The organism is Pseudomonas sp. 25 R 14, from assembly GCF_900004755.1.
Classification (GTDB): domain Bacteria; phylum Pseudomonadota; class Gammaproteobacteria; order Pseudomonadales; family Pseudomonadaceae; genus Aquipseudomonas; species Aquipseudomonas brenneri.
Window position 1 is genome coordinate 1 of record NZ_CVTS01000039.1, and the last position, 57,671, is coordinate 57,671.

49 protein-coding genes and 3 pseudogenes (1 of these 52 running past the window's edge) are annotated in these 57,671 nt (G+C 56.6%); 18 read left to right on the plus strand and 34 right to left on the minus strand.

The features are described from left to right. The first annotated feature begins 208 nt into the window (after positions 1-208). Complete coding sequence (locus tag BFQ03_RS11820) at positions 209-1,171, plus strand: IS110 family transposase (RefSeq protein WP_065942825.1); 963 nt, start codon at positions 209-211, stop codon at positions 1,169-1,171. Positions 1,172-1,188: 17 nt separating this feature from the next. Here the strand turns inward: BFQ03_RS11820 and pgm are convergent, their stop codons facing one another. The 4 genes from pgm to BFQ03_RS11840 all read right to left on the minus strand — a co-directional run bounded on the left by pgm (position 1,189) and on the right by BFQ03_RS11840 (position 7,528). Further along, positions 1,189-2,835 carry a phosphoglucomutase (alpha-D-glucose-1,6-bisphosphate-dependent) gene (pgm, locus tag BFQ03_RS11825; RefSeq protein WP_032860449.1) on the minus strand — a complete coding sequence of 549 codons (1,647 nt, stop codon included), beginning with the start codon at positions 2,833-2,835 and terminating at the stop codon, positions 1,189-1,191. A gap of 114 nt (positions 2,836-2,949) precedes the next feature. Then, positions 2,950-4,350, minus strand: a complete 1,401-nt coding sequence (locus BFQ03_RS11830) for an aminotransferase-like domain-containing protein (RefSeq protein ID WP_065943181.1) — start codon at positions 4,348-4,350, stop codon at positions 2,950-2,952. Positions 4,351-4,393: 43 nt separating this feature from the next. Next, positions 4,394-5,803, minus strand: a complete 1,410-nt coding sequence (locus tag BFQ03_RS11835) for a hypothetical protein (protein WP_050593359.1) — start codon at positions 5,801-5,803, stop codon at positions 4,394-4,396. 702 nt (positions 5,804-6,505) lie between these two features. Continuing rightward, on the minus strand, positions 6,506-7,528 hold the full coding sequence (locus tag BFQ03_RS11840) for a zinc-dependent alcohol dehydrogenase family protein (protein WP_065943182.1): 1,023 nt from the start codon (positions 7,526-7,528) through the stop codon (positions 6,506-6,508). 247 nt (positions 7,529-7,775) lie between these two features. On the opposite strand from BFQ03_RS11840, the gene BFQ03_RS11845 reads away from it, so the two are divergent. From BFQ03_RS11845 to BFQ03_RS11870, 6 genes are all read left to right on the plus strand, one after another. Continuing rightward, entirely contained in the window at positions 7,776-8,690 is a 915-nt protein-coding gene (locus BFQ03_RS11845; protein ID WP_065943183.1) for a LysR family transcriptional regulator, read from the plus strand. A 615-nt stretch (positions 8,691-9,305) separates the two neighbouring features. Next, positions 9,306-11,924, plus strand: coding sequence for a PD-(D/E)XK nuclease family protein (locus BFQ03_RS11850; RefSeq protein WP_139115681.1), 2,619 nt, complete (start codon positions 9,306-9,308; stop codon positions 11,922-11,924). Continuing rightward, on the plus strand, positions 11,924-15,097 hold the full coding sequence (locus BFQ03_RS11855) for a UvrD-helicase domain-containing protein (RefSeq protein ID WP_065943184.1): 3,174 nt from the start codon (positions 11,924-11,926) through the stop codon (positions 15,095-15,097). The genes BFQ03_RS11850 and BFQ03_RS11855 overlap by 1 nt, the downstream gene beginning before the upstream one ends. A 54-nt stretch (positions 15,098-15,151) precedes the next feature. Further along, on the plus strand, positions 15,152-16,363 hold the full coding sequence (locus tag BFQ03_RS11860) for a phospholipase D family protein (RefSeq protein WP_065943185.1): 1,212 nt from the start codon (positions 15,152-15,154) through the stop codon (positions 16,361-16,363). 432 nt (positions 16,364-16,795) lie between these two features. Then, on the plus strand, positions 16,796-17,710 hold the full coding sequence (locus BFQ03_RS11865; protein WP_065943186.1) for a PDDEXK family nuclease: 915 nt from the start codon (positions 16,796-16,798) through the stop codon (positions 17,708-17,710). A 902-nt stretch (positions 17,711-18,612) separates the two neighbouring features. Beyond that, positions 18,613-19,992, plus strand: a complete 1,380-nt coding sequence (locus BFQ03_RS11870) for a DUF6035 family protein (protein WP_065943187.1) — start codon at positions 18,613-18,615, stop codon at positions 19,990-19,992. 233 nt (positions 19,993-20,225) lie between these two features. Here the strand turns inward: BFQ03_RS11870 and BFQ03_RS11875 are convergent, their stop codons facing one another. The 6 genes from BFQ03_RS11875 to BFQ03_RS11900 all read right to left on the minus strand — a co-directional run bounded on the left by BFQ03_RS11875 (position 20,226) and on the right by BFQ03_RS11900 (position 24,808). Continuing rightward, entirely contained in the window at positions 20,226-20,723 is a 498-nt protein-coding gene (locus tag BFQ03_RS11875; RefSeq protein ID WP_065943188.1) for a GIY-YIG nuclease family protein, read from the minus strand. A gap of 69 nt (positions 20,724-20,792) precedes the next feature. Continuing rightward, entirely contained in the window at positions 20,793-21,602 is an 810-nt protein-coding gene (locus BFQ03_RS11880) for a TIGR02391 family protein (RefSeq protein WP_065943189.1), read from the minus strand. Between the two features lie 95 nt (positions 21,603-21,697). Then, positions 21,698-22,483: an aldo/keto reductase gene (locus BFQ03_RS11885; RefSeq protein ID WP_065943190.1), complete on the minus strand. Its 786-nt coding sequence runs from the start codon at positions 22,481-22,483 to the stop codon at positions 21,698-21,700. Then, positions 22,480-23,064, minus strand: coding sequence for an AAA family ATPase (locus tag BFQ03_RS11890; RefSeq protein ID WP_065943191.1), 585 nt, complete (start codon positions 23,062-23,064; stop codon positions 22,480-22,482). Before BFQ03_RS11890 ends, BFQ03_RS11885 begins: the two co-directional genes overlap by 4 nt. Continuing rightward, complete coding sequence (locus BFQ03_RS11895) at positions 23,058-23,672, minus strand: 3'-5' exonuclease (protein ID WP_065943192.1); 615 nt, start codon at positions 23,670-23,672, stop codon at positions 23,058-23,060. The genes BFQ03_RS11890 and BFQ03_RS11895 overlap by 7 nt, the downstream gene beginning before the upstream one ends. After that, positions 23,672-24,808: a radical SAM protein gene (locus BFQ03_RS11900; protein ID WP_065943193.1), complete on the minus strand. Its 1,137-nt coding sequence runs from the start codon at positions 24,806-24,808 to the stop codon at positions 23,672-23,674. The genes BFQ03_RS11895 and BFQ03_RS11900 overlap by 1 nt, the downstream gene beginning before the upstream one ends. A 347-nt stretch (positions 24,809-25,155) precedes the next feature. Here BFQ03_RS11900 and BFQ03_RS30995 point away from each other — a divergent pair, with 347 nt between their 5' ends. Continuing rightward, positions 25,156-25,287, plus strand: coding sequence for a hypothetical protein (locus BFQ03_RS30995; protein ID WP_256585992.1), 132 nt, complete (start codon positions 25,156-25,158; stop codon positions 25,285-25,287). Between the two features lie 60 nt (positions 25,288-25,347). On the opposite strand, the gene BFQ03_RS29780 is transcribed toward BFQ03_RS30995, so the two are convergent. The 9 genes from BFQ03_RS29780 to BFQ03_RS11950 all read right to left on the minus strand — a co-directional run bounded on the left by BFQ03_RS29780 (position 25,348) and on the right by BFQ03_RS11950 (position 32,868). Continuing rightward, a complete protein-coding gene (locus tag BFQ03_RS29780) occupies positions 25,348-26,586 on the minus strand; it encodes a hypothetical protein (RefSeq protein WP_139115682.1) in 1,239 nt (412 codons plus the stop codon). A 68-nt stretch (positions 26,587-26,654) separates the two neighbouring features. Then, positions 26,655-27,086, minus strand: a complete 432-nt coding sequence (locus tag BFQ03_RS11915) for a hypothetical protein (RefSeq protein ID WP_065943196.1) — start codon at positions 27,084-27,086, stop codon at positions 26,655-26,657. Positions 27,087-27,182: 96 nt separating this feature from the next. Beyond that, the gene (locus BFQ03_RS11920) at positions 27,183-27,974 is read right to left on the minus strand and encodes a pentapeptide repeat-containing protein (protein WP_065943197.1); all 792 of its coding nucleotides are present in this window, start codon (positions 27,972-27,974) and stop codon (positions 27,183-27,185) included. Positions 27,975-28,430: 456 nt separating this feature from the next. Beyond that, positions 28,431-28,715 carry a hypothetical protein gene (locus BFQ03_RS11925; RefSeq protein ID WP_065943198.1) on the minus strand — a complete coding sequence of 95 codons (285 nt, stop codon included), beginning with the start codon at positions 28,713-28,715 and terminating at the stop codon, positions 28,431-28,433. A 75-nt stretch (positions 28,716-28,790) separates the two neighbouring features. Then, complete coding sequence (locus BFQ03_RS11930; protein WP_175403898.1) at positions 28,791-29,819, minus strand: hypothetical protein; 1,029 nt, start codon at positions 29,817-29,819, stop codon at positions 28,791-28,793. Between the two features lie 110 nt (positions 29,820-29,929). Beyond that, positions 29,930-30,478 (minus strand): 3'-5' exonuclease, encoded by a 549-nt coding sequence (locus BFQ03_RS11935; protein WP_065943199.1) that lies wholly within the window; start codon positions 30,476-30,478, stop codon positions 29,930-29,932. A gap of 64 nt (positions 30,479-30,542) precedes the next feature. Then, a complete protein-coding gene (locus BFQ03_RS11940; RefSeq protein WP_065943200.1) occupies positions 30,543-31,439 on the minus strand; it encodes an AAA family ATPase in 897 nt (298 codons plus the stop codon). Continuing rightward, the gene (locus BFQ03_RS11945) at positions 31,439-31,927 is read right to left on the minus strand and encodes an HORMA-1 domain-containing protein (protein WP_065943201.1); all 489 of its coding nucleotides are present in this window, start codon (positions 31,925-31,927) and stop codon (positions 31,439-31,441) included. The genes BFQ03_RS11940 and BFQ03_RS11945 overlap by 1 nt, the downstream gene beginning before the upstream one ends. Then, positions 31,924-32,868, minus strand: a complete 945-nt coding sequence (locus BFQ03_RS11950; RefSeq protein ID WP_065943202.1) for a CBASS oligonucleotide cyclase — start codon at positions 32,866-32,868, stop codon at positions 31,924-31,926. The genes BFQ03_RS11945 and BFQ03_RS11950 overlap by 4 nt, the downstream gene beginning before the upstream one ends. A 344-nt stretch (positions 32,869-33,212) precedes the next feature. Between BFQ03_RS11950 and BFQ03_RS11955 the strand changes: the two genes are divergently transcribed. The 4 genes and pseudogenes from BFQ03_RS11955 to BFQ03_RS30235 form a co-directional block, all read left to right on the plus strand. Continuing rightward, positions 33,213-34,031: a helix-turn-helix transcriptional regulator gene (locus BFQ03_RS11955; RefSeq protein ID WP_239695240.1), complete on the plus strand. Its 819-nt coding sequence runs from the start codon at positions 33,213-33,215 to the stop codon at positions 34,029-34,031. A 50-nt stretch (positions 34,032-34,081) separates the two neighbouring features. Further along, positions 34,082-35,608 (plus strand): phosphorylase family protein, encoded by a 1,527-nt coding sequence (locus tag BFQ03_RS11960; RefSeq protein ID WP_065943204.1) that lies wholly within the window; start codon positions 34,082-34,084, stop codon positions 35,606-35,608. A 105-nt stretch (positions 35,609-35,713) separates the two neighbouring features. Next, complete coding sequence (locus tag BFQ03_RS29785) at positions 35,714-35,947, plus strand: hypothetical protein (protein WP_139115683.1); 234 nt, start codon at positions 35,714-35,716, stop codon at positions 35,945-35,947. Between the two features lie 58 nt (positions 35,948-36,005). Further along, a pseudogene (locus BFQ03_RS30235) lies at positions 36,006-36,098 on the plus strand (IS5/IS1182 family transposase); the annotation flags it as partial. Here BFQ03_RS30235 and BFQ03_RS30615 read toward each other — a convergent pair. The 3 genes and pseudogenes from BFQ03_RS30615 to BFQ03_RS11970 form a co-directional block, all read right to left on the minus strand. After that, positions 36,096-36,377, minus strand: a pseudogene (locus BFQ03_RS30615) (TraI domain-containing protein); the annotation flags it as partial. The pseudogenes BFQ03_RS30235 and BFQ03_RS30615 overlap by 3 nt on opposite strands. A gap of 5 nt (positions 36,378-36,382) precedes the next feature. Then, positions 36,383-37,174, minus strand: coding sequence for a hypothetical protein (locus tag BFQ03_RS11965; protein ID WP_065943205.1), 792 nt, complete (start codon positions 37,172-37,174; stop codon positions 36,383-36,385). Continuing rightward, complete coding sequence (locus BFQ03_RS11970) at positions 37,171-37,434, minus strand: hypothetical protein (protein ID WP_065943206.1); 264 nt, start codon at positions 37,432-37,434, stop codon at positions 37,171-37,173. Before BFQ03_RS11970 ends, BFQ03_RS11965 begins: the two co-directional genes overlap by 4 nt. A 150-nt stretch (positions 37,435-37,584) precedes the next feature. Here BFQ03_RS11970 and BFQ03_RS11975 point away from each other — a divergent pair. From BFQ03_RS11975 to BFQ03_RS11990, 4 genes and pseudogenes are all read left to right on the plus strand, one after another. Then, positions 37,585-38,291 (plus strand): annotated as a pseudogene (locus BFQ03_RS11975) (IS3 family transposase); the annotation flags it as partial. A gap of 8 nt (positions 38,292-38,299) precedes the next feature. Then, positions 38,300-38,515, plus strand: coding sequence for a hypothetical protein (locus BFQ03_RS30620; RefSeq protein WP_065943207.1), 216 nt, complete (start codon positions 38,300-38,302; stop codon positions 38,513-38,515). 188 nt (positions 38,516-38,703) lie between these two features. After that, positions 38,704-38,994: a type II toxin-antitoxin system ParD family antitoxin gene (locus BFQ03_RS11985; protein ID WP_065943306.1), complete on the plus strand. Its 291-nt coding sequence runs from the start codon at positions 38,704-38,706 to the stop codon at positions 38,992-38,994. A gap of 2 nt (positions 38,995-38,996) precedes the next feature. After that, positions 38,997-39,353, plus strand: a complete 357-nt coding sequence (locus BFQ03_RS11990) for a type II toxin-antitoxin system RelE/ParE family toxin (protein ID WP_065943208.1) — start codon at positions 38,997-38,999, stop codon at positions 39,351-39,353. A 754-nt stretch (positions 39,354-40,107) separates the two neighbouring features. Here BFQ03_RS11990 and BFQ03_RS11995 read toward each other — a convergent pair. The 11 genes from BFQ03_RS11995 to BFQ03_RS12045 form a co-directional block, all read right to left on the minus strand. Then, complete coding sequence (locus BFQ03_RS11995) at positions 40,108-41,394, minus strand: type II toxin-antitoxin system HipA family toxin (RefSeq protein ID WP_032860453.1); 1,287 nt, start codon at positions 41,392-41,394, stop codon at positions 40,108-40,110. Further along, a complete protein-coding gene (locus tag BFQ03_RS12000; protein ID WP_032860454.1) occupies positions 41,387-41,704 on the minus strand; it encodes a helix-turn-helix domain-containing protein in 318 nt (105 codons plus the stop codon). Before BFQ03_RS12000 ends, BFQ03_RS11995 begins: the two co-directional genes overlap by 8 nt. A 345-nt stretch (positions 41,705-42,049) precedes the next feature. Further along, positions 42,050-43,468, minus strand: coding sequence for an aldehyde dehydrogenase family protein (locus BFQ03_RS12005; RefSeq protein WP_065943209.1), 1,419 nt, complete (start codon positions 43,466-43,468; stop codon positions 42,050-42,052). 14 nt (positions 43,469-43,482) lie between these two features. Further along, positions 43,483-44,808 (minus strand): omega-aminotransferase AptA, encoded by a 1,326-nt coding sequence (locus BFQ03_RS12010; RefSeq protein WP_032860456.1) that lies wholly within the window; start codon positions 44,806-44,808, stop codon positions 43,483-43,485. After that, the gene (locus BFQ03_RS12015; protein WP_032860457.1) at positions 44,805-46,322 is read right to left on the minus strand and encodes a serine hydrolase domain-containing protein; all 1,518 of its coding nucleotides are present in this window, start codon (positions 46,320-46,322) and stop codon (positions 44,805-44,807) included. Before BFQ03_RS12015 ends, BFQ03_RS12010 begins: the two co-directional genes overlap by 4 nt. Positions 46,323-46,389: 67 nt before the next feature. Then, a complete protein-coding gene (locus tag BFQ03_RS12020) occupies positions 46,390-47,670 on the minus strand; it encodes an OprD family porin (protein WP_032860458.1) in 1,281 nt (426 codons plus the stop codon). A 130-nt stretch (positions 47,671-47,800) separates the two neighbouring features. After that, on the minus strand, positions 47,801-49,432 hold the full coding sequence (locus BFQ03_RS12025; RefSeq protein WP_065943210.1) for an ABC transporter ATP-binding protein: 1,632 nt from the start codon (positions 49,430-49,432) through the stop codon (positions 47,801-47,803). A 2-nt stretch (positions 49,433-49,434) separates the two neighbouring features. Next, complete coding sequence (locus BFQ03_RS12030) at positions 49,435-50,304, minus strand: ABC transporter permease (protein WP_032860460.1); 870 nt, start codon at positions 50,302-50,304, stop codon at positions 49,435-49,437. Beyond that, a complete protein-coding gene (locus BFQ03_RS12035) occupies positions 50,301-51,242 on the minus strand; it encodes an ABC transporter permease (RefSeq protein WP_032860461.1) in 942 nt (313 codons plus the stop codon). Before BFQ03_RS12035 ends, BFQ03_RS12030 begins: the two co-directional genes overlap by 4 nt. A 10-nt stretch (positions 51,243-51,252) precedes the next feature. Continuing rightward, a complete protein-coding gene (locus tag BFQ03_RS12040; RefSeq protein ID WP_065943211.1) occupies positions 51,253-52,821 on the minus strand; it encodes an ABC transporter substrate-binding protein in 1,569 nt (522 codons plus the stop codon). Positions 52,822-52,948: 127 nt separating this feature from the next. Further along, entirely contained in the window at positions 52,949-53,815 is an 867-nt protein-coding gene (locus tag BFQ03_RS12045) for a hydrolase (protein WP_065943212.1), read from the minus strand. A 132-nt stretch (positions 53,816-53,947) separates the two neighbouring features. Between BFQ03_RS12045 and BFQ03_RS12050 the strand changes: the two genes are divergently transcribed. Beyond that, positions 53,948-54,826 carry a LysR family transcriptional regulator gene (locus tag BFQ03_RS12050; RefSeq protein ID WP_032860464.1) on the plus strand — a complete coding sequence of 293 codons (879 nt, stop codon included), beginning with the start codon at positions 53,948-53,950 and terminating at the stop codon, positions 54,824-54,826. A gap of 14 nt (positions 54,827-54,840) precedes the next feature. Here the strand turns inward: BFQ03_RS12050 and BFQ03_RS12055 are convergent, their stop codons facing one another. Beyond that, positions 54,841-55,785 (minus strand): Dyp-type peroxidase, encoded by a 945-nt coding sequence (locus BFQ03_RS12055; RefSeq protein ID WP_065943213.1) that lies wholly within the window; start codon positions 55,783-55,785, stop codon positions 54,841-54,843. A 161-nt stretch (positions 55,786-55,946) separates the two neighbouring features. On the opposite strand from BFQ03_RS12055, the gene BFQ03_RS12060 reads away from it, so the two are divergent. Beyond that, on the plus strand, positions 55,947-57,671 hold the 5' end (the start) of the coding sequence (locus tag BFQ03_RS12060; protein WP_065943214.1) for an RHS repeat domain-containing protein. 3,171 nt of this gene lie beyond the right edge of the window; only the first 1,725 of its 4,896 coding nucleotides appear in the window; its start codon is at positions 55,947-55,949; the stop codon falls past the right edge of the window.

The following is a 57,671-nucleotide window of genomic DNA, read 5'->3' on the forward strand; positions in this document are numbered from 1 at the left end:
CCCGCTTGTATGTTTAAACTTGAAGGGGTGGGCGGTGACTAAAAGCCCGATTCCGACTCTAGCCAGTACGGACCGTGGGAGACTTCTCGTCCCGCCCTTTCTACCCCAAGCGCCGATAAGGAATTCATCGGGAAAACCGACGATAGAGGCAAGCCAGCGCTGGGGTAGACCCCGACAAGCCCTTAAACACTAGCTCCGAGGATTTGTTATGACAATCCTTACTTCACCAACGGTTCTGGGTATCGATGTGGCCAAGGCCGACGTCGTCGCCTACCGCGAAGACCTCAAAGCCATTCAAACCATTACCAACGACCGCGATGCTCTTGGCCGCTGGCTCAAAACGCTACCTGCCAACAGCTCAATTGCCCTGGAAGCCACCAGCACTTACCACTTGGACACAGCTGAACTCGCCCATGAAATGGGACATCGGGTTTACGTTGTAGACGCTTATCGGTTGAGCCATTACCGCGAAAGCATTGGCCAACGGGCGAAAACAGACCCTTGCGATGCGCGTTTGCTGGCGCGCTACCTGAGCAGCGAGCAGGAACGGCTGCGGCTCTGGAGCCCACCTCCGCAGGCTTATAAGCTATTGAAAAGCTTACTGCACCGACGTGCAGAGCTTATCAACTTGCGCGTGAGCCTAACGCTGAGTTGGTCGGGCGAACCGCTTTTGAAGGACGAATTGGCCCAGCAGTTAAAGTCCTTCAAACAAGCTGAGCTGGTCATTCAGAAGTTGCTGCACAAAGTCAGCAAAGAGGCAGGCATCACCGAAAACATCAAGCGCTGCAAAGCCATTGAAGGGGTTGGTGATCTTACGGCTACGGGTCTAGCGACAGCCTTCATGCGTGGCCATTTCGCCAGTGGCGATGCATTCATCGCTTTCTTGGGGATGGATCTGAGACCAAAAGACTCCGGAAAGAAGGCCGGTCCTCGGCACCTGAGTAAAAAGGGCGATTCGGAGTTACGGCGCCTTGCTCACAACGCAGCAATGGCCGCTAGCCGATCGCCGACCTGGAAACCCTATTACGAGTCCTACCTGGCCCGAGGATTGGCAAAGACCCAAGCCCTGGTGATCCTCGCCCGCAAGCTCTGCCGGGTGGCATTCGCGCTGATGAAAAACCAGAGCGAATATCAGCCGAATTTAAGGTTGCAGGGTTTCCCTGCAACATAGAATCTCCCACATGGGTGTCAGTTAGGGGTGATCGCACCATCCACCAACACCTGCGCCTCTTCCACCAGGCGCTTGAGGTGATCTTCGCCAATAAAGCTCTCGGCATAGATCTTGTAGATATCCTCGGTGCCCGACGGCCGCGCCGCAAACCAGCCGTTTTCGGTCATGACTTTCAGCCCGCCAATCGCCTGGTCGTTACCCGGCGCATGGCTGAGGATCTGCTGGATGCTTTCCCCGGCCAATTGCGTGGACGTGACCTGCTCCGGCGCCAACTTGCCCAGCAGCGCTTTCTGCGCCGGCGTGGCCTTGGCATCCACACGAATGGCGAAGGGTTCGCCCAGGGCGTCAGTCAGGCCACGGTAGATCTGGCTCGGGTCCTGGCCTTTGCGCGAGGTCATTTCCGCGGCCAGCAAAGCCGGGATCAAGCCGTCCTTGTCAGTGCTCCACACGCTGCCGTCCTTGCGCAGGAACGAAGCCCCCGCGCTTTCTTCGCCGCCAAAGCCCAGGGAGCCTTCGAACAGCCCGTCCGCAAACCATTTGAAGCCCACCGGCACTTCGTACAGGCGCCGGCCGATGCGCGCGGCCACGCGGTCGATCAAGCCACTGCTGACCACGGTTTTACCCACGGCGGCATCAGCACGCCACTGGGGACGGTTCTGGAACAGGTAGTCGATGGACACGGCCAGGTAGTTGTTTGGCGCCAACAGCCCGCCAGAGGGGGTAACGATGCCGTGGCGGTCGTGGTCCGGATCGCAGGCGAACGCAACATCGAAGCGTTCCTTGAGCCCGATCAAGCCTTGCATCGCATAGCTGGAGGACGGGTCCATGCGAATCTGGCCGTCCCAGTCCACGCTCATGAAGCGGAAGGTCGGGTCGACCTCAGTGTTCACCACTTCCAGGTTCAAACGGTAATGCTCGGCGATAGCCGACCAGTAGCGCACCCCTGCTCCACCCAATGGATCCACGCCCAGGCGCAAGTCGGCGCTGCGGATGGCGTCCATGTCGATGACATTGACCAGGTCGGCCACGTAGGTATTGAGGTAGTCGTGGCGGTGGGTAGTGTCAGCTTTCAGTGCCTGGGCGTGAGTGATGCGCTTGACTCCGGCCAGCTTGGCCGCCAAAAGCTCGTTGGCCTTGGCTTCGATCCATTTGGTGACATGGGTATCGGCCGGGCCGCCGTTGGGCGGGTTGTATTTATAACCGCCGCTCTGGGGCGGGTTATGGGACGGGGTGATGACAATGCCATCGGCCAACCCGCTGGTACGACCACGGTTGTAGCAGAGGATGGCGTGGGAAATCGCCGGGGTCGGTGTGTATTCATCGCCTTCGGCGAGCATCACATGCACGCCGTTGGCCGCCAGCACTTCCAGGGCGCTGGCGCCCGCCGGCGTGGACAGTGCATGGGTGTCGAGGCCGACAAACAGCGGGCCATTGATGCCTTGCGCTTCGCGGTACAGGCAGATGGCCTGGCTGATGGCCAATACGTGCCATTCATTGAAGCTCAAGTCAAAAGAGCTGCCACGGTGCCCGGAGGTACCAAAAGCCACGCGTTGAGTGGAGATTGCTGCATCGGGCTGGCCGGTGTAATAGGCCGTCACCAGTCGCGGGATGTCCACCAGCAATTGAGCTGGCGCCGGTTTGCCCGCAAAAGGACTGAGAGTCATGCAAAAACCTCTGAAAAGAAGGATTCGGAAAAAAAATACAGTTTACTGGGAGTTCGACCGCCAAGCGACGGTATCTATCCCACATCAACCCGCGATATTTCCCACGCGGCCTATTCATCCGTTCTGCCCTTGCTTGAGTGCCCGTGCCAACTCCTCCAGCACCAGGTCCAGGCTGTGATGACTGCTGACCACATGACTCAGGCGAAAGTGCTGCTGGTACAGGCCGCTTACGCTGAACAATTCGCCAGGGGCAATCACTACTTGGCGCGCCAGCATGGTCTGGAATACCCGGCGCATATCGACGGCCTCAGTCGAGCGCAACCAGTGGGTGGCGCCTGCCTGCGGCGCGCGGTATGTCACACGCTCGCCCAAATGCTCGACCAGACGCGCCTGCATCGCTGCCGCGTGCCCCTTGAGCAGGCTGCGCAACGCCTGCAAGTGCTGGTCAAGGCGGCCATTGTGGTACAGCCGGGCAATCGCCCGCTGGCGAATCGACGACAAACGAAACGCACGCAACAGGAATTGACGCTGCAGCTGCGTGCTCAGGTGCCGCGAGAGCAGATAACCGTAGGGCGCTTCCGGGCCCATAACTTTTTCGAAGGTGGAAAACACCATCAGTCGGTCAGGATTCACCCAGTCGCGCAAGTAGCAGGAACGGGCCTCGAATTCCAACCCGCCCTGGATGTCATTCTCCAACAGCCAGCAGGCATGTTGCTCCAGCAACCCTGCCACCTGCACCTGATCCGCCAGGGACATGGCTTTGCCCGTGGGCAGACCCGGGGTCGAGGACAGCAATGCCAACTGCACGTTCTCGGCACGCAGTTGCTGTTCCAGATAGGCCAGGTCAAGCCCGTCCTGCTCGTTGCACGGCCACTCAATCACCCGCACTCCGGCGTCTTGCAGCAGGCGCAGGATCAACCAGTCACACGGCGACTCCACCAACACCGCCGCACCTTTGAGTGCCAGCACCTCGATCAGGATGGCCAGCACTCCCCGCAGATCAGCGCCGACATAGACATCATCCGCCTGCCAGCAACGTGTCGGCGATTGGGTATAACGTGCCGCCAGCGCCGCACGCAGCTCCCAGATACCACACGGCTGGGAATAGGGCTGCAACTGGCGCGGGTACTGGCGCACCAGTTCACGTTCCAATTGCAGCAAAGGGCCGTCCAGGGACAGCAGTTGTGCCGGTTCATCGGCGCTGAGTACTAACATCCCCGGCCTGCGCGCCCCGACATACAGGCGTTCGAGCAAATCCCCTGCGGTGCAGCACGGCGTATTGAGGGCAATGGGCAAGGCGTAATAGCCGGACTTGGCCACCGAATACACCCTGCCCTCCTTTTCCAGCAGCGAGTAGGCGTATTGAATGGTGGAAATCGATACATTCAAACGCTCTGCCAAGTGCCGCAAGGACGGTAGTTTGACCCTGGCCTCTGTGCCCACTTCGTTGATCAGATTGATCATGTAGCGATAGACAGCCTGATAGGCGAAGTCTGTCTGTTTATCCCTCCTCATGACGGTTTCTGCCCGATCCATGGCTGCCGTAGCGCAACCACCCTCAGTGCCCTGGCACGCCGTGCGGCCCCGTGGCCGGATCCTCGCTGTTGATACAAGCGGCATTGGCCGCGGCATTGGCGTGGTACAGGTGCTGCAAAAGCGTGAGGGGTAAACCACTGGCGTCAACAATCCAATGCTGAATCAACTCTGCCGACGGCTTGCCCTCCAGGGCTTTGTGCAGCTCGGGCAGCGCCACCAGCATGCCGGGATGACAGCGACGCAAGAAGGCTTCCAGGCGTTGCCCTTGCTGGATAAAGGGTGAAAACAACAGGCATACCAGCTGGCTTTCTTCCAGGCCAAAGAACTCGCGAGCGTAGGTCGCCGCCAGCACGCGTCCATCCCTGGTCCCGGCCTGGGCAATCAGCAATTCGGGGATTTTTTTACGACGCATAAAGCCGATGGCTTGTTCGATAAACCGCGTGACACCCTGTTGATAGTCAAGACCCTGTAGCACTTGTGCATGCAGGCCATGCAGGTGGGCCATCAGAAACGGGTTGGCGTAGGCCGGGGTGCTGAACTGAAAGGCAAACTCATCTTGCTTGTAACCCATAAAATCGTTGAGTAATGCCGTAGAGTCCTGCTCCCCACCGCGCAACAGGTCGGCCGCGCCGATGTAGGCCAGGTGTCGATGCACTTCCTTGGAGGAGGCATCCTGTGCCGCGTAATGTTCACCATAGACATCGCGATAATAGCCCGCGCTGCAATCATCCATGTGGGTGAACAGAGCGTTGAGCGCCAGTGGCCGTCCGAAGGGACCTTTCATGCCCGCAGCACGGGTGGTCCTGGCCAGCCATGCCAGGTATTGATTCTGCTTACGCGGCGAATCACTGCTGACCAGGGCATGCACCCCACCGTCCCATGCAGTGATGCGGCGATAAAAATCCCCCAGGGACAAGTAGCCGTCGTTGCACAAACTGGCGCGGATATCCCCCGAATTCATATGCCCGACCATCAACAGGTTACGGCGGCCAACATCCTGAGCCACCGTGGAAGACGGGCGTAAGTGGTTGAAGGGCATAACTTCCTGGTTTTCCACCATCAATAACTCGACCCTGGGGTCGTCATGGAAAAACAACGCGCTGTAGCCCCGATGAATGCTGTCCAGCGCCGCTTGCGTCATCCCTGTATGGCGCAGGGTAGCGACACGCAATTGAAAACTCCTCGGCGCACGCCCGGCGATGGTCAATTGGGCGGCACGCAATAAAGCCAGTGCGTAACTGCTGCCTTTGCCGCCCCCATGGGCGACCAGTATTTTATAGTCGCCGATTTGCTCGATGCCCCCAGCCGCCACAATCAACCGCTGAATCAATAACTGAAGTGCGGTGCGCTCCGCCCGTGAGAAGTGGCCCTGCAACCGTTGCAACACTTGCTGGTAAACATAGTTCATGGCTTGTTCGTGAATAGCGCTCATAGCTTTACTACCTGAGGTTAACTGTCAGTCCCGGGCAAGCAGTTAGGCGTGCCTGCACGAGCTGCTGTTTACTTAAAGTTGGCGCCTGTTGCGATTAAGGCTGATAGCTAAATGTTAGCACCACACAACAAAACGCCAGTTGGAACATCCCGACGAAGACGCCATCACCGGCTGAAGAAAGCCCTTACGCTGGCCTTCTGGCAGGCCTAGGATCCGTCTTACAACTTCCTACCAACCTTTAACTCAAACATTAAAGAAGGATCCGACATATATAGCGCGGGGAAGAGTCTGGATTTAGTTCGCGCGCACTTAAAGGCTCTCTCTACAGACCTATGTCCTTGGGTCGGTATACAAGACGACTTGTTAGTTACAGCGAGCCGATGTTTTGATTTGTTTTCTGCAATCATTGCTCAGTCCTTGAGATGAAAGTGACCGGGCAATTATCAGCGCTTGCTTGATGATTAGAAGATACAGACTCGGCGCAAAAACCAGTGCAGTTTGGTGAGCCGGCATGTACAGCAGTGCCCATGTAAAACGCCGCTGCTCTGGGATTCAGGGCAGCGGCGGTATCAAAGGCAGGTTTTGCGGGGACAAAATCCCGGCAGAAGAATCAGCAAGGGACGTAGATCCTGTCCTTCTAAATGGCGTATTTGCCCCATGGCAAGCACAGCCGGAATGTCCGTTTACGAACATTCCCACAGATCAAACAGCTTCAACCTGCAAAGCCACCCGCTCACGGCACGGGCATTCGTCCATGTAACGATGGGCATCGACAAACTCGCTGAACGGAAATACCCGGGTCTTGAGCGGTACCAGCACACCGTCTGCAGTCAGTTGGTTGATATCACGCAGGGCCCGTTGCAACGCTGCCTGATCCTGGATAATGCCCAGTTCCGGCTTGCCAGTGAAATTACCGATACAGTGCACAAAGAACTGAATGTTCTTCTGGAACGCGGCGCAGGCCGGGAAAGGTGTCTGGTTGCCGCCTTGCAGGCCATACAGCACCAGGCTGCCCCGTGGCGCGAGGACATCGCCCAACAGCGACATCTGCGGGCCGCCGAGGCCGTCGAATACCACATCCACACCGCGGTTATCGGTGAACTTGTTGATCTGCATCAGCAAGTCCTGCTCTTCGGTGACGATGACTTTTTCGGCGCCCAGGGACAGCAGATATTCGCGCTCCTCTGGCGACTTGGTGGCAGCGATCACCCGCACCCCCAGGGCCTTGCCCAATTGCACAAACGAAGGCCCGGCACAATGGCTGGCATCCGTAACCAAGGCAAACTGCCCGGGCTTGACCCGCGCCAGGTCGATGTAGGCAAAGTAGGCAATCAACAGCGGCGTGTAATGCACGCTCGCGTCCACCGGGCTCAAGATATCCGGATAACGGGTCAGGGCCGAACGGGGCAGGACAATCAGCTCGCCATACACTGGGTAATCATTGGGGCTCTCGGCTGGGAAGCTGGCGACCTTGTCACCCACCGCCAGGTCATCGACACCCTCGCCCACCGCCACGACTACGCCAGCCATTTCATGGCCAAGGCCCGAAGGCAAGCGAGCATGGGAAGACGCCAGGTTCTGCCGCCAGAGAATGTCGTACCAACTGACGCCAATCGCTTCGACACGCACCTGCACTTCGCCCGGTGCGGGCAACGTGGCTTCATGCTCTTCGCACTTGAGCACCTCGGCCGGACCAAACTTGTGAAAACGGATCGTGCGGGACATCGCAAACCTCGCCAAAGTAACCTCTAATGCCATGAACTTTATCTGGGCTTTCGGGGCAAGGCCACCGGTCGCCATTAATAGTCGTCATGTCTGTCATTGATTCCACCGCCTAGGAAAATATCCTAGGCGGCGTAGGAAAACTGAATTAGCCGGTGCAGAGTACCAGCCTTTCCCCGTAAGATTCATGCCGGCCATTGTTGTCATGTGGCCGCTCACGTCAAGTTTGCTGAATCTGCCAGGACACAAGATGAACCGTAACGACCTGCGTCGTGTCGACCTGAACCTGTTGATCGTGTTCGAAACCTTGATGCATGAGCGCAGTGTGACCCGTGCCGCCGAGAAATTGTTCCTCGGCCAGCCGGCCATCAGCGCTGCCTTGTCACGCCTGCGCGGGCTGTTCGATGACCCGCTGTTCGTGCGTACCGGGCGCAGCATGGAGCCCTCGGCCCGGGCGGTGGAGATCTTCGCCCTGCTCTCGCCGGCCCTGGACTCGATTTCCACCGCCGTCAGCCGCGCCGCCGAATTCGATCCAGCCACCAGCACCGCCGTGTTTCGCATTGGCCTGTCGGACGATGTCGAGTTTGCCTTGCTGCCGCAACTGCTCAAACGCCTGCGCGCCGAAGCACCGGGTATCGTGCTGGTAATCCGTCGCGTCAATTACATCCTGATGCCGGGCCTGCTGGCCTCCGGGGAAATCTCCATCGGTGTCAGCTACACCACCGACCTGCCGGCCAACGCCAAGCGCAAGGTCCTGCGCCGCAGCCTGCCCAAACTGCTACGCGCCGACAGCGTGCCTGGCGCATTGAGCCTGGACGACTTCTGCGCCCGCCCCCACGCCCTGGTCTCCTTCGCCGGTGACCTGAGTGGGTTCATTGATGAAGAGTTGGAAAAGCTCGACCGCAAGCGCCATGTGGTCCTGGCGGTTCCGCAGTTCAACGGCCTGGGTACCTTGCTGGCCGGCACCGACATCCTGGCGACCGTGCCGGACTACACCGCCGAAGCCCTGACCGCTGCTGGCGGCTTGCGCGCCGAAGACCCGCCGTTGCCGGTACGCAGTTTTGAACTGCACATGGCGTGGCGCGGCTCCCAGGATAACGATCCGGGTGAGCGCTGGTTGCGGTCGCGGATTCAGATGTTTTTTGGGGACCCGGACAGTCTCTAGGTGTCGGCGGGCAGGCTGTTCAACTGATCATTTCTGCCTTTCCACAAACCATGGAGCTCCATTCACTTCCAGTGGATTGCTACTTGGGGGCACATCTGAGGGCATGCTTTGGATGGTTTGAAAAGGATGCCCCCAGCCTGAAGTCCAACAGTTCCCTTCTAGAAAAGTCACCCGTTGTTGTTCCCACACACCGCGGTGTGAAGGTTGGCCGATGAGATGCTCTCCTCTGCCCAAGTGCGTGAGCAACCGAGTGATACCTCCTGTGCAATTAATATCTCAAGTGTAAGTCGCCAAGCTGAATTCAGGTATTACTCCGACGCTTTTCAAAACGCTGCCATAAGTCGGCTGCTCACTCCAGGGGGCCAGCAGGCTTTACCAGACCTCTAGTTGGACAAAGGCTGCTAACGGTAAAGAGCAAAAATTCAGTAGGCGCAGTTCCTTGTTTGCCTTGCTGCGATATCTGACACACAGGCAGTCGTGGTCTGACAGCCGCTCTCAGCAATTTTCCGTCGTACGTGAATGGTTGCTTTCGGTTAGTCTTGTCGACTAGGAGCAGGGGAACAAGATGCAATAGGACGCCTGCATTGGATTGTCGTCAAGGAAGTCAGCCTTAGCATGCACATCACTTTTGGCCTTTTCTTGGATACCCGTCAGGGTCCGTCCCCGACGAACTTCTTCAACACCCCGATAGTGGGCCGCCTCGGATTCCTGTCCCTGCTGGAGACCTACCTTGGTCTAAGCGCGCCAGAAGCGTCCAAGGCCAGACGCGTGACCATCTACTCTGGCCTGCTGCGCGTCCATGACAACAACTCGCGCTTCTACAGTGAGTCCCTGAAGGCCGACAGTATTGGTACGGCTGCGCGCCTCCTGGCCTGGCGTGACGAGTGGCGGCTTGGCGGTTGGGACGGCAGCGCGAATCCAGAGCATACTTCGCGAATCCAGGAGCTTGCCGCCATTGAAAAGGCAGCTCTCGAAACGCTGCCGCCCGGAGAGGCCGAGCGCTTGCACCTGGTGATACAGGCTCTGAGTGCGTCCGGCCCCGGCCCCATCAAGTCAGTTCACCTGGTTGACCCTCCCGAGGACTTCCCGCTTCTCTGGCGGCAGGTGCTCGAGCGCCTGCCAGCGGTCGAAGTCCGACTTCCCGAGCCACAGGGAGAAGGCCAACTCCGTGCGTTGCAAGAGCAAGCCCTAACCGTTCTGGCTGGAGGCTCCGCGGGCAATCTGACCGTGCAGACTGACGGGAGTGTCTTGCTAGTGCATGCTCTCGCGGCCACGACCGCCGAACACTGGTTGAGCGCACAACACTCGCACCAGCCCGGCGACCGGCTGATCCTGGCTGAGGAGGCCGGCGACTCGCTAGATGTGTCGCTGTCCGCGACCGGCGGCGTCAACTGCGGGTTCGAACGCCCTAGTCAGCTCCGCCCAGCCCTACAGGCACTAATCCTTGCCTTGGAAATGTGCTGGGAACCAATAGACATGAACCGACTGCTGGATTTCCTGACGCACCCAGTTGGCCCATTCAGTCGTCCTGCGAGAGGCAGGCTCGCTCGTGCTGTCGCCAAGCAGCCTGGAATTGGGAGCGAAGCCTGGACGGCGGCTAAGGCCAAGATCGCAGCGGGTAACGATGCCCAGGAAATAGCAGATGAAATTACCTTCTGGCTGGAGTCAGAGCGCTGGTCACGCACCGATGGAGTGCCGGTCGATGCACTGATTGCTCGCGTCGCCCGGATGAAGGAGGCTATGCGGCTTCGTCTCTCAGGTGAATCCGCTGATGCGGCGAGCTTTACGGCGGCGCATAGCCAATGTGCGGCCGTCCATGAAGCATTGATCGAGCTGGCTCGGCAAGGGTTGGCCACGGTGCTGCCTCGGCAAGTCGAGCAGTTGGTCGCCCACGCCACGCCCACCGGGGCAACCAACCCCGCTGCGGTTTCCCATGTAGGTTGCATGCGCTCGACCAACACGGCAGCCGCATGCATCGAAGCAGCTGATGAGGTGATCTGGTGGATGCCATCTACGCCTGCCCTGCCCTCGCCTCTGCCTTGGTCTACTGCCGAGGTGAACGCTCTTACTCAATTAGGTGTGCAGTTGCGAGACCCGGCGCGTGAGCTTGTATCGTTAGCACTGAAGTGGCTGCGGCCACTACTTGCTGCGAGAAAAAGATTCATCATCGTCTGCCCTCCCCCCGGTACAGAAGTACATCCGATTCGCCAGCTTCTTAAGAAGCTCGTACCGGATATCGAGTCCGCTTCGCTTGACCTGGACATTGCACTCGACTCCACACTTCTCGGGGTAACCGCCGAGGTGCTTGCACCTCAGTCGCTGCCCGCTACTCCACGACACATCCAACTCCCTCATCCCGTGCAGCTCGGCGACGCTTTACAGTCGTTCACTACGCTCAACGAACTCTTCAATGACGCAGCCCTATTCGTTCTGAAACGAGTGGCGAAGCTGGATCCGACCTCCGTCCTGGCGGTGGATGAGGACAACCGCCTGCTGGGTATCCTCGCTCATCGGGTGCTCGAGAAACTCTTCGCGCACAACGATGCCTTGAGTTTGTCAAACTCCGATGCCGTTGCGTGGTTCCGCGCCGAAGCAGACTCGCTCTTGCTGACTGAAGGCGCTGTACTACTCATGCAGGGTGCAGGGGTAACGCAGCAGCACTTCCGGAAGGTTTGCGAACTAGCCATCTGCAGTCTCCTCGATCACCTCAGGCTCGCTGGTGCCGTTCAGGTTCAGACGGAGGTGGAGTTCAGAGGAACCTTGGGAGCAGTCCCGCTGATCGGCAAAATTGACCTCTTGGTCACGCTTGGTGACAAGCGAACTGTCGCCGTGGACATAAAGTGGAGAGGCGATACCTACTACGCCGGGCTGCTTCGCTCTGGCGAGCACCTACAGTTGGCGCTCTACTCCAGCCTCATAGAGCAAACAAGCGGTATCGCACCCGCCGCGCTTGGCTATTTCATCCTGGAAAGTGGCGGGCTGTACATCACCGCTGCCGACATCTTCCCAAAAGCGCAAGTCAGAAGACCGCCGGACGGCGTAACCGTCTCCAATCTACTGGACCGCGCGCGCTCTACCTGGAAGTGGCGCAAGCAGCAGCTGGACGCCGGGACCATCGAAGTCGTTCCGGAAGATCCGAACGACGAGTACCAGGGCCCTGAGGGAACCCTTCCGGTCAACGGTCCAAGCAAATGGGACCGAGACCACCTTATCTTGCTGGGAGGCTGGAAGTGATGAACAACATCGAATTCATCAGCGCAGGTGCCGGCAGTGGCAAGACCTACAAGCTGACCGAAACTCTCGCACAAGCCCTCGAATCTGGCACGGCGCGGCCTCACGCCATCTTGGCCACGACCTTCACGGTGAAGGCCGCTACCGAGCTGCGCGAACGCGCCCGCTCCTGGCTTCTTGAAAAGGGCCGTATCGACCTCGCCACCGCCATAGGCCAAGCCCGCTTGGGCACCGTCAACAGTGTCTGCGGTCAGATGCTCAAGCGGTTCTGCTTCGAGTTGGGCCTGTCTCCCGACCAGACTGTCCTGGGTGAAGGTCAATCCAAGAGACTGCTCAAAGCCACGCTGGCCGAGTCGATGGATGCCGACGCACAAGCGGAACTAGTTTGGCTCACAGAGCGGTTCGGCATCGAACAGGCCGACTGGTCCAAGACTGTTGAGGCTGTCGTCAAGGCCGCGCTCGATAACGACATTGAGCCAGGGGCGCTTCGCGTGATGGGTACTCAGAACGCGGACGCTATGCTCGCGAACTGGCCTGTTCCAACTGCGGGGCTGGACCCGACCATGGCATTGGCCACCGCGCTGGCCAAGGCGCACCAGGAGGTAACCGCCTACGTAGAACAGCAGCAGGCTGTCGGCGCCAAAGTTGCAGACAACCTCTTAAAAGGCCTCGACGGGCTGCAAAAACTGGATCGCCTCTTCCGTGAAGGACGCTGGTGCTGGCCCGACTGGATCGGCGCAGCAGGGTTTGACGCCGGCGCTAAGGTCAGGGATATCGTGGCACCAGTCAAGTCCGCAGCTCAGGCCCACGAGTCTCACCCGGCCTTTCATGCCGAGATCCGTCGGTACCTTGACAAGGTGTTCAAGCTGGCCGCCGACGTTCTCGACGCCTACGAGCAGGCCAAGAAGGCGCTGGGTGCAGTCGACTTCAGCGACCAAGAGGTGTTGCTGCTACGTGCATTGAGGACAAAGCCAGCCGTCCGTGAAGTGTTGGCAGCAGAACTGGATCTCATCATGGTCGATGAGTTCCAGGACACCAGCCCGCTCCAACTGGCGCTTTTCGTCGAGCTGGCCAAACTGGCTAAGAAGTCGGTGTGGGTCGGCGACCCCAAGCAGGCTATCTACGGCTTCCGCGGAACTGACTCAAGCCTCATTTCCGGCGTTCTCAGCGCCATCAAGGGCTGGGGCGGAGTCATAGGGAAGGCTCTGGACACCTCCAGGCGCTCCACCGAAAGCCAGGTCTTGCTCACTAATAGTGTATTCAACTCTGCGTTCGAGCCCGACCTGACGCCTGAGCAGGTTCGGTTGCAGCCTCTGCGGAAGGACATCCCGGACCAGCCCGCGCTGTTGAACTGGAACTTCGAGAGCAGCCGAAACGACTCGGACTACCTAGGCCTTGGCCAGGCCATCCGCGAGCTGCTCGAGTCCGGGGTTAAGGTCGAAGACAAGGACACCAAGGAGCTCCGTCCTATTCAGGCCGGCGATGTCGGAGTGCTGTGTCGCTACAACGACCAGGTCGAATTTGCCGTCACGTCGCTCACGCGCTGGGGCATCCCGTCAGCCAGCCCACGTTCCGGCTTGTTGGGGACTGCCGAAGCCATCTATGTCATGGCCTGTCTGAGGCGCATGAACGACCCAACCGACACCGTCGCCACGGCGCTGGTTCTAACCCTGGCCGATGGCACTCCGATCGAGACCTGGCTTGCAGACAGGCTGCAATACCTAGTCACCGATGGGGTGAGGTCACACGAGTGGCTGACGAAGGGTGACAGCGCCCATCCGCTACTGGCCCGATTGGAAGAGCTGCGTCCAACGCTAATGGCTTTGACGCCACAGGAAGTACTGCGACTTGCTGCTGCCGAGTCCCAAGTAGTGCGGCTGGTCGGCCAATGGTCCACCTCCCCTCACGAGAGCCGCAATAGGCTGTCCAATGTCGAGGCACTGGTCGAGCTCGGAAAGACTTTCGAGGACGAGTGTGTCGCCGCGAAGCGACCGGCGACCGTCAGCAGCATGCTTCGTTGGCTGGACGAGCTCGCCAGCGCAGAGGACGATAACCGGGCCATTTCAGCAGACAACTCGGTCTCGGTCCTCACCTATCACGGAGCCAAGGGGCTGGAGTGGCCAATCGTCGTGCTGACAAGCCTAGATGCGACAGCACGCAGTTCACTTTGGAGCGTGCGCGCGAGAACAGTTGGGGGCTTCGATCCACAGCAGCCGCTCGCCAACCGCTTCGTACACTGCTGGCTGAAAACCTGGGGCAAACGGTCCCAGCCCCAAGCCGCCCTTAACGCCGAAGCCAGCGCCACTGGTAAAGCCATGCAGGCAGAAGCCCTGGCGGAGAACAAGCGCCTTCTCTATGTGGGCCTGACCCGCGCGCGCGATATGAACGTCGCTGTGTCGTTCGTTCGCAAGTCAGGGCCGGGGCGCGCCTGGGTCGGAGAAATTCAAGGCGCAGCCGACCTGTTGTTCGGCGACTCAGGAACCATAGCGATACCCGACGGCCAGCAGCTCTCCAGACTATCGAGGTCGTGGAACAAGGATGACTGCTCAACCGAGCCACCTGCCAAAGCCTCCGAGGCCTGCCGCTGGTTCACAGCTCGTCCGCGCGTGCAGGCCGCGCCGTTGTGGCATCGACCGAGTTCCGCCTCGGGCGGCATGTTCAAGGTAGTCGAGACTGACGCAGTAGGAGTCCGGCTAAGCTTGGCGGGCAAGCCTGACATGGCATCGCTGGGTACGGCGCTCCACCTGTGCATCGCTCGCGCCGGCGTGCTTGGCGGGATTTCAGCCCCTGACGTCGAACGCATCCTGATGACCTGGGCCATGGCTCATTCTGTGGATAAGGAAGCCGTTTGCGCCCAGGCCAGAGCGTTCCAAGCTTGGGTAGCCAAGCGCTGGCCTGACTGCCCCGTTTACGTCGAAGTGCCCATCGAAGCGAATGGCCCTAACGACACTCGTATCCGGGGCCGCATCGATTTGCTGGTTGAACTGCCAGATAGTTGGATTCTCATGGACCACAAATCGAACCCCGGTGGCTCGGCCAGAGACGAGGACCTGGTGGCCGAGCACGGTCCGCAGCTCGAGTCCTATGGTCATGCCCTTCTCAACGCGACCGGCAAGCCCGTGAGCGAGCGATGGCTCTACATGCCGGTCGCTGCACGAGCAGTCCGCCTGTCCTGACGTTCCCAGAAGCGCATCGGACTTAGTTCAATAGAAACACGAGGAAAAGTAGAGATGGATGTGAAGTTCCTGTCGGCTTCGCAGACGCAGTCGACACTCCTAGCGCTGGTCGAGAACTGCGAGTCGATGCAATGGGCAGTAGCCTGGGCGACCGAGAACGCGGTCTTCGAGGCAGCGATGAAAGACAGCTCGAAGTTCGAGCACTTCGTTGTCGGCACTCATATGTTCCAGACGCAACCCGAGGTGCTTGAGCGGGCAGCAGCGCTAGCGGCCGCAGCCGTTGTTCCTCCTACGGGCGACCTGTTCCACCCGAAGGTCTACCTGTTTCGTAACGGGCAACGCATACGCTGCGTGGTCGGGAGCCCAAATCTCACGAAGGCGGCGATGAGCCGAAACGTCGAGGCGAGCGTGCTGCTTGATGGCTCGCTCGACGATGCAGCGCTGGTAGAGCTCAGTCGCTTCGTCGCAGAAGCGTGGAAGGGAGCGGAGGAGATCTCTCACGAGTTCCTCTTTCGATACCGTCACCAGTACGCAGCTAAGACGGCTGCGCGAAAGGAACTGATCAAGTTCGCTGACGTTCGGCCACCTTCTAAGCCGAATACCAAGCGCGCGCCACATGACATGAGCTGGGCGGACTTCCTCGTGCAGGTCCGAAGCTCATCACACCCGTCTGCGCACCTGTTTAAGGAGCGCTTGGGCGTTCTGACAAAGGCTCGCGCCCTTTTCGCGACTGGCATACCCTACGCGAAGTGGAACGAAGACGACCGCAAGCTGGTCGCCGGCACTCTCGGGCGCAAGAAGTCTCAGCAGCCAGGCGTGGACTACGGGCTTTTCGGGAGCATGGGCGCAAGTGGGACGTTCGCGAACCTGGTCATCGAAGCGCCCACAGGCCTCTCCCACGCCCTCGATTTCATCCCGTTGATGGGCGCGGTCACGCAGGACGACTACGACCGCTACTGCAAAGCGTTCAGAGCAGCCTTCGATCAGGACGGGCGAGTCGGCGGACTACCGACCGCGACTAGGCTCTTGGCGATGAAGCGGCCTGACGCATTCGTGTGCATCGATTCGGCCAACCGAAAGGACTTGTGCGAAAACTTCGGTGTCAGCCCGAGCACAACGAACCTGGAGAACTACTGGCAGCGCATGATTGAGCCGATGCACGGTGATCCGTGGTGGAGACATCCGCAGCCGAGCAATGCGGCTGACGCCGAAATCTGGTTGGGACGCGCAGCGCTTCTGGACGCCATCTACTACACGCCCCGTTGAGCCTGCAGCTCTTCGACTTCCTGCGGACGCAGGACACGTCCATCCCCTCTTGAAACCGCCGAGGTTCACCGATGGTGAAGAAGTCGCTGACTTGGTCATCGTCAAAAAATATACATCCTGGCAGTGCAGGCCAAGAACTGATTGCTGGCAAATTTTTTGCCCCGCTAAAAGGTGGCAGTGAATCGGTGCGCTATGTTGGGCATCACGTCGTTCTTCCGCGGAGACAACGACGGCAGGCCGCAGTGGAGCAGTTCAAGGCCTGGTTATTCAAAGACCTGCAATCGTGAGCTAAGCAGGCTTGAGGCGGACATTGCCCTAGCGCCATAGATGGTACAGCCGGCTTTCCACTCTTCGTAACAGAAGGCAAGCTGCAAACTAATTCTGAATCGCCATCATTGCGCCCGCTGATCGCGGAGCTAAGGAATAGCACAAATGCTTTACGAGTTGACCATACCGGCTCTCGCTAGCAGTCGTCGCGTACCGATAGAACGCCCCGATGCATTAGGCATCAGCGAGAAGTACATCGAGGAGTTTCTGGCGTCACACCTCGTGGAATTGATCCCAGAAGAGCAGCTTATGCTGCTAGCCCAGGAACGACAGTTCCAAGAAGAGGCTGATATTCTGGCCCCCGACCGCAAGGGCACCCTTTTTATATTCGAGCTGAAGCGGTGGCAATCCAGTGCCGAGAACTTGCTTCAAGTCATGCGCTACGGGCAAAAATTCGGTCGCTATACCTATGTACAACTGGAAGCGATGGTCCAGAGCCAACAGCGCCTAGAGGGTGCCCTGAGTACGCGTCATCAAGAGTATTTTGGGCTTGAGGCTCCTCTCAAGGAGCAAGAGTTCAATCAAGACCAGCGATTCGTCGTCGTCACAAATGGTGTCGACCGTGACACTCTGGAGGCGATTCAGTATTGGTCGAAAAAGGGTGTCCACATCGACAGCCTGACGTACAAGCTGTATCAGGTGGCGGGCAACCCATTCATCCAGTTCGACACCTACAACCCCGAGCTAGACCTGTTGATGGAGGTCAACCCGGGCATCTTCATCGTCAACACCAACCGCACCTACATGGACGACGCCTGGCGCGACATGCTTGGCGATGGAAAGAAAGGTAAGGCGGCTGCCTACTACGACCGCAAAAATGCGGTTCGACGCATTAGCAAAGGGTCCACTGTATTCCTTTACCACACCGGCGTTGGGGTGATCGCCAAAGGTAAGGCAACCGGGGGGGTGCAGATCACCGATTACAGCGGGGATGCGGACGAGGAATTCTTCGTCCCACTTCAATTTGAGTGGGCTCTACCTTCCCGATACCTGGTCCTCCCGAGCGCCCAAAGCATATGAGATCAATGCCTCAACCGGAGCCAGCAATCGCTTCCGTCAAACGGTTTTCAACGCATCAGAAGAGATGCGAGATGCGATTCAAGCGGTGTGGGTGGCGCGCAAAGGTTGAACCAAAGCTCGACAGATCGTTCCCGTATGGACGAAACATCTTGGGAAGCACTGGCCCAGACAATGTCGTCGAGTAGTACTCCCCCAGTAGAAAGTGGCCTGCTACAGGTCTTTGATTATTCAACGTGAGGAAACAGCGACACATGGACGTCACCATGATTCAGCACCCCGTCGGACAAGGCGGGATGTTCAGCGGCGACCCTGAGAGTCTCTAGGTATCGTTGGGCAGGCTGTTTAGCTGATCATTTCTGCCGCTCCATAGGCAATGGAGATCCATCCACTTCCAGTGGATTGCTACATTGGGGGCATATCTGAGGGCATGCTTTGGATGGTTTGAAAAGGATGCCCCCAGCCTGAGGTCCAACAGCCCCTTCTCGAAAAAGTCATACGCTTCTGCTCCCAAACCGCCGTCGAGCGCGATCCGATCACCTCAGCTTGTCGGTTACTATCTTCTGGCACCTCTGAAATACTGCCGGCCCGGTGCAGGGACGCGATACTGTCCTCCCCCCGAACATAGCGGCATGACCCAAGGGTGACGGAGACCAATACGATCAATGAGGAACGGGTGTAAGTGTATGGCGAATTACCCTCTAGCTCTTATGGCCGGGATCGGGTAGGTGAGTTGCCGGACGGCTAGCCATTTTCTTCCCGTAAGTCCCACCTAAGTCAATGCACGGCCGGTTGAGGTTTGACTCAATGGGCGTGATGGCACCATAGCAGCCCCGCGACCTTTCAATAGGAATGATGCGTTCCACCCATCAGACCAGGATGCAAGACCAATCAGGGAGTGATCAATGTTCACTTATGACGTAGCCCAGCCTACGGATCAAATGCTGCTAAACGAAATCCTAAATCTCGATAACGGGGAGCCTCTGGACGTAGACACGTTCCTGAGGCGCGATTTGGTGGTCGTAATACAGGATAGGAACGAACTCGCCGGCCGCTACACTCGCAACCCGAATCAGCCATGGCTGATATGCAGGATTTGCGGCGGTGCGGTGATGCTCGTGCTTACGCATCAGCGGCGGTTTCACTTCCGTCACCATCCGGATGAAGAAGGCACCAGGGGCTGCCCGATATCGACTAAAGGGGCATTCAGCGTCGATCAGATCAATCGGATGAAATACAACGCTGCGAAAGAAAGCGCGGCTCACCTGCGACTCAAAGGCATTATTAGGGACAGCTTGTATGCCGATTCGACCTGCTCGGAACCAGAGGTTGAAAAGGTATGGCGTGGAATGCCCATCGCTGACCGGGCAACATGGCGCAAGCCTGATGTTCAAGTTTACCGGAAGCAGCAGCGGTTTGCGTTTGAAGTCCAGCTGTCCACTACCTTTCTTACGGAGATCGTAGGCAGAAGAGAGTTCTACCGCGTCAACGGTGGTGCCATCGTGTGGGTTTTCGAGGGCTTCAATCCCCAAGAAAACCGTACCGCTGAACAGGATATTTTCTACCTCAATAACCTGAACGTCTTCGTTGTGAATGAGCGAACGTTGGAGCGCTCCCGAGAAGCAAAACGTATGGCGCTGACCTGCTGGTACGCGGTTCCACATCTCAAAGGTCGGATGATCTTCAACGAATGGCATCAAGAAGAGGTGTTTCTTGATCAGCTAACTGTCGATACGGAACAACAACTGGTCTATTTCTACGACTACGTGACCCACCGAAAAGAGCTGGAGGAAACGATCGCTCCTGCCCGACTTCGCCAAGAATTCCACGACTTTTGGCTAGAACACGGTACCAGCGAGGAGCCCGAGGCTGACTTGGCCTGGAGCGAGCTGCGAGAACGTATGACTCTCGCAATGCCTCAGATTTCGCTGCCTCGCTCATTTCATGAGGGCCGATTTCATGGCGCAGTATCCATTGTTCTCAGCGCAAGATATGGTCGCCCCATTGGCTACCGCCTGCCCCGCCTCATCAATGTGACGAACACCGCATTCGACTACTACAAAGCCTACTTGTTGCCTTTCGGCTGGACACTGGAAGCTTTCCACCAAGCAGAGTCGTTGGCCTCCCAGGACACGAAAAAGACGTGGGAAAAACGCCGCAAAATCATTCGAGAAGCTCTGCGAAGCAAAGATCCGGCGTACCGCCAAGACCTCAAATACAATCGGTTGTTTGCGTTCTTGGTGCCTGAGATCAAGGAGGAACTTGCGGCTGAGAGACATTGGTGAGAAAAGGCTTGGCTCACCCTAGGCCTTTCATGCCTAGTAGCTCATTGTCGCGTTAACTCTCCACATGAGAATCGCCTTCGACAAGCGCATGCTGGCTTAGACGTTGATCACCGCCACCCCGCCACGAATACCCAATCTCGCGTTTCGTCACAGGACCACCAATCCGCGGCAGCACCTTCACTTAGCGAACCTTTGTTTCACGGCCATGATCGAGAAAGTTCGAGGCGCGAAGATCAATCACGATCGTCCCGCGAGATATCCGAAAAGTCTGTGAGCACATCACAATTGATGCAGTGGTACATGCAGGAAGCGTCTTGGTAATGCATACCGCAAAAGCATCCACAAAATGGGCAGCACTCTTGGATCTCCAAATCACCCCATGCCCAGACGCCCATATATTCCGGTAATGCGTCTCGCCCATACCCCGTAATTTCGAATGCATCAGCATTTTTCGCTATGAATCCATCCTCGCCTTCATCCATCAGGATGGGCAAGACGTCAGCAGGTTCGATCCGGAACCATTCTCCTATCTGCCTCTGTGGAGCGAAATGGATGTGAAGCTTCCTTTCAAGAGCTGCATCATTTTCTGAATGAATCCAGCCCATTACTTCCAAGGGAAAGGGGCTACCGGTCTGTAGCTGACCCCGCCGGCGCGTTATGTCGCTAGCGCGCCCAATTTTGATGTGAATGCAATTGTTGGCCTGTAACTGACCAATGAGATAGACCGGCATCGCATTTTTCTCGATAGAGGTGAGTCGGCACAAGGCGGCTGAAGAAATCCGCTGGCCCGCCCTATGAACCTAAGGATTTATCTTGCGGGTGACATCAAGTTTACGATGCATCAGCGATACCATCGTCAGAATGTCGAGCGCGTCTTGCTCGGACATAGGCCAATCTATTTTCGTCGCATGCGCCAAAGGATTGCGGACGGCGCCGAACAGTCCGATTAGCAGATTCGCGAATCCCTTCTGCTCACTTTTCTCAGACTCGGTGGCCAAGGGGCCCACGGCAAGCATAGGGCTTTGCCCAAGGAAAGCCTTTGTCACCAAATCGGCACCATCACCATTCAAGCCCGACAGATTTCGGATTCGTGCCGCAATCCCCTTTGTAGCCTCAAATACAGCGTGGAAGTAATTTTCGCTCAACAATTCTGCACGGCAATATTTCACAACTTCCTCATGCACTGCTCGGGCTTCTAGCGCAGCTTTGAGCCGGCCTACACGGGCGCGGGCCACATCCAGAGTGGTTGCCTTGTCCGCACGCCCGACCTTTCCATCATCGCGTACATAGAATCCCGAGAATGCTAGGACAACGTTGAGCTCATCCCTGCGCCAAATAAAGGCCTCACTATCCCGGGCGTAGCTCACAGGATTCATAGCGCTGTTGATGAAAAGGATGAGATGGTTCCCGACCTGATGCTGGTTTTGCATTTGTGCCAACGCGTTGAACAAGCGTTTCCACTTGGTGTTGTTGGCGTCGGCGTCTGGAACGCGAATGTCTTGGAGGAGATATCCAATTTGAGTGCCGCTCAAGCCACGTTCCGTATCAGCGAGAACACGACATGCAGCTTCTAGGTGTTGCGAACTAAAAGGTGGAATGCGGGTACTCAAAGCCAATCTCCATCGGTAAACATTAGAGTGCCGCTCGAGCAGCTGGGAAAAATAGCCCATAGGCCAATGTGTGGGATGAGAGAGCGCACGAGGTGCTAGCCCTCAATATCCGATCTGAGGTTTTCCTCCAGATGTTCAACTCTGGATGTGCCCGGAATTGGGAACATGACCGGCGAGTAGTTCAGAAGCCATTTCAAGGCATGGGTTGCCGAGGCAAGCTGGTCTCGAACCTCACCGGTTGAAAAATACCTTCCGGCACTCAAAGGCGCGTAGGGAATGAACGCTGTTTCGTTCTGCTCACACCAGCGAATCACATCCTCGGACTGGTTATCCAGGATGCTAAACTGATTCTGAACCGCGGCGATGGGCGCAATCGCAATCGCCTGCGTGAGTTGAAGAATATCGACTTTCGACAAGCCCAGGCATTTGATCTTCCCTTCTTGACGCATCTTCTCAAGCTCCCCGACCTGGTCAGCCAAAGGGACATTTGGATCGACACGGTGCAAGTAATACAGATCTATCGCTTCGACGTTGAGCTGCCTGAGGCTCATCTCAACGCACTGGCGCAAATACGCTGGAACGCCACATGGCGTCCACTTGCCGGGGCCTTGGCGGGTGAAGCCACCTTTAGTCGCAATGATCAGGTCGTCGGCATAGGGAAACAACGCTTTACGAATTAGCCCCTCGGCCACATTTGGCCCATAGGCGTCAGCGGTATCGATGTGTTGCACGCCCAACTCCACCGCTTTACGCAGGAGCTGAACAGCATCAGCTTCTGAAGCTGGTGGGCCCCAGATGCCCGGCCCCGTGAGCCTCATGGTGCCAAACCCGAGGCGCCTAACCTGCTTTCCTGCCAAGAGTCCCGTACGGGCGGCGGTCATAAGTGCTCCAATTTCCGAAGGATTTGAGTGTGTAAGCTATCGAGAAGAGCATCCCGTACGTCAGGAACAAGCATCTGATGCTGGATCCCGCAGTCGCTCAAAATCTGGTGCAAATGGCTGTCGACGGACGCCCTGAAAGACAAGTTGGTATCACGTCCTGGGCCGAGAGCAATGGAGCTATCAAGCCTGGTCGCAACGATCGTCGTGTAGCCAGGAAGCTGGCTGGTGATTAATGACTTGACCGCATCTACCTGGTGCATCGGTGCAGGTTTACCCCGATGCTCGACTGCGGCATTCCAATACGCCACGGCATCGATGATCGGTCGATCAACCAATATCACCTCGGCAGAGTCAGCCGCTGTTCGTTGCGCCTCGAGCGTACGGTCGATAAACCACATCGTGGAGTCGTAGGTATGCTGAGTGAGCAGCGGGATACCTTGCTGTACCGCCAGCTTCCCGAAAGATGGAATGGTTGCAACGCAGATGCCTTTGCACTCAAGTGAAACTTTGAGCGCTTCACAGAAGGTGGATTTTCCCGTGGAGTGCGTTCCAGTGACACCTAAAAAAACAGGCTTCACCATAGGCTTCCTTGCTCCGGGGGAGGCGATTGCTCGTCAGGTTGCGTTTTGAGCTGCGCAATTTTGCAGATTTCCTGCCAAGTGCTGGCAGATGACTTTTCGATGAGATGATCAAGCAATAAGGCCGTCGCATAAGCATCATCAGCTGCTCGGTGGAGCTGGTCGGCGACCTTATCGCGCAGCCCTGCGTCAATGAGCAATGACTCAAGCCGATGGCTTTTGGCGTTAGGGTAAACGTGACGAGCAAGTTTCAACGTGTCGATGACCCCCACCGGCGACCATTCGGGCAAGTGACGCTTCATCACGCCATAGTCGACCGACGCATTGTGCGCGACGAACCATCGGTTCTGCAGGTGCTGCTCGACGTCGTCCATGATCTCAGCCCAGGATGGGCAACTTTCCAGCTCCGCATTTTTAATACCGTGGATTCGCTGGGCCTGCCAAGTGATCCGGTTGACGGGTTTGATTAACCAAGACAAAAGTTCGCGGTTTTCCATAGGTGGAAATGAGGCGATTCCCACTTCGACCAAGTCGGGTGGCGTATGTCCATTGCCCTCAACGTCTACGATGATGATTGGTTCAGAGGGCCAGGCGAAGTCTGTTTTCAGCATCAGAGATTCCTTGTTGCCTCGGCGCGGCCATGGCGCGCGTAGTGGTGGGGCTTGTCAGCGTCGTGCACCTGATAGCCTAGGGAGTGCTGTAAATAGTAACGACGCTGTTCGTCCAGACCACGAACGACAATCGCACGGTCATTCACCTGCGGGTCTTCCACAGCACCCAGTTCGTGGCACATTCGATTGAGAATCTGCTGATCTGGCTTCTTCCATGCCGCCTTGCATATGGAAAATTGCGAGCTGGGGCAGGTATCGCACAGTTCGGTGATGCCGAAGTGTCCGTTGTAATCTGGTTGCGCATGCGCAAAGGCAACTCCGCAAGAGGTTTTGTGGAAGATCGGTGTCACCTGATTCTGCTCCCCGTACAACCTCAATAGCCTCTGCTCATCTTCCAGTGGCAGGAGCTTTCTCCTGGCCGTCATTTTGTATGGCTCGGGGATTCCTTGGCTCTGGTAAAACTCGGCTATCTCCTTTCGATAGAACAGCCCGCTAAATACGGTCGCGTGGGCATAGTTGGCGAGCTCCGCGGCCTTTGCAATGAGTTCTGACGAGTCGTTTAACCCAGGAACGATCGGGCGCCAATACAACACCACTTTGTAGTATTTGGCATGGCGGAACAGCATCTTCAGGCTGTTGGTGGCGATCGAAGACTTGATGGGTTCGATCTTCGGATCAGCAATTCCTGAGTAGGTAACCAGCACTGTTAGCTTGATATTTCTGAGCGTATTGAAGCGCTCGCAATCGTCCTGAGATACACGCCATCGAGTGATCACAAGCACATTATTGGTTAGCCCAGCCTCATCAAGCATACGCAGCAAATTGTGGGTATGACTTTTGACCTCGGGGAGCATCGGGTCGGTGGCCCGGTTGAACAACTGAATAGGTGTGATATGAGGCTGGAAATACGTGTGATTGATAAATCGCTGGAAGGCTTCTTCATCGCTCATCAGCGCCTGCGGCGTGCGCTGATCGAAATTTCCATAAAGGTGACGAACGCAGTAGCTGCAGTCGAGTGGACAGCCAATGATGTGATTCAAACTGAGCCCGCTTTTGCGGTACCCGACTGGATCTACAAGACTCGGGTTCGCGTTTTGTAACTGCGTCGAGTTGATGATTCTGACCTGGGATCTCACTGCGATTCTCCTTGCTTGCCATCGGACCATCAGATGGAGTGAGCGCCCATTTAGGGTGCCTACCCTCCCATCCTTGGTAGGTAACAATAATGGCCAGATGATAGCTTGATTTCTGAGCTCGCGGGCAAGCCTAGCTTGTATGGCTGAGCCAATAGTTTCGCTGCCCGCAGCATTCCACGTTCAAGTTCCATCAGGATGTGATCCAAAACAATTGCGAAGCCGGCCAAAACACACTATGTTGCGTTCAGGAAAATCAAAAAACACCACATATTGTGGTTATTGCTTGATGCGCCCGCTGTCTACCGATGTATTTTCGTAAGATCCTTAACGCATGAAGGAGATTTCGTATGACAGATCGTCGCCCTATCAACAAAGACGTCAACGTTCCTAAACCAGGCGGTGGTGAGCAGCCGCGTTCTCGCAATCAAGATGGACAGATTCGAGATAAACGGAGTGATGCGGGCAAACCCCGCAAGTGACGTGTAACAAATTCAGCAGAGGGCGCACACCCCTCTGCTGATTTTTGACGTCCTACAAAATCACGCGATTTTCGCGTCTTTTGCACTACTGATACCTTCGAGCACCGGTCGCATCACCTCGGCTGTGTAACGCGGGAGAGGTATCTTGAAGCTACCATCGGGGTCGTCCAGGATTAGGCTGTAAATGACCTCAGAAATCTGGCAGATTTTAGATCCCTTCAATCGCTCATATTCATACTGCTTTTCCTCCTCAGCTATCCGCACGATGGCAGACGGAATCCAGTTACCAGCGTGGGTGGCCCCCTTAAAAACTCCTTTCTCAAACGATTTATCCGCTTGTTTAACAGCCTTCCAGATAATGCTAAATATGTTGCTGACAGAGCTAGAGGCAAGCAATGGCCTCAAAATCTCGCGTGTTGCGCGTTCGGCCTTGAATACTACCGATGCGTTCTCCACTCGGTAGCTCAGATACTCCATGAGCTCTTCTTCAGCAACCTCATAGATTAGCGCCTTCAAAACGGGTTCAAGTTCAGCCTTGTTTTTTTCTAGATCGTAAGCGATTAGCATCTGAAGGGACTGAACATCTAGTGCCAGGCCACCAGCATCATCACTGACATTAGGACTCCACGACAAAAAATCATATCGTTCATATTGACGGTAGAAATCTAGAGCATCAATTGATGTTTCTGACGATACCAGAATGATATGCCTGCTGAATAACTCGCTGATGCACTTATTTTGATACTCTGACGTAGGTGCCAACCGGCGATGCCATCGCTGAAGCTGCACAAACGATAAACATGCCACATCAGTTGGGCCTGCCATCGTAAGAGCAGCGAGCAAGATTATCTTTTCACGAAGCGTCAGTCCCTCATAAGGAACTCTGCAGTGTATGCCGTTACCATTGAGCTGACCCAGGTATTCATTTACACAGGCGCTACAACCACAAGTATCATCCCGACAAGTCGGAAAAATGTGATCACACCCAGTGCACACTGGTTTATTCGCAGTATTATTCCGGGCAGAACGCTTCTGAGTTGCATGGGAAGCGCAATGAGGACACGTAAGATCTTTACGCTCCAAATGAGGCAGGAGTGGTAAGAGTGAGTTTACATTAGTCTTGATGGAGAACTCAGTAAATAGATCCCTGACCTTTTCGCCTTCTAAATATCGCTGATAAATACTTTCAACTTGCTCGACAGAGAGATGACCTAGTGGATCAGCAATCACTTCCGTCGTCTGGACTAACGCGACTTCGCCAGCATCAGAGGTGAGCTCATCAAAATCTTCAGGTGGCATATGTGTCAAAAATCCTGTTTCCGGGGGCTATTGGGTGCGCACCTACGCAGCGCTTCAATTGCTTATTATTACCGTCCAGCGATGTCAGATTTCGACCTGCTGAGATCAATGACAGCGCTTGACGTAACCACACCTATGACGACATCCTTCATTTGACCGAAGGCCTCCCACTCACTCAAGCCAATCCCTGCACCAAGTAGAAGTGTGGTGATGAGGAGGAACCGCCAGCTTGGAGCGAGCAGCAACAAGAGCTTAATTAACGACGTCTGCGCGAGAAGCTCATCAACGTACTTCCGGTACTCTCGTCCGAGAAAAAGAGCGATAGCCATCATGGCGCAACCAATAGTGAGCGCCATTTCCTGAGTGATCGGGATGAAAAACAGCGCACCACCTCCAATGCTAAGCCATTTTCCAACTTTGGCTAAATTTCCGATGTATTTTTTGGCAACCTCTTGCCCTCTCCAAGGCAAAGAAGGATTGAAACCGCCGATCATCAACATGGTGTTATCCTCAGTGTTCGTTGTTTATTTGGATAGTAAACTCAACGGCTTCCATTGGGCACTTTGAACAATGGCAGCCGGTGAATAATAGTAGGTTTATGCCCATATCTTATCCATATGCCATACGGATGATTCCACTTCGCCCGCCTTGTAAGGCCCCTTGGCTCCAGTCAGGCGGCTTTCGTATAAATTTGCGTTACGAAGGTCGGCTCCTTCTAAATTCGCCCCGAAGAAATCCGCCCCACGCAGATACGATCCACGCAGGTCTGCACCCGCAAGATTGGCGTGTGCAAAATTGCCTTCGTAGATATTCGTACCAGGGCGGATTGTTGGGTCTTCGTATAGGCGCACGAACTTGCAGTTTCTAAGATCTGCTCGTTCAAATGAGGTGCATTGGCTTAGCCACTCTTCCCAAATAACAGAATTTTTAGCGCTCACACCGTAGAAGTTGAGCGTCAGCGTCCCTACCTTAGCAATCAAATACTCAAGCAGCGAACTACTGAAATCGAATTGATCAAAAGTTACATCATGCTGCGCCGCAGTTTCAGCCAGGGAGCGATTACCATCTGCGGCATCTCCTAAGGCTTGAAGCTGACGCGAGTAGACATCAGGCTGATAAACGAACCGGACAGGTATAACCCAAAAGCGCCTTTGGACGTTGAAATCACAATAAGCTTCGAACAACTTGCTTTCACGAGAAACTTGGTTGTATTCCAGACCCAACTCGCGAGCGGTGATCTGCAACCAATGACTGTGCTTCAATGGGCGGCCAGCAAAATGCTGGAGCATCCCACGACCTTCAGGCGTCAAAGGTGCTTCTGGATCGCTAAGGCGGCGTTTAGCCAGGTAAGCGATATGTTGGAGCAGAGGCGATACGGTGGGTTTCATGGCCTATTCCTTTTGGGCGGCAGTGTCCTAGTCCCTGCTACCAAAAAGAATGGCAAAAGAGGATGACGCATGAATCAACGGTGCTATTGCTCTACAGGATCTAGGACTGAAGGTGGCCGCTCCACGAGGAGCAATCTTGAATCTAGACATCAATAATTGTCAAGTCGCGATCGTTTCGCTCTAAAAGGGACTTCTGTATACATGAGTCGGGGCAGTGGTATTGTGTGACATCTTGGGTCTTCGCCACGGGTAATTCATCCATGCTTTCGCTCGGCATCGCCAGCACGCTGGCTCTCCGGATCTGATTAGTGACTTTCAACTTCGTGATACGCCGTGCTTTAAGCCTCAGCAGGAGGATGCTTGCATCGTGAGTCCAAGTGATGCAAGCGCATCGCTCTTTAAAGTAAGCCTGAAGATGCCTTCATACCATGCTACATTCGCTCGCATTGACTGAAATTACAGCCGTGCCTCAATCCATGCCCAAGTTTCTTTAGCTAACCAACCGTAAAACTCTCCCCTATTCATTTTGATTATAACTAAATGGTCATTGCCGTCAATTTTAGTCGAAAGGTCATCGGATATTTGTTGTGCGGTAGCGCCTGAGTTTATCCACCTTACAGATTCCAACCCAGGATCCTTGGTGTTGTCATAGCGTTCTAGGTTTTGTATAAATAATCGCCTGACCTCATTATAGCGATCACCTTCCTTGTTGAGGTTCCACGTCACCATAAATACAGACATTATCGCCCCCCCTTTTTACCATCATAAAAGCAAGATCAAAAATCAAAGCCATGATCGCTAAATAGACCACCACAACTACGTTTCCATCACAGCCGGTTTAATATCGCTAGACTGCATGAGCGGGCTTTGAGCTTCGCCAGTTTTAACCTGACCGCCATCCAACGTAAGAGAGAAACGGTGACGGTGCTCACTCTGCACTTGACTGGAGTAAAGCGTCCAATACTCCGTCGGGGTTGCTGCTTCCATGTGAAAGTTAATAGAGGCGATCTTATAATTCTCCTTCAGCCTGCTCATGCCCTCTCGTAGCCTGCCATATTCCTGCTCTCTACTCTTCTCTTGGCTCTTCGCTCCAAAATAATGGATGAGGCCGTGTTCAAGCAAAAGGCCTTCCTCCTTCTTCTGCACTTCATCAATTATCGAGTTACCTAACATAAAATGAAGTGCATATGGACTCTCCTTGGTAACCGAAAGAGCCTTAAACAAATTATAATAAACAAATATGTCTTTCTCGGCGGTTGAGATGCCATACAGTGAGTCACTATAGCCACGGTGATCTCGTTTCAATGGGCGACGCGCTGGATCATCGGTGGAGCCGACGTATAAAACCTCTGTATCGATCCCAAGATTGATGCTATGCATCATCAAAAAATCATGTACAGACACCCCTGTTGCATAGGGCTGTCCAGGGCCCCAGAGCCCGATGAAACGACCTTCATCAAAAATGACTGGAAGCTCAACACCTATCAACTCTGGCAAAGCTGGAAGGCGGACTTTTTTAGGCTTTCTTTTCGAACCTACTTCTAGGTGAATGATGACCTCTTTTCTAGTCCAGCTATACTCAGGAGACTTCTTGGTACTAAACCGAACTTTATCTCTAGAGGTGATAAAATAGACGAAGCGCTTATCATTGCACTCCTCAACTTCTTTTCGATACGCACGCAACTGGTCTGAGATACGTTTTTGGTAGTCGACACCTGCGGGCGGGTTAACTAACAGGTCAAACCAAAAAACTGTGTAGTTAGTCAGTTCAACATACCAATCCTTTTCAGCATTTTTGTAAACAGGGTTATCCTTAATAAAACCTAGGTAGCCACGAGAACCCATTCCCCCTCCTTATATTCATTGAAAAAGACATACTCCACCCTCCCCGCTTTAGAGCAGAGTGAAGCATTTAAGATTTATCAAACTCGGGTCGATGAGATTACGAAGGAGTTTTACTCCATAAGTTTCTTACGGATCAGAGAAAATAATTCCGCCTGATAAATGGCATCGTGCAAGGCATCATGATCACCGACAGTCGCAGGGTTAACTACCTTCGCTATTTCGCTAGATCGCGTCATTTTCCATGCGCAGTCTGAAGCGCCAAAATACATCGATTTGATGTCCAATGCGGCTATACCAAATGGGTTTTCACCGAGGAACTGGTGGAAGTAAAAATTTACAAACCCCCAGTCGAAGGATGCATTAAATCCCACGAACACTACGGTTTCGCCATCAGAAGCCAATGAGTCAATCCATGCTTTGAAACGAGACATAGCGTCTGCCGGTTCCAGGCCGTCTGCACGGAGCTTCTCTAGCGAGAGACCAGTAACCTCCATTGCTTCCGGGACGAAGTCATCAGAGATGGGCTTGATATAGCAGGAAAACTGGGCATCGACGTCTGACACGACGCATGCCCCTATAGAAAGCATGCTGTATTTGCCAGGAATTGGGCCTGAAGCCTCAATGTCGACCGACACGAATATCTCTTTACCTGCTTTCATAGGTGCTCCGCTTACATTGGAATGTTCTACGCGTTAGTAGCATCGCTACCGCGGGCAGCATGCGTTAGTTGTCTTCCATGACGGGAGACGGGCGCATCGATAAAAGTGACTCAGTCAGATCCTTGAAGCTCAGGGCGCGGTCTGGGAAAGCCTTGGCCATGGCTGATGGATACAATCGAGTACGAATATCGGAGTACGTCCAGGCGGGTTGACTCCCCCGTTCTCCGGTTGCCGCTGCCAACTCGCCAAGTTGTTTTTCCGAAAGCCCCATCCCCGCCAGATCCATGCTGAAAAGCGCTTTCCGCTCACCGATGTCTGGTCGGGTGAATTCCTCCACGATGGCAGCACGTCGGCGAAGAGCGGCGTCAAGCACCGACAGCCGATTGGTGCAAAGGATCACCACGACACGACCACCATATTTCCGTAAATCATCGACACCTTGAATCAGCGTGTTCACTGCAACCTTGTCTTCGTGGTGACTTTGACTTTGAGACCTTGAGGCTGCGATCGAATCTCCCTCGTCAATGATCAAAATGGCGCGGCGGTTTTTGCCGGCGGCCTCCACAACTTCTGCCCAGGCTTGGGTCAACAGGGTGCCCATTTCACCGACCTTGCCCGAACCGCGCACACGGTTGCTCAGTTTGAACAATACGGAATCTTCAGTGCGCGACTCACGGACGATACGATTCGCAATGCACTCTGCTGTCGCTGTCTTTCCTGTACCCACGTCCCCGTGGAAAATCACAAGTGGATATTGGTCGGCTATGAGATTGCAGATGGGCAATACACTTTTGTGGTGAGTGTTACTCCACTCCTGCAACTGTCCTTGGTTGAGCAGTAAGCGAAGCTGGTTGTGAATGCGCTCATAGCGGCTATCAAATCCTAGCAATACGCCCTCACGCTCAGTCAGTTGGCGTTGCGGCAAGTCGATTGCGGCATCGAATACGCTGTTCTTAGTCATCAGGTGTAATCCTTGCGTTGTATGCCATAGCCATTGCTGGAGTATTCACGCCCACCGCTCTGTGTCAGCCGCGAGTGACTGATATCGTCGTTGCTCGTCGTCCAGGAGATCTTCATTCTCCCGGCCAATTTTTCTTGTGCTTGTTGATCGTAAGTGTTGTGGTGAGACAGTACGATTCGCAGAAGGGCCCCAGCAACCTTCGGCCATCGGGCATCACCGGGACGATCATTAGCTAGCGTCCCAGACTCGTTGACGTAAAACCGAGTTGCCTTTTGCTCGACACCATGACTAAGGAGGGTTAGATCGACGTAATTCAGATAGCCATTCTTAGCCAACAGCTCAATGTCATTCGCCCATTCTCGAGCGCGTCCTTCGGTCACCGCCCCACTGCTGGAAGCGATCATCACCAGGTCGGAGGTTATACGACGCACCACAGCCTCGATATCTGTGGTGGTGTAGGTCGTCGTTTGAGTGGTGGTCTGGGTCATGCTGCATCCTCCACCTTGAAAGCTCGGCCGAACAATTCTTTCCAGACTTCGAAATCACCTTCGACAGACGCAAAATTTGCCGTTTCCCAAGACGCCTCTGCGATCCGAACAATTTCCTTGCGTTCGTCCTCAGTAATCCGGCTGGCCACGTTATTCGTGTCGCATACGGGATCAAGAATCACGACAGGGTCAGTGAAATCGGAGGCCGCTCGGTTTTCGGGGAATTTGATGACTTGCTGCAGGCCGGACTCGGCGATGTATAGGAGAAAATCTCGAAAACGCTTTTCCAGAGAACCCTCTTTTCCGTTCACCTCCAGCACGTGAGCCATGATGAGCTCAATGTGAAAGGACTTAAGTGGGCACTCAGCCTTCGTTCGCCACCGCTTGGCCAAGCGTACAAGAGTGCGGAAGTCAGGATCTTGATCCTTGCGATCCTTAACGAATTTCACTTGGCACGGCGCGCAGGTTTCGGTCTTCGAGCCATCGATACGGTCGAACTGCCAGCCGTAACCTTCCTTGTTCGGGTTTTCAATGACCGGAACGATATCCACGTCCAGCCCGGTACCAACGAACGTAACGGTCGCGGCCTTGCGCTGGATCTCAAAGTCCTCAACCGCTTTGTTCGGATACAGCTTGATCAGCGCCTCATAGATTTTTTGGCTCAGGCTTGAAAACGTTTCCTCATCTACCTTTTCGCCGCTGATGTAAAACACCACATCCACATCGACGGCGTCCTCGGAAGTCTTCCGAAGGATGGTGTGCTTAGCGAACGAGCCAGCCTTCACCACGCGCTTGATGGATATCTTGTCCTGCTTCTTAAGGCTGTCGCGCAACGCGGCGATGAGCCGATCGACCTGGGCGTTATAGGTTTCGCGCTTATCCTTCGGCAAGCGCAACACGTTACTGTCGTAGTACCTGACCTGCGTATTGGTAAGTGGCATCGGCCGCTCCCTCCTAGAAATGGTTGAGATAGTTGCAACAGCCTTCCTACCAACAGCTACACCACATGCCGACGGATGGATTGGCGGAACGACGCCTGCTTCATGCACGCACCATTCAAACGGCTCGCTGTCAGTCGCCAATTCTCTACAAACACCGAAACGGTGGATGGCAGGGAGAAATTGCACCTAACAGTTTGCTAGCGTATGATTACTATACGCATAGTTTTTAGATGCGGTCTAGTTTTTATACGCTATCGAGGTTCGACATGACAAACGATTCCAATCCCACGGACGAGCAACCCACTAAGGGTCGGCAAGGAGCGCGTTGGGGCCAGGAGCGTCGCTTGGAATTCATCGACTATCGGTTGCGGTGGGATGGACAAATCAACCGAAGCAATCTCACTGACTTCTTCGGCATATCGGTGCCACAAGCTTCGCTGGATATAACCGAGTATACAAAGCTGGCCTCCAACAACATGGAGTACGACACGCGAGCGCGTGTTTACCGAGCGACGGAAGCATTCCAGCCGGTTTTTCAGTCCAGTGCAGTTGAACGTTACCTCGAAGATTTGTTGCGCGTGGCTGTTCAACCAGATGTGCCTTACGGGAGCTTTTTGGGATGGCAATCCCCCGTCGCTGGCATTCCCAAACTGGGACGACGTCTTAACGCAGATGTTGTCGGTGAGATTCTGCGAGCCATTCGTGAGAATGGTTCAGTTGAGGTCACGTACCAGTCCATGACTGACCCCGAAGGCAGTGAACGTAAGCTGACCCCTCATGCGTTAGTGCATGACGGAAATCGCTGGCATGCACGAGCGTACTGCCATAAACGCAATGACTTCCGAGATTTCTCGCTGACACGTATTAAGCGTGCTCAGTACGCAGGCCCAGATCATGAGCGAGCATCGATGGATACAGCCTGGAACAAGATGGTCGACGTCGTTCTCACTGCTCATCCCAAGCTCAGTCCTGCTAAGCGTCGCCTGATCGAGAGTGACTATTCAATGGAAAACGGAGAAATGCATCTGGAGTGCCGCCAAGCATTGCTGCTCTACCTGCTTTTCCAGCTCAACCTCACGGAGGATCAAGCTGTACAACGTCCCGAAGTCATTCAACTGGCGCTCAAAAATAGGGATGAGATTTATGCCCTGCTACACCCATAACGATTAGAAGCCAGCCAACACTCACCACATCAGCTACTGGAATTGTCACGATGGCAAATCTTGAAAATGAATTCATTCTGATCGCAGGCAGCATCTCCAAGAAGACAGAGAAGGCCACGATCGACTTCGCGCATGACTTCACTCGTGCGGTTACTAAGAGCGTCCTGGCTGCGCAGGGGGGCTTGGTCGTCTACTTGGCAGGCTGCCCCACCAATGAAGGTGGTGATGCGCTGACCTTCGATTGGACGGTGGCCTACGAGGCAGAAATGCTGTTGGCTGGCTCCCCCCCTGCCGGCCAGTTGAAGATCGTGACCTCTAAGTTGGCCATGCAGGAAAAAATGACTCCAGAGCAGCGAATGCTCATCCGTCGGCTCTCGGCTGAAAATTTCGCGGAGATCATCTACCTCGAAGACGACGTGGTCACCGGCGGAAACATCGGTGATGAACAAGTGGAAGTTGCCACGGCGATGATTGCGCTGGGTGGCGGTAAAGGTGTTTCTGACCGAGCCCGCAAGATGCGCAGATGGAAGCTGCCCGTGCTGCCATTTGACTTGAACCTTGGTGGGTTCAGCGAGGACGGCAAAGGAGCGCTCGGCCTTCACGCAAACTTCTTCAAGGAGCCCCTGACGTTGTTTCCATTCACGGGCGAACAGGTAAAAGGCCGACTGGACAGCATGTCTCTGCAGGAGCCGCTCCACAGCCTGGACAAGCTGGCAGATCTTTCCGTAGGAATGTTCCAAGATGAGATCGTGGCCAGGGAAGCGGCACGCTCTCCAGACCTTCTGGTCATCACGGCCATCGCTATTGAGCTGGCAGCTGCAAAGAAAATGTTCGGTGTTGGCGAAGATGTTCCCGCGCGCTTCACCGCACATGGAGTCCACTATTGGCCCGTGACGATTCAACGACCTGACGGCCCACTTTCTTGCGTCATCGCTTCTCTCGGCAATCCTGGCAACGTCAATGCAACCGCCATCACAACGCTCCTGCTGTCGGAGCTGAAACCCAAAAAAGTTCTGATGATGGGGATCGCTGCAGGCCGGCGTAAAAAACTGAGCCTCGGTGAAGTCATCTTGTCCGAACGCGTCGTGTACTACGAAGGAGCGGCAGCGCTTGCAGGTGGCGAGCTTGCAGCGCGACCGGAAATGCCTCGACCTGGGCTCTCTACCCAGCAAGATCTCAATGCTTACTTCGCAACCGCGTCCTTGCCCGATCGCCTGCAAGACCATGCGAACAAGCTTGGCTTCGCGATGCCGGTAGCGTCCATAGCGGGTGAGGTTGCTGCCCAGCTAAAAGTATCCCCTGCAACCATTGCTTCCGGCGAACTGCTAATTCGAGACTCGAAACTTTTCGAGAGTTTCCAAGGCATTCACGACAAAGCTGTGGTAGCTGAAATGGAGGCCTACGGGGTGTTCGACGCCTGCGACAAGCAGAACGTGCCTGTGATAGTCGTTCGCGGCATCAGCGATTACGGTGACAAGACCAAGGACAACACTTTCCACAAGGTGGCTTCCGAAGCTGCTGCCATCGTGACCCTGGATTACGCCATCCATGGATGGAGCCGCAGACCGGCTCTCTGAGCAATCGTCTCTTGTTAAGTTGAGCGCCCTTCGGCCAAGGGCGCTTTCATTATAAAGAGCAACCTGCTCCGGCGTAAGGGCCGGACTATGCAAGGAGACATAAACTTGACTGATGACGTCCGATCCGAAGACCAGCCACTTCCGCCCTGCTCCATCCCTGCATCATGCCAAATATCATTTCGGGGCATACCTGAAGGTGTTGAGTGGCAGGAAAAATTCATCGCCATTGCTCGAAAGGTGGTTGAAGCCGCTAGTTGCCACCATCAGCTCAATGAGGAGATTGAAATCACTGTCAAAACCCCTGAAATTCTTCATTCGTTAACCCCCAAAAAATCTTGAAAGGCGTTGCCTGACGGAGCTTTTTGTAAGCGGCGCATCAAATTTAAAATCAATGAATCGCTTCGACAAGCTCGCAAAAAGCTATGCCGCTATGGTTTCTCTGGCTTGTTCCATGCGGTGTTTGCGACATCTCTTTTCGTACAGTACCTAAGCTATGGTCCAAGAGGCCCCCAAGATGGACATGGTGATGGTTTTGAGAGGCATGGATTAGTTGCACCAACTCGGCGTAGCGCTCGAACGGATTAAGGTAGAGGGTGTTGAACTGAGTTCGCGAGAGCGAAGCCCGGCGGGAGATGTTCTCCAGGAGCTTCTGGCGGGGTGGGCTCTGCAGGAGAACAGCAGCATTCGCCGGCAGGTGGAAGCCTTGTGGTGAGGCTTATGACGTTGGTTTGGCCGCTTTGCGGCCTAGCTGGCGGACCTCTTGGCAAATGGCCGTCACTCGGTCGAGTTATGTATTGGATCGCTAGTTCCGCGATCGATCACAGCCTGTTCAGGCTTGATAATAGCCTCAGCGTTTCTTGCCGCTTCAATCTTATAAGTTACCTCTATTGGTATCATCCCTGAAGTGGAAGTCTCAATAGTGCATCCTTCATATTTAAAAGCCGCTGGCTTGGTTTTTCGTTTGTGGGATTTTTTATATATCTGGTCGCAAGAATTATTAGCACCAATAAATAACACGCGATCAAATGGAAAATTTGACTCGCTGAGGAAATATTCGGTCCAATCCTTCAGCCCATCGAGGTAAATTTTGTTTGTGGTTGCTATGATGTCGCTATAGCATAGGAGTACTAGCTCTACGAAACTTCCACTCTCAACGTAGGTTTGATATTTGTTTGCCTTATCTTTGATTCCTTCGAATATCCAATTGGGGCGCATTAGGTTTTCAATTTTTTTCATGGGTCTTTTAGGTGCGGTTCTGGTTGAAATCGCCTCCTCAATTTGGGTATGTATTTTCTCTCTGTCGGCCTTTCGATCATTGATATATGCGAGATGCTCCCGCGGATCGGCGGTGGTGATTTCTATTCCAACTTTTGACTCTTTTAACCAACCTCGTATTAGTTTTGAATGTGGCCTTGAGAGTATTATCGCTCTGTCAGGTTTATCCTTCTGGATTTCGCAAACAGTATAGGCTCTGTAAATACCTTCGAGATTGGGCGCTGCAAGATCTAAAATTGCTTGTTCGTGGTTTTCTTTCTTATCATTTTTTGTGCTTTTAGATTTCTTCATTTGGCGTGATCCATATTTCGTTGATTGTTCAGATTGCAGCCCTTTCGGATAAGGCTTTTACCCTTGTGGTCCATTGGTCTGCCGACCAGACTGAGCCGATCGTCTGCTCCACCGGGGTTGAACTCGGTGGGCGAAGCGACACCCTTCTCCCGCGACTTCTTCAACTCAATGCATTTTTCGACCATCTGGGAGCACAACATGTCAGAAGGCACCAACAGCCAAGCTCTGGTGAGCAACCCAGCGATCAGCGGTTCGAGCATCGTGTCGAGTTTCCCGGTCCCAGATTGAGGAGATGCACACCCAGTTGCGATAGGCGTCTGCGTATATCCCTGCCTCAAGACCATTACGGTTACCAGACCGAATGAGGAATAGTCTTGCCCAAATAATAACCATATGCTACCAACTAAATACAGGCGCGGTGTAGTCCAGCCAGCCGCAGCATCCTGTCACTGATGCGTGAGGACGGCGAGCAACTCGGTCGATTTAAAGTACGCCGCTTGATGCGCGAACTTGATTTAGTCAATAAACAACCCGGCTCACATGCCTACAAACGAGCGACAGTAGAAAGGCTTGATATCCCGAACACCTTGAACCGCGAGTTTGATGTGCCAGCCCCCAATCAAGTCTGGTGCGGCGATATCACCTACATTTGGGCGCAGGGAAAATGGCATTACCTAGCTGTAGATCGTGGATCTTTGTACGCGCCGGATAGTGGGCTGGACTCTGTCGGAAAAGCCGGACGCTGAACTGGTGATCAAGGCGATGGATATGGCCTACGAGCAGCGTGGCAGGCCATCGGGTCTATTATTCCACTCGGATCAAGGGTCGCCCAATATGCAAGCCGATTGTTTCGTCAGCGGTTATGGCGATATCGCATAGGTCAGAGCATGAGTCGCCGAGGAAATTGCTGGGACACGCACCGATGGAGCGAGTCTTCCGCAGCTTGAAAACGGAATGGTTACCGACCACGGGTTACCGAACGGCTCAAGAGGCTCAGCGCGACATCAGCCATTTTTTGATGCATCGGTACAACTGGATTCGACCCCGTCAATTCAACGGCGGGCTGGCGCCGGCTTGGGCCGAAGAAAAACTTAACGTCGTGTCCGGGATTAGTTGACCACTACAATGCCAACTGAATACTCACTAGGTGACGTCCTTGAGCGCTTGTACCAGAACCAGCTCGCCTTAGAGGCGGCCGTAATGGAGCTGACCTTAAGAGCTGAATGCTATGGTGCGACAGACACCGGCGAAAATGTTCGCGGTGCGCTACACACGATCGGTGAGAACGCCGGACACATTAAGCAAGGCTTGGCCAAACTGAAGGACCAAGGTCCACACTAGTCAAACTGCCGAAAACATCCCTGGTACGGCCTTTTTCTCGACTTCAACCGCGTGCTGTAGGGTCGGCGCAAAGAATTACCCGTATGACACAGTCCGTCAGATTAAAATCCAAAACAATGTTCTCAAAAGCAAAATGGCATAATATGCCAATGTTCGGAAAAACTGTTTACCGAAAGCTGGAGTTCAATATGGCAACGAGAAACGTTGTGCTCACCCCTCACCAGGAACATCTTATACATGACCTGGTGCAGTCCGGCCGTTATCAGAATGCCAGCGAAGTGATGCGAGAAGGTTTGCGTTTACTGGAGCAGCGCGTCGCCGAAGACACTGCCAAAGTTGAGGCCCTGCGTCAGGCGACCTCTATCGGCATCATGGACCTTGAGCAAGGGCGCTTTACTAAGTTGAACGAAGGGGATCTGGAGCACTACCTCGAGGGCTTGAGCCTGGAGGCAACCCTCCCCGCGCGCGAGAAACACTGAGCATGTCGCAGTATCGGATTTCCAACGCGGCGCGCGCCGACATTGTCGACATCCTCAGGCTCTCCCAGACGCAGTTCGGCGATCAAGCACGCCAGCGGTATCAGGCGCTAATCCTCGCCGCGCTGCAAGCGATTGCCGACACGCCTTATCGCATTGGCAGCTACGAACGCGGTGAGCTGGCACCGGGCCTTCGCAGCTATCACCTCATCTATTCACGCCAGCAGGCCAAACAGCCCCATGGGGCGGTCAAAAGCCCACGCCATATCGTGTTTTATCGTGTAGCAAGCGACGACGTGATCGAGGTCGTCCGATTCCTTCATGACGCCATGGAAGTGCAATTGCACTTGCCTAATGACTGATCCTGGCCCAAAGGCTTAGCTGTCCATGAACAGCGAAGGTAAGGCGCCCGCCTCAACATGCAACCTGAGCGCCTTCGCTGCCCGCCGACTCAGTGGCCAATTGAAGCGGGAGGTTATGGGCCCGACCGGATTATCGAGACCCACCACCAGAAGCACGATGCGCAACGTTGCCTGCCACTTTCAATACCGAACAGCCTCTTCTTAAGCGCTTTCCGTGGCCAGGCGCCTGGCATTACGCTCCGGTTGTCGATGGACACGCGGATCGATCTCCCTGGCGACCGGCGCCATTGCAACATCTCGCAGAGCATGAGCATTTCACGCTGCCAATTTCAGGACAAGTGCTGAAAGACGGCCCGGACAACTCCGATTAAGGATATCGACTCATCTAACGACCAAGAATTTGCCAGATTCGGGTTGGTCATCCAGTACACAAAGGCGCACTGAATGCCAGTCACGGCCACCCCGCTCCGGGTCAGAAATCGCCATTCGCGATCGCTCGCCCACCCTGTGCAATTGGGGGCAAAACTGGGGGCAAAATTGGTTTTTTTCAGGCTGTAAATACCGATCTAGAGCCAAGTCAAAATGTTTTTTGGGGACCCGGACAGTCTCTAGGTGTCGGCGGGCAGGCTGTTCAACTGATCATTTCTGCCTTTCCACAAACCATGGAGCTCCATTCACTTCCAGTGGATTGCTACATTGGGGGCATATCTGAGGGCATGCTTTGATAAGGAGAGTCGCCCGCTCCTCCCAATCTTCACCGGCGACCGCTGCCCGCATGACCGTGGTGTAACCGGGCTACGTTCTGATCGATGCGGTCTTGGATCGTTCGCAAGGTGTCTCGAGTAATAACCTGCGGGTATAGGTTCTCGGCGATGCTTGCAAATCGGCTCGCCACATCGCAAATGCCGTCAATCATTCTACCGGCAACGTCCGGGGGCACCTCGGCTTCCTCGGCAAGCCGAAGCATTTGCGTGCGGGAAATCGATAGGGCTTCTCCCATCACATCCATCTGGTGATATCCACCTGGCCCCTCGCAGAAGGTCACATCGTAAGCCGGGGACAGTTGCCACTGGCCGTCTTGCGACATGATGTAGGCAAAGTTTTTGGAGTGATCGTCTCGGTTGTTGAACGCAACATTGAAGACAGCACGTTCGAAGGCCACCGCCATCTCTCGCACGTCGTTGGTGCACATCTGTGTTGCCCGCAAGAAGTTGACGTAGTCCAACACCCCCGGAGACCGGTAATTCGCCCCCGTAAAGGCCGCGAGGCTTTGCATGGGTACGCGCATACCATCCCGACGGTCAAATCGCTTACTAGCAAACGCAGCCAACCCATTAGGCAGACTGAAGTACTGCGTGTCAGGGGTGTTGATGCCGCACATGCGCAGGCACTCGGCGTAGACCATTTCGATAGCGCACACCTCGGCATGCTCTTCTTTCGCCGGGAACTTGACCAACCAAGCTTCAAAGCCTGCCGTAACGGCAGTGGTAAAACGGCCAGTTTCGGGGTCGCGATAGACGAGGGCCTTAGGCCTTGCACCTTGAGGCGAGCCACCCACCAGCAGCAACGTCTGCAGGAACTCACCACCGTCTCCATGGAGCACTTCCTGCACTTGGACAGCAAGCTGTTCCAGCGGGATGTGGACTTCAGACTCCTGCCCTTCGGGCGCCACGGGCTCAAACGTCATGGCACCCATTGCATTGCTACCGATGTAGGCCAGCCGTTCCAGTGAGCCGATGCGCGCCGTGGTGAGCCCGCGGCGCCTGAACATACGGTCCATCAGCAACATGCCCCACCCATCCGGCAACGCATCGTAAACAGGCCCTGGTAAGTACAGTTGGTGGTCTGGAAAATCTTGGCGCAACTTAGCCCCCTCCAGCGGCAGCGTGTAGGAGGACAGTTCCAAGCCCCGTTGCCTGGCTTCATTGCTGTACTCGAACACGATCAGCGGGCGACCGGTCAGGGCAGTTGTGGAGACCAGCGTGCCCCATTGCCATCGTTCACCCCAGCCCTCGTAGAAGACGTTCACCTGCTCAAGCATTGCCGGACTTCCTCTTTGTACGGAGGCGATTGGCGCTGTTTTCGTAGCGTCGAATATCCTCGATGCTGTCCAGCTTTGGCAGGAACAGGCCTTCAAGTTCCTTGATTCGACCAAGAGCAATCGCCACACGGACGACGTTCTCGAATCCGACATTGCGCCCTGCTTCAAGGTTGGACACTGTGTTTGTGCCGATGCCGGCACGTCCGGCCAAGTCGGCTTGCGTCATGTCCAGCGCCAAGCGCTCTGTACGCAGGCGATCGCAGAGGCGCTTGACGACCTCACTCGGCTTGCTGAAGCTTAAATCCAACATAGTGTGCACCAAACCAATTCCGTGCCAGTTAATCCACAAAATTATAGAATTAACGACCAACCCTATCAAGTAACTTAACTCACAGAACCTGTGGCTTATCGAATAATTTCCAGCTATAACCACAATATAATGGATTTACCTACCATAAAAGCCAAAAAAATGAGAACTATTGGCGCCGTTAAGAGCCGTATTCTGGGTTAAGGCTGACTTGCGCCCGAGCCCAGTTAGCGTTGGGTGGGAAAATGGGGCACGCTAGAAATTTCGAGACCTGAAATCGCCGTACTAGAGCCCACTCAAAATGTTCTTTGGGGATCCAGAGAGTCTCTGAAAAACCGGCTGAAACCGCTAATACCCAAACAGCGACTTGCTCTCCAGATACTCGTCAAACCCGTACTCGCCCCACTCACGACCGTTGCCCGACTGCTTGTAGCCGCCAAACGGCGCGGCCTGGTCGGCACGGGCACCATTGAGGTGGACCATGCCGGTACGCAGTTGACGGGCAACCTGGCGGCTGCGTTCAAGACTGGCCGAGGTGACGTAGCCAGACAGGCCATAGGGGCTGTCGTTGGCGATGGCTATCGCCTCGGTTTCGCTGTCATACGGGATGATCGCCAAGACCGGGCCGAAGATTTCTTCGCGCGCCACCAGCATGTCCGGTGTGACATCGGCAAATACAGTCGGTCGCACGTAGTAACCACGCTCAATACCTTCAGGACGCCCTGCTCCCCCAGCAGCCAACTGCGAACCTTCGGCGATGGCCTGGGCGATCAAGGCCTGGACCCGAGCGAACTGCATGCCGTTGGCGACAGGGCCGATAGCCATGAGCGGGTTGCTGTCGTCGTAACACACCTGCGCGAGCACTTGCCGGGCGATCTCGATCACCGCCGGTTGCTGTGCACGCGGCACCAACAGGCGTGTCGGCGCGTTGCATGACTGGCCACTGTTGCGCATGCAGCCCATCACCCCATGATGCACCGCGCTGGGCAGGCAGGCATCGTCGAGCAGGATATTCGCGGATTTGCCGCCCAGTTCCTGGGACACACGCTTGACTGTCTCCGCCGCCGCCTTGGCCACCGCGACGCCCGCGCGGGTGGAACCAGTGAAAGACACCATGTCCACCTCGGCATGGCTTGCCAGCGCGGCGCCCACCCCGGGGCCGTCGCCGTTGACCAGGTTGAACACACCCTTGGGCACCCCGGCCTCATGCAGCACCTGGGCAATGATTCGGGCCGACAACGGCGCACGCTCACTGGGTTTGAGCACAACGGTGCAACCCACCGCCAGCGCTGGCGCGAGCTTGCAGGTGAGTTGGTTGAGCGGCCAGTTCCAGGGCGTGATCAGGGCGCACACGCCGATGGGCTCGCGCACCACCAGCGTATTACCCAGGCGTCGTTCGAAGCGGTACTCGCGTAGCACCTCCAACGCCTGTGTCAGGTGGCCCAGGCCTGCCGGCACATGGGCACTGCGGGCCAGGGACAGCGGTGCGCCCATCTCCAGGTGCACCGCTTCAATCAACGCCTCGCTGTGGTGTTTGTAGGCTTGGATAATGCGTTGCAGCAGTTCGATGCGTGCCTCCAGAGAACTCGCCGCGAACCCCGCAAACGCTTGCCTGGCCGCGCTGACCGCACGGTCCACGTCATGGCTATCGCCAAGGATAATGCGCCCGACAACCTGCTCGGTAGAGGGGTTTACCACGGTTTCGACGGTTGTACCGTGGGGCTGGACCCAGGCACCGTCAATATAGAACTCAAACAGGTCCGACATGCTTTGGACTCCCTTCAGGCCACGTGTTTCAGGGCGCTCGCCAGGGTGTCGAACACCTGGGCGATCTCCTGTGGGCTGATCACCAGCGGTGGCGATATCACGATGGTGTCGCCCGAGCCGCGCACCAGTACGCCGTTATCGAAGCACCACTGCGCAACTTCGCTACCCCGCGCACCTGGAGCGCCTGGACGCGGCTCAAGTTCAACGGCGCAGAGCAAACCGATAGCGCGTACGTCCAGCACCGGTCCGACGCCCTGCAACGCGAGTGCGGTCGACTGCCAGAGCCCGCTCACAGCGTTGACGTGTTGGTTGATGCCCAATTCACGATGCACCTCAAGGGTCGCCAACCCGGCCGCACACGCCAGCGGATGCGCCGAATAGGTGTAGCCGTGCATCAGTTCAATGACATTGGCCGGCCCGGCCATGAACGCTTCATATACCGCACCGCTGACCAGTACCCCACCCATGGGTACCGCGCCGTTGGTCAGGCCTTTGGCGGTGGTGATCAGGTCCGGGGTCACGCCGAAGGCTTGCGCGGCAAAGGCAGCACCGACACGACCAAAGCCGGTGATCACCTCGTCGAAAATCAGCAGCACGCCGTGCCGCGTGCAAATCTCACGCAGGCGCTGCAAATAGCCCTGGGGCGGTGGGTAAACGCCGCCTGAACCGGTCACTGGCTCGACAATCACGGCGGCCACGGTGCTGGGGTCCTGGATGTCCAGCAACTGTGTCAGCGCATCGGCGTAACTGGCGCCCTGCTGCGGCTGCCCGACGCTGAAACGCATCCCCGCGTCATACGGCAGCGGCAGGTGCGAGACCTCCCCCAGCAGCGGGCCAAAGTCACGCTTCTGACGGCCGATGCCGGAGACCGACAGCCCACCGAAGCCCATGCCATGATAGCCCTTGGCGCGCCCGATAAACTGGGTACGGCGGCAGTCGCCACGCGCCTGGTGATAAGCCCGCGCGATCTTCAGCGCGGTGTCCACCGCCTCAGAGCCCGAGTTGGTGAAGAACACTTGCTCCATGCCGGCGGGGCTGATTTCGATCAGGCGCTCGGCCATTTCCAAGGCCTGGGGGTGGCTCATCTTGAATGACGACACAAAGTCCAGGCGCCCCGCCGCTTCACGAATGGCTTCGACGATTTTCGGCTGGCCATGCCCAGCGTTGACGCACCACAGCCCCGCCATCGCGTCGAGTACGCGGCGTCCATCGGTGGTGGTGTAGTGCATGCCGTCGGCACTGGCGAACATCATCGGTTGTTGCTGGAACTGACGCATCGGGGTAAACGGTGCCCAGAACGCGCCGCTGGCGGAACCTGAAGGGTTGGAAAGATCGTTCATGGCGACTCCTGCAAAGCAATGGTTGGATGGCCGGTCAGCGTCGGGCGCTGCAACGGGCCTGCGTTAACGTTGACGCTGCGGTCCACAGACAAGATGCCGTGTTCGATGCGGCAAGTGACCTGGTCACAAAACGCGGTCTCGACAAACTGCCAGGTCATGCACAACACCCCGTCGTCGCTCCAGCGCGCCTGCGCGACCACCGGGGTGAGCTCCGGCTGATATTGGTGATGCAGATAGTGGCCGGTCATGCTGGTCTGGCTTTCGATGCCATCGGCCAGCCCGGCGCGAATACAGTGGGTGCCACGGGGGTCGGTGAGGTAGAAATCACAATGTTCACTGCCGAACTGCAGGCGTACCTCGTTGACCTGGTCTTCATTGGCCTCGATGACGAACGTGCCGCTGAACTCGGCCTGGCGCGGTGAGTGCGAAGCACCGGACATGACGGGCCGCTGCTGGTGCGCCAGCAACGCCGCCAGTTCGGCATCCACCGCGCCGTCGGTGGGCACGCCCAGCGCCGGCAACAGGTGTTCCCAGAGCAAGCTGTGCAAGCGCCGCTCGCCCAGTGGCAGCCCGGCGGTAAACGCAATCACCGCGTTATGGCGGGGCAACACGATGCACTGCTGGCCAAACACGCCTGAGGCGTAATAACCACCGTGCTGGGTCATCCACCACTGATAGCCGTAGCCTTCGCGGCGCGTGATCCCGGCGTCGCTCGACTCGTCACGGCCCAGGTAGCGCTTGCCATCGAAGGCGCCCATCCACACATCATCGACCTGCCCACGGGTGGCTTCGGCCACCCATTCGCGGGACAGCAATTGCTGCCCCTCCCAGTTGCCTTGTTGCAGATGCAGCACGCCGAACTTGAGCAGGTCTTCGGTACGGCAACTGAGGCCATTGCCGCCGGTGTTGAAACCTCCTGGCGCAAGGTCCCACTCGATCGGGCCCATGCCCATGGGCTGGAAGATCCGCGCGTTGCACAGGTCGAACGCCGTCTGGCCGCTGACCACACTGACAATCGCCGAGAGCATGAAGCTCGATGCACTGCTGTAGATGAAGCGTTGCCCTGGCGGGTCTTCGACCGGCTCGCTGAGGAACAATTTGACCCAGCTGTCACTGCGCCCGCGCCAGGCCCCGCCGGAGATGCCCTGGCGATGTCCGGTGCGCATGGTCAGCAAATCCCGCACGGTCATGGCCGCCAAGTTGGCGCTGATGGATGACGGGCAATCTGCGGCAAAAAAATCCACCACCTTGGCGTCCAGCGACAGCACACCGTCATCCACTAACAGGCCGACGGCCATGGCGATCCAGCTTTTGGTCGCCGAGTGCTGAACATGCAGGCGTGCAGCGTGATAAGGCGCCCAAAATGCTTCGGCCACCACCGCACCGTCGCGGTAGAGCATGAAACTGTGCAATTGCAGGCCCGCAGCGTTCACCGCATCGATGAAATCACTTACGCCACGCGCCGATACGCGTTGTTGGCTGGGCCGTGCCCGGCGCAACGGCAAACTCGTCATCTGATCTATCCCCTTATTTCCACTGCCTGGGCATGCAACAGGCGGTGCCTGCTGCATGCCATTACCGCTACCAGAGCGCCACGGTGTAGCCCAGGATCACTCTGTTTTCGTTGGTGTCACGGGCGAAGTTGCTGGTGGCACTGGCGTTCTGCCAGCGCAGCGACACGTCCTTGAACGTACCGTTCTGCACCACATAGCCGAGGCTCAGGTCCCTCTCCCACTCGCGCCCTTCGCCGTTGAAGCCGATGACCTTGGCGTTGTCGCCCTTGGCATAACGCGTCGAGAACAGCAGGCCCGGAATGCCCAGCGAGGCGAAGTCATAGTCGTAACGGGCATGCCACACGCGCTCTCCGGTCTGGGAGAAGTTGGCCAGTTGGTACTCGGTAAACAGGTAGGTGTTGGTACCGTCCACATACGTGAACGGCGTCGAACCGTATTGCGCCTGGTAACCGCCGCTGAGGTTGTGTCCGTAGAGGCCGTAGCCGATACGGGTACTCAACGCCCGGTTATCCACCTTGCCGGCCAGGGCTGCCGCGTCTTCACTGGCGTTGAAGTAGCGGATGTCCGTCTTGAACGTGCCCGGGCCCCACTTGAAGCTGTTTTTCAAACCCAGGTAATGCTGTTGGTACAGGCTTTCCAATTGCGCGAATTGGTAAGTCACGAAGGTCGTCGGCGTCAGTGCGTACTCACCGCCGGCATAGCGGAACTCATCGCTTTTGGCGCTGCTTTTATAGGCGCCATATTGGCTGGTGAGCCCCATGTCCTCATAGTGAGTCGAGTCGCGCTGCTTGACCTGGTCCAGTTGGCCCGCGGTCAGTGTCAGCTTGTCGATGTCCTTGGAGGTGAGTGCCGTGCCGCTGAAACTCTGCGGGAACAGGCGGCTCAGGTTCGGCTGCAAGGTCGGCAGGTCAGGCACCATATAGCCCACGCGCAGTTCGCTTTTGGCCAGGCGCGCCTTGCCGGTGATGCCGAGTTTGGAGTAGTTGTCGTGGGCGCGGCGGGCGTAGCTGGGGGAGCCTGGCTCAGCTGTGCTTGAGCGCGCCAGCAGCCCGGTGCCGGAGTTGTCCGGGCTCGAATCGAGCTTCACACCCAACATGCCGACCGCGTCCAGGCCAAAGCCCACCGTACCGTCGGTAAAGCCCGATTCGACCTTGAGGATAAACCCCTGTGCCCATTCGGCGCGCTTGTTCTGCCCGCTGGATTCGCGGTAGTCGCGGTTGAAGTAGTAGTTCTTCAACTCAAGCACGGCTTTGCTGTCGGCGACAAAGTCGGCCTGGGCAAACAAGGGCATGAAACCGGCGCCCATGACGCTGGCACGGGTGACAACTTTGTTGATGCGGTTCTTCATGTGTAGGTTCCTGGCAGACAGGTTGAGTGGGGTTGTTTTTGTTTTCTTCGGCCATGGCTTCGCCTGCTTCACACATCGTCGATGTGCGAAGGGTTGGGTTTGCATGCCAAGGCCTGGGGTGCAGCGGTACCTAAATCACACTGGCGCGGAGGCGGTAACTACCGTCCGCACGTTTTTCCAAGGGGCTGGCCGCCGCGAGTAGCCGGCGGGTGTAAGGGTGTTGCGGGGTATCGAAAATCGTGTCACGCGGGCCGATTTCGACCACTTCGCCCTGGTTCATCACCGCCACGCGATGGGCGATGCGCTCCACCGCCGAGAGGTCGTGGGAAATGAACAGGCAGGCAAAGCCATATTGGCATTGCAGACGCTCGAACAATTCGAGGATTTGCTTCTGGATGGTCATGTCCAGTGCCGAAATCGGCTCATCGGCAATCACCAGTTTGGGCCGTCGTACCAGCGCCCGGCCAATCGCCACCCGCTGGCGCTGGCCGCCGGACAGTTGATGGGCAAAGCGCTCGCGAAATTGCTCGGGCAAGCCCACGTCCGCCAGGGTCTCGGTGACTCGCTGGCGCTTTTGCGCAGGCGTCAGGGCTGGCTCGTGGCGCAGCGGCTCGGCGATGATCTGGCCGACCGTCATGCGTGGGTCGAGGGATGAATACGGATCCTGGAAAATCATCTGGCATTGCAGGCGATGCGCCCGATTGGCGGCCTTCAGGATGTCCACGCCCTGGAACAGGATCGCCCCGGCACACGGGTTGACCAAGCCGACGACCGCACGCCCGAGGGTGGTCTTGCCCGAGCCGCTGCCGCCGACCAGGGCCAGGGTCTCGCCCGCAGCGATGCTCAGGTTTACCGAGTGCACCACGCGCTTGGGCTCGCTGCGCCCCCAGAAACTGCGAGGCCCCGGGTGTTCGATACACACCTCCCGGACCTGCAACAACGCGCTGTCGGCCGTTGGCAAGGGTACGAGTTCGCCGCGCCGAGGCAGGGCTTCGAGCAACTGCCGGGTGTATTCGGCCTTGGGGGCGAAGAGGATATCTTCGATGCGCCCCTGCTCCACCGCTTTGCCCGAGCGCATCACCACCACTTTGTGGGCATAACGCGCCACCAGGGACAGGTCGTGACTGATAAACAGAATCGCGGTGCCCTGCTCGCGGGTCAGTTCCAGCATCAACTCGATCACGTCCAGTTGTGCCAGGCAGTCCAGGGCCGTGGTGGGTTCGTCAGCGATCAACAGCGCCGGGCGCAGCAACATCACCGAGGCCAGCATGATGCGCTGGCGCATGCCGCCGGAGAATTGGTGCGGGTAGGATGCCAGGCACTTTTGCGCGTCCTTGATGCCGATGCGTTGCAGCATGGCGATACAACGCTCGCGGATCGTTGCCGCATCCAGTGCGGTATGCAGCTTGAGCGCCTCGCTCATCTGCCGGCCAATGGTCAGCGCAGGGTTGAGCGAGACCATCGGTTCCTGGAACACCATGCCGATCCGCGCGCCACGCAGCTCACGCATGGCCTTGGCATTGCGGCTGTCCAACGCTTGGCCCTGGAAGGTGATGCGCCCGCCGCAGACCTGCATCGGTGCCGGCAGCAGGCCAATGGCAGCGCGTGCGGCCATGGTCTTGCCGCTGCCGGACTCACCCACCAGTGCGACGATTTCGCCCGGGGCCAGGGTGAAGCTGAAGTCATCGACGGCCAGCGGACCGTCCACGCCGACACGAATCTGTAGACTTTCAACGGCCAGTAAAGGCACTGGAGCACTCATGCTCATTTCCTCATGCGCGGGTCGAGACGATCACGCAAGGCATCGCCGAACAGATTGATAGCCAGCAACGTCAGGCTGATAAAGATGCCTGGGAAGATCCCCAGCCACGGCGCCGTCGAGATATAGGTGCGGCTCGCCGAGAGCATGCTGCCCCAGGTCGCGGCCGGTGGTGGAACCCCAAGGCCGAGGAAGCTCAGCGCACTCTCCGAGAGCAACGCCCAGCCAAACATGCTGGTGGCCAGCACACACAAAGGCGCCAGGCAGTTGGGCGTGATGTGGCGGAACATGGTGTACAGCTCGGAGTTGCCGATAACCCGCGACGCCTCGATGAATTCCAGTTCACGCAACGACAGCACGCTGCCGCGCACCACCCGCACCACCGACGGGGTGTAGGCAATGCCCAGGGCAAGCACGATGCCGTACTGGCTGGCACCGACAATCGCCATGATGCCCAGGGCCATGAGAATGCCGGGAAACGCCAGCAACGCATCGTTGAGCATCATCAACACACGGTCGGTCCAACCGCGCAGGTAGCCGGCGAGCATGCCGATCAGCGTGCCGCAGATGACCGCCACGCTGACCGAAAGCAGGCTGATCCACAGGCTGGTACGCGCGCCAATGATCAGGCGGCTGAACACGTCGCGGCCAAACTCGTCGGTGCCCAGCCAATGCATGGCGCTCGGCGCATGCAGGCGCGAGAGCAGGTCCAGCTTGAGCGGGTCGTAAGGTGTCCACACCACACCGAGCAATGCCAGTAACACCAGGGCCGCGAGCAAGCTGCCGCCGATCAGGGCGTTCAGCGGTGGGTAACGCCGGCGCCGCCGAGGCTGGGTCGCCGCCACGGTGGGCAAGGCAGGAGTCTTGAGGTTCATAGCTTCACCCTTGGATCGAACAGCGGATACAGCAGATCCACCAACAGGTTGACCAACACATAGATGCAGGTGACCAGCAGCAGGCAACCCTGCAGCACCGGGTAGTCGCGGGAGAAGATCGCATCGACCATCAAGCGGCCGATACCTGGCAGGGTGAACACGGTTTCCAATACCGCAATGCCGCCGAGCAAGTTACCGAGGATCAGGCCAATCAAGGTCCAGGTCGGCGCAAACGCGTTGCGCAAGGCGTGTTTGCACAACACCGCGCCTTCTGACAAGCCCTTGGCCCGTGCATGGGCGATGTATTCCAGGCGCAGTACCTCAATGGTGCTGGCCCGCGCCATCCGGGCAATGGCACCGAACTCCACCAGGGTCAAAGTGATGATCGGCAGTACCACATAGGTCAGCGCTTTCATCGGGTCGCTGGCAAAGCCGACGTAACCGATCACCGGCAGCCAACCCAGTTGAATGCCGAACACATACAGCAGCAGCAAGCCCAACCAGAAGCTCGGCACCGACAGCAACAAAGTCGCCGTCGCCACCAGGCCCAGGTCCATCGCGCTGTTTTGCTTCCAGGCAGCGAGCAAACCCACCGGCACCGCGAGCAGGGTCGCCAGCAATACCGCCACCAGCACCACGGTCGCACTGACACTGAAGCGCTCGACCAGCAATTGCAGCACCGGCTGGCGGCTGCTGATGGACACACCAAGGTCGCCGCTGAGTACCGACTTGATCCAGATCAGGTACTGGGTCACCACCGAGTGGTCCAGCCCCAGACTGCTACGCATGTCGGCCAGGCTTTGCGGGTCGGCCATGTCGCCCAGCATCAGCAACGCCGGGTCGCCGGGGATCAGGCGGATCAAGGCAAAGACAATCACCGAGATCAGCAACAGGGTCGGCACCGCCATGCCGAGCCTGTGCAATATGAATCGAAACATAGCGCTCGCCTTACTTGGAGGTGTCGGCCAGCTTCACGCCCCACAGGCGCGGCTTGGCAACGGGCCAGGAACGATAACCCTCGACGCGCTTACCCATGGCGCCGATGGCCGTGCCGTTGTAGATGACCACCATGGGCACATCCTCAAGCATCAGCGTATGCAACTTGTCGAACAGTGGCTGGCGCTTGGCGGGGTCAATTTCACGCTGGGCCTCACGCAATATCGCCAAGGCCTGGGGGTTGTCCCAGACTTTGCGCGGTTCCTTGTTCTTGTCGCCGATCACTGATTCGTAGCTTTGCGCCGCATCGAATCGCCCTGAATAGGAGAACGACATCATCTGGTAGCTGCCGGTCTGGTAGCGCTCCAGTTGCGTGCCCCACTCCAGGGTCTCCATCTCGATATTGATCCCTGCCGCCTGGGTCATGGCCTGGCTGAGCAGGCCCATGTCGAACATCTGCGGGTAGCGTTTATTGACCAGCATGCGGATTTTTTCACCGCTGTAGCCGGCCTCTTTCAACAGGCGCCGGGCCTCGTCGAGGTTGTAGGTATAACCCTGGTGCGCGGTGCCGTCGTAGTACGGGCTCGCGGTGGGGATGACCGAGTTGTTGACCACCGACAAGCCATCGGACAACGCCGCCACCATCTGCGAATAATCCAGGGACAACGCCACCGCACGACGGATGCGCACGTCCTTGAGCAAGGGGTCGCGAGTCTGGAATAACAGGCCGCTGATGGTCATGATCGGGCTGACCTGGATCTGCAGGTTCTTCACCTGCTTGAGTTGTGCCGCGTCCATCGCGGTCACGTCCGGCAGCAGGTCCACACCACCCGACAGCAGAGCGGCCTTGGCCGAGGCCGAGTCGGGGATTACCTCGAAACGCACCGTGTCGACAAACGCCTGCTTATTGCCGGTGTAACCATCCGCCTCGGTTTCGGCCCGTGGGGTGTATTGTTTGAAGCGATCCAGCTCGACGTACTGGCCCTTCTGCCATTTGCCCAGGGTGAACGGCCCGGTGCCAATCGGGGCGCGCCAACTGCCATCGGCGGCCAGGGAGTCCGGGTGCAGGATGCCGCTGCCGGCGCAATCGGGACGGGCCATCGCGGCCAGGAACAAGCCGTTGGCCTGGTCCAGCGTGAACACCACGGTTTTCGGATCGGGCGTGGCCACATCGACGATCTTGGCTGCGCCGCGCCCATCGAACTCCGCCAGGCAACGCCACTGGGTCTTGGGATCCAGGTAGCGCTGCCAGGTCCATTGCACATCCTTGGCGCTCAGCAGTTGACCATTTTGAAAGTGCACGCCGTCACGCAGAGTGAAGGTATAGCGCAAGCCGTCCGGCGAGACGGCAACCGCGCTGGCGAGCATTGGCGCGATGCTGGTGTCTTCACGGTACGCCACCAGCCCTTCGACGATATGCATCATCACCGCGTCGGTATTGTCGTCGCGGTTGACGCCTGGGTCGGTGCTGCGGATATCACCGTTGAGGCCCACGCTGATGACCTGGTCTTGCGCAACCGCCATGGACAAGGTGCACGCCGACATCGCGACGGCCAGTGCCGTCTTTACGTAATTATTCACGGGAGAAAGACTCCTTGAAGGAATTTTCCGGTCAGTGGCCGAAGGCCAAGGCAGGACCGGCATCAGAATGAGTGAATCCTTGGTTATTGTTATACGGTCTGTTCTGAGTGCATCTACCTGCGGTGTATCAGCCCAGGCTGCGCTTGTGGCGCAACACCTTGGCGAAAAAATCCTGGGCAGCCGGCATGGCCTTGATGCCCTGGTGCGCGACGTTGGGCAGCAGATCGAAGTGCACCTGCACGCCGGCGGCTTCGAAACTGGCCTTCAAGCTGGCCAGGCGCTCCGGGCGCGTGCGGCCAGCAGCGTTGGCACCGGGCATGAAGTGTTTGCCGCCTTCGCGGTGGGTGATTTCCCAGGTTTCGAGGTCCGAATCCCCCACCACCATATGCACCGGCAACTGCTGCAAGGCTGGCAGGTTCAGCGGTTTGCCAAAGCGCGTCGCGAAGTCTCGCACGCCCACCCACCAGTCCTGGTCGGCATCCAGCAAGGTCACCGAACCCGGCGCACCGATGGACGCTGCCCAGAGTTTCTCCGGGTGCAGGTAGCAAAAACGATGGGTGAATTGCCCGCCGCCGGAATAGCCGAACAGCGCGAAGGTATCGAAGCGGCGACCGTAGCGCTTGCCAACACTGGCGATCATGTCGAGCAATACCTGGTCGTAGCGGATATCGCCTTCGACCATCTGTTTGTAGCCATCACCGTTGCCGTCCCCCAGCACGCCGACCGGGAACAGCGGCGACAGGATCACACAATCGTTCCAGCGGCCAAACTCTGCGAAGCCATTGCGGTAAATCTCCATCGCACGGGTCGAGCCGTGCAGCGACACCACCAGATCTACTGGCCGGTTGCTGTCCTCGATGGCTTCAGGCACGTAGAGGGTGTAAGCAAAACGACTGTCCTCATGATGCGAATACACGGTGGTCGCGCCAAGGTGGTACACGTTCTTTGCAGCACGCAAGGCTGCATCTTCAGGGCTGATATCTGGATTGCTCATGGGGGAAAGTTCGCCGAGTCAGTTCGGACTGGAGTATTGGTCGCCCGCTATAAAAAGAAAAACTAATTTAACTTTAGCAAGAGTAAACAAAACCTTTACTATTGATCCGCACCCATGACTACGGGCCTCCCTATGAGCAACATCCGTTTCTTCAAGACGTTCATCGCCGTCGCTGAGTACGGCAGTTTCGCCGCCGCCGCCGACCGGGTGGCGCTCACCAACGCCGCCGTCGGCCTGCAAATGCGCGCCCTCGAAGAAGAGATGCGCCGGCCGCTGTTCGACCGCAGCCAGCGGCAGATCAAGCTGAGTCGCGATGGCGTGTTGTTGCTGCCCAAGGCCAAGCGCCTGCTGGCGGACTACGAGCAAATGATCGCCGAGGCACCCGATGACATGGCCATGGAGGGCGAAGTGTCCATCGGCGGTATTACCTCGGGCATGGGCCTGCTCGCCAATTGCCTGGTGCAACTGAAAAAACTGCACCCGCGCATATCGGTCAACCTGATGACCGCGCGCTCCGATGAAGTGGTCAACCTGGTGCACGCCGCCAAGCTCGATGCGGCCCTGCTGATCGAGACGGCGCGGCAAAACTTCGACGGCTTGAGCTGGACCCTGCTCTACAACGAGCCCATCGTCATGCTCGCCAATACCACACAGACCGCCGGTATCAACGATGCCGTGGAATTGCTCAGGACTCAGCCGTTCATCCGTTATGACAGGTCCACCGCCGTGGGCCGCAAGGTGCAGTCGATCATCAAGAGTGAATCGGTCGAACCGTTGGAAATCCTCGAACTGAACTCGATCATCGGCATCGCCGACCTGGTCCGCCAGCAAGTCGGGGTGGCGATCGTGCCGCTGTTGAAGAACTTTGACTGGGACAAAGACCCCAGCCTGCGCGTCCTGCCGCTGCCCGGCGACTTGGCAGTACGCCGGGTGGGGATCTTGGAGCAAGGCACCAAAAGTGCGATTACCGGGGAGATTCGCAAGTTGCTGATGTCGGCCGTGGCGAAGTGAGCCTTACCTGACGCTTATGGCTCACGCTCAGCCAACTCTTCCAGCAAGTCAGCGGACGGCACGAAAAACAAGCTGCCAGTGACCGCCGTACTGAAGTCCAGCAACCGGTCATAGTTGCCGGCAGGCAGGCCGACAAACATGTTCGCAAGCATCCGTTCCAAGGGCTGCGGCGAACGCGCATAGCCGATGAAGTAGGTACCGAACTCCCCCGCTCCCGGCCGGCCGAACGGCATGTTGTCGCGCAGGATTTTCACTTCCTCGCCATCCTCGGTGAGGGTGGTCAAGGCACTGTGTGAGTTGCTCGGCTTGACCTCATCTGCCAGCTCGATATCCGACAGTTTGGTGCGCCCGATCACCCGTTCCTGGGCCTCGATGGACAAGGCGTTCCAAGCCGTCATGTTGTGCAGGTACTTCTGCACCAGCACATAGCTGCCACCACTGAATGCCGGATCTTCGTCACCGACGATGGTGAAACCGACGGCCTTGCGCCCGGTTGGGTTCTCGGTGCCGTCGACAAACCCAATGATGCTGCGCATATCGAAATTGCGGAAACCCTGGACCTCATCGACCACGGTCACCGCATCGCCCAGGGCCACCATGATTTGCGCGGCCAGTTCAAAGCACAGGTCCATGCGATCGGCGCGAATGTGCAGCAACACATCCCCAGGCGTGGCAACCGCCATGCGCCCTGCTACACCAACTGCCTGAAACGGATGCAGGGCGGCCGGGCGTGGATTGCCGAACAATCCATCCCAGGCCGTCGAGCCAAAGCCGCACACACAGGTCAAGTTGCCGTCGGGCACGCGCTTGCCGACCGAGCGCGTGAGGGCTGCGATATCGCCGCACCATTTCCGTACCGTCCTGGCCGCATCGTTGCCAGGGGCAAGTGTGGCGACCATGAAAATGGCGCTGCTGGTGATCGGGCTACATACGGGTTGAGGGTCAATATTCGGGTTCATCGTGATGGGTTCCACACGCAGCTCCACGGTTAAAGGAGGGAGTAAAAAAATCCTACACCCATTACTAAACGATATAAACGACTGTGAGAGTTGACAGTTACATCTCCAGCGACGGGCACGTAGCGTTTGAACGAGGAACATAAAAAACCCAGGAGAGGATGATGGCGCATAACCCCATGGGCACCGACCCAACCGACGACGAAAACGACCCGATCTTTAATGCCACCACGCAAAAACGCAATGTGGTGGACCCACGTACCGGTCTGTTTGAAGTCTATGTGCTATTGCCTTCGGTAACAGGCAACGCCGGCAACGGGCCGGTGATCGAAATGAGCCTGCACAACACTCCGGTGGTCAATAACGAAGCGGCGCTGGGGGATGGTTGGTTCTATGCCATGACCACCTACAGTGAAAGGCACAAGAAGCTCACGTTGCATTCCGGTGAAGTGCTGACGGTGGAAAAAGATACAGACCTAACGCAATCAGCCGTTATTGCCAAATGGAACGCGGGCAAGCTGACCGTACACCGCAAAGGTGGCCGCAAGGAAGTGCTGGTCCTGCTGGAAAATACCGGCATTTACGTCCCCGAGTCCCTGACCACCGATGGTTATAACAGCGTAACCCTGAGCTGGATGACGACCGCCCATGTCATCGATACCAAAACCTACTACCAGATCCAGTTGAGCGAAATCCGCGACGCCACTCGCAGCCTGCTCAAGGTGCAATACACCCCAGGGGATCCGAATGCCACACCGGTTGTCAGTTCGGCCACGCTGACGTTCTGGCCCGACGATGCTGTTGAAACCTTGAGCTACAACCTGGCCATCGAGGATTACGCACTCAAATCCGTCAGCCTTGGGGCAGATATCAATAGCCGTTTCGAGTACCTGGATCACCCGACCTGCGGCTGGCTATTGACTAAAATCACCAGCTTCGATGGGCTCCAGGAGCAGGTGGAGTATCTGGACAATGGGCTGACGTTTCCGGATAACCCCAAGCTGTCGGCACTGCCCTGTGTCAGCACCCATACGTTGACTCCGAATGGCGGTGGGACTCCGGTGATGACTGGCTATGTGTACCAGCGTCAGGATCCTGATCATTACCGCACGATCATGAGTGAGGGGGTGCCGGCCGTTCGTACGACTACTTATAATTACAATGAGAAGCACAACGTTACGTCCGAAGTGCTGGTGCAGGGCACTGCAACGACCAAAACAGAATATGCGCTCGTCGAAGTGGAAGAACTGGACGAGTTTGGAGGCGTGGAAAAATTGCTCAGCCGAACCACCGCCACAACTTACACCAAGGCGGGCAAGAGTCGTAAAGAGACCATCGAAAATCGTTTCGACCCTGTACTTATCAGAAATCGACAGGAAGAAATAACCACTGCACTGGACTACATCCCTTTTTCAATCAATAAAATGAAGTCTCCAGCCACAGGCAGCGAAAGATTATTGAATCGCTTGCTGGACGACATCGGGGCGCGCTCTCAGCAACAAACCAGTAATCCGCCCAACCGTGATTGGAGCCCGAGACAGAACATCCCTATAGAGACAGAGCCATTCATTTCAACTTATCTTGACACCGAGATAGTCGGCGACCCCAGCCTGTTGGCAATAATTCCGGAGTTGCTACCAGAAGTACTACCCATACTGCTTAATATAATTACTTTCAAATATCATACTTACCGTAAAATCCCAGGCCTGAGCGAGTATAAACTTCAGAGTACCCTGCAAGGCAGTCTCGCCAACGAGTCCCTTGCCGATGCGGCCTTGACCGGTCAGGTCAACGTGTACTTCGAAGACAACGACTTTCGCAAAGGGCGCTTGGCGTGGCAGCGCAAGAGCACCTTAGGAACCCGCGACCGACATGCGATTGCTGTCGAT

Coding starts and splice junctions, on each gene's coding strand:
- BFQ03_RS11945 (WP_065943201.1), bottom strand. CDS start 31,927: ATGACCCAGACCACCACTCAAACGACGACCTACACCACCACAGATATC.
- BFQ03_RS29780 (WP_139115682.1), bottom strand. CDS start 26,586: ATGCCACCTGAAGATTTTGATGAGCTCACCTCTGATGCTGGCGAAGTC.
- BFQ03_RS11985 (WP_065943306.1), top strand. CDS start 38,704: ATGGCAACGAGAAACGTTGTGCTCACCCCTCACCAGGAACATCTTATA.
- BFQ03_RS11865 (WP_065943186.1), top strand. CDS start 16,796: ATGCTTTACGAGTTGACCATACCGGCTCTCGCTAGCAGTCGTCGCGTA.
- BFQ03_RS11840 (WP_065943182.1), bottom strand. CDS start 7,528: ATGTCCCGCACGATCCGTTTTCACAAGTTTGGTCCGGCCGAGGTGCTC.
- BFQ03_RS11925 (WP_065943198.1), bottom strand. CDS start 28,715: ATGTCTGTATTTATGGTGACGTGGAACCTCAACAAGGAAGGTGATCGC.
- BFQ03_RS11940 (WP_065943200.1), bottom strand. CDS start 31,439: ATGACTAAGAACAGCGTATTCGATGCCGCAATCGACTTGCCGCAACGC.
- BFQ03_RS11820 (WP_065942825.1), top strand. CDS start 209: ATGACAATCCTTACTTCACCAACGGTTCTGGGTATCGATGTGGCCAAG.
- BFQ03_RS30620 (WP_065943207.1), top strand. CDS start 38,300: ATGCCAACTGAATACTCACTAGGTGACGTCCTTGAGCGCTTGTACCAG.
- BFQ03_RS12000 (WP_032860454.1), bottom strand. CDS start 41,704: ATGTTGGATTTAAGCTTCAGCAAGCCGAGTGAGGTCGTCAAGCGCCTC.
- BFQ03_RS11990 (WP_065943208.1), top strand. CDS start 38,997: ATGTCGCAGTATCGGATTTCCAACGCGGCGCGCGCCGACATTGTCGAC.
- BFQ03_RS11970 (WP_065943206.1), bottom strand. CDS start 37,434: ATGCTCGAACCGCTGATCGCTGGGTTGCTCACCAGAGCTTGGCTGTTG.
- BFQ03_RS11950 (WP_065943202.1), bottom strand. CDS start 32,868: ATGCCACTTACCAATACGCAGGTCAGGTACTACGACAGTAACGTGTTG.
- BFQ03_RS12035 (WP_032860461.1), bottom strand. CDS start 51,242: ATGTTTCGATTCATATTGCACAGGCTCGGCATGGCGGTGCCGACCCTG.
- BFQ03_RS11930 (WP_175403898.1), bottom strand. CDS start 29,819: ATGGGTTCTCGTGGCTACCTAGGTTTTATTAAGGATAACCCTGTTTAC.
- BFQ03_RS12010 (WP_032860456.1), bottom strand. CDS start 44,808: ATGAACGATCTTTCCAACCCTTCAGGTTCCGCCAGCGGCGCGTTCTGG.
- BFQ03_RS11855 (WP_065943184.1), top strand. CDS start 11,924: ATGAACAACATCGAATTCATCAGCGCAGGTGCCGGCAGTGGCAAGACC.
- BFQ03_RS11875 (WP_065943188.1), bottom strand. CDS start 20,723: ATGCCGGTCTATCTCATTGGTCAGTTACAGGCCAACAATTGCATTCAC.
- BFQ03_RS11885 (WP_065943190.1), bottom strand. CDS start 22,483: ATGACCGCCGCCCGTACGGGACTCTTGGCAGGAAAGCAGGTTAGGCGC.
- BFQ03_RS11915 (WP_065943196.1), bottom strand. CDS start 27,086: ATGTTGATGATCGGCGGTTTCAATCCTTCTTTGCCTTGGAGAGGGCAA.
- BFQ03_RS11960 (WP_065943204.1), top strand. CDS start 34,082: ATGGCAAATCTTGAAAATGAATTCATTCTGATCGCAGGCAGCATCTCC.
- BFQ03_RS11830 (WP_065943181.1), bottom strand. CDS start 4,350: ATGAGGAGGGATAAACAGACAGACTTCGCCTATCAGGCTGTCTATCGC.
- BFQ03_RS12005 (WP_065943209.1), bottom strand. CDS start 43,468: ATGTCGGACCTGTTTGAGTTCTATATTGACGGTGCCTGGGTCCAGCCC.
- BFQ03_RS30995 (WP_256585992.1), top strand. CDS start 25,156: ATGACAGATCGTCGCCCTATCAACAAAGACGTCAACGTTCCTAAACCA.
- BFQ03_RS11920 (WP_065943197.1), bottom strand. CDS start 27,974: ATGAAACCCACCGTATCGCCTCTGCTCCAACATATCGCTTACCTGGCT.
- BFQ03_RS12030 (WP_032860460.1), bottom strand. CDS start 50,304: ATGAACCTCAAGACTCCTGCCTTGCCCACCGTGGCGGCGACCCAGCCT.
- BFQ03_RS12020 (WP_032860458.1), bottom strand. CDS start 47,670: ATGAAGAACCGCATCAACAAAGTTGTCACCCGTGCCAGCGTCATGGGC.
- BFQ03_RS11870 (WP_065943187.1), top strand. CDS start 18,613: ATGTTCACTTATGACGTAGCCCAGCCTACGGATCAAATGCTGCTAAAC.
- BFQ03_RS11845 (WP_065943183.1), top strand. CDS start 7,776: ATGAACCGTAACGACCTGCGTCGTGTCGACCTGAACCTGTTGATCGTG.
- BFQ03_RS11850 (WP_139115681.1), top strand. CDS start 9,306: ATGCACATCACTTTTGGCCTTTTCTTGGATACCCGTCAGGGTCCGTCC.
- BFQ03_RS11890 (WP_065943191.1), bottom strand. CDS start 23,064: ATGGTGAAGCCTGTTTTTTTAGGTGTCACTGGAACGCACTCCACGGGA.
- BFQ03_RS11965 (WP_065943205.1), bottom strand. CDS start 37,174: ATGAAGAAATCTAAAAGCACAAAAAATGATAAGAAAGAAAACCACGAA.
- BFQ03_RS11895 (WP_065943192.1), bottom strand. CDS start 23,672: ATGCTGAAAACAGACTTCGCCTGGCCCTCTGAACCAATCATCATCGTA.
- BFQ03_RS12025 (WP_065943210.1), bottom strand. CDS start 49,432: ATGAGTGCTCCAGTGCCTTTACTGGCCGTTGAAAGTCTACAGATTCGT.
- BFQ03_RS11995 (WP_032860453.1), bottom strand. CDS start 41,394: ATGCTTGAGCAGGTGAACGTCTTCTACGAGGGCTGGGGTGAACGATGG.
- BFQ03_RS11835 (WP_050593359.1), bottom strand. CDS start 5,803: ATGAGCGCTATTCACGAACAAGCCATGAACTATGTTTACCAGCAAGTG.
- BFQ03_RS12055 (WP_065943213.1), bottom strand. CDS start 55,785: ATGAACCCGAATATTGACCCTCAACCCGTATGTAGCCCGATCACCAGC.
- BFQ03_RS12050 (WP_032860464.1), top strand. CDS start 53,948: ATGAGCAACATCCGTTTCTTCAAGACGTTCATCGCCGTCGCTGAGTAC.
- BFQ03_RS12015 (WP_032860457.1), bottom strand. CDS start 46,322: ATGACGAGTTTGCCGTTGCGCCGGGCACGGCCCAGCCAACAACGCGTA.
- pgm (WP_032860449.1), bottom strand. CDS start 2,835: ATGACTCTCAGTCCTTTTGCGGGCAAACCGGCGCCAGCTCAATTGCTG.
- BFQ03_RS11935 (WP_065943199.1), bottom strand. CDS start 30,478: ATGAAAGCAGGTAAAGAGATATTCGTGTCGGTCGACATTGAGGCTTCA.
- BFQ03_RS11860 (WP_065943185.1), top strand. CDS start 15,152: ATGGATGTGAAGTTCCTGTCGGCTTCGCAGACGCAGTCGACACTCCTA.
- BFQ03_RS12045 (WP_065943212.1), bottom strand. CDS start 53,815: ATGAGCAATCCAGATATCAGCCCTGAAGATGCAGCCTTGCGTGCTGCA.